The sequence below is a fragment of the Luteimonas rhizosphaericola genome, assembly GCF_029888045.1.
In the GTDB taxonomy this organism is placed as follows: Bacteria; Pseudomonadota; Gammaproteobacteria; order Xanthomonadales; family Xanthomonadaceae; genus Luteimonas; species Luteimonas rhizosphaericola.
Genome location: NZ_JARXRN010000025.1, coordinates 56178 through 113848, shown reverse-complemented (window position 1 = coordinate 113848; position 57671 = coordinate 56178). Strand labels below are relative to the sequence as shown.

48 protein-coding genes and 1 riboswitch (2 of these 49 cut by a window edge) are annotated in these 57671 nt (G+C 71.6%); of the genes, 25 read left to right on the top strand and 23 right to left on the bottom strand.

Annotated elements, in window-relative coordinates; genetic code table 11:
• Positions 1–422 carry the final stretch of a hypothetical protein gene (locus QFW80_RS09845; protein ID WP_280601669.1) on the top strand. 1042 nt of this gene lie to the left of the window's left edge, so only the last 422 of its 1464 coding nucleotides appear in the window; its start codon lies beyond the left edge, outside the window; the stop codon is at positions 420–422.
• 12 nt (positions 423–434) lie between these two features.
• Here the strand turns inward: QFW80_RS09845 and QFW80_RS09840 are convergent, their stop codons facing one another.
• Positions 435–725, bottom strand: a complete 291-nt coding sequence (locus tag QFW80_RS09840; protein ID WP_280601668.1) for a HigA family addiction module antitoxin — start codon at positions 723–725, stop codon at positions 435–437.
• Between the two features lie 19 nt (positions 726–744).
• Positions 745–1026 (bottom strand): type II toxin-antitoxin system RelE/ParE family toxin, encoded by a 282-nt coding sequence (locus tag QFW80_RS09835; protein ID WP_280601666.1) that lies wholly within the window; start codon positions 1024–1026, stop codon positions 745–747.
• A 125-nt stretch (positions 1027–1151) separates the two neighbouring features.
• Here QFW80_RS09835 and QFW80_RS17555 point away from each other — a divergent pair, with 125 nt between their 5' ends.
• Both QFW80_RS17555 and QFW80_RS09830 read left to right on the top strand, forming a co-directional pair.
• Positions 1152–1616, top strand: a complete 465-nt coding sequence (locus QFW80_RS17555) for an excalibur calcium-binding domain-containing protein (protein WP_345782081.1) — start codon at positions 1152–1154, stop codon at positions 1614–1616.
• A gap of 6 nt (positions 1617–1622) precedes the next feature.
• On the top strand, positions 1623–2576 hold the full coding sequence (locus QFW80_RS09830) for a hypothetical protein (RefSeq protein ID WP_280601663.1): 954 nt from the start codon (positions 1623–1625) through the stop codon (positions 2574–2576).
• A 52-nt stretch (positions 2577–2628) separates the two neighbouring features.
• On the opposite strand, the gene QFW80_RS09825 is transcribed toward QFW80_RS09830, so the two are convergent.
• The 5 genes from QFW80_RS09825 to QFW80_RS09805 all read right to left on the bottom strand — a co-directional run bounded on the left by QFW80_RS09825 (position 2629) and on the right by QFW80_RS09805 (position 6907).
• Complete coding sequence (locus tag QFW80_RS09825) at positions 2629–3519, bottom strand: bifunctional helix-turn-helix transcriptional regulator/GNAT family N-acetyltransferase (protein WP_280601662.1); 891 nt, start codon at positions 3517–3519, stop codon at positions 2629–2631.
• A 140-nt stretch (positions 3520–3659) separates the two neighbouring features.
• Positions 3660–4448 carry a nucleotidyltransferase domain-containing protein gene (locus QFW80_RS09820; protein WP_280601661.1) on the bottom strand — a complete coding sequence of 263 codons (789 nt, stop codon included), beginning with the start codon at positions 4446–4448 and terminating at the stop codon, positions 3660–3662.
• Between the two features lie 480 nt (positions 4449–4928).
• A complete protein-coding gene (locus tag QFW80_RS09815; protein ID WP_280601660.1) occupies positions 4929–5321 on the bottom strand; it encodes an EF-hand domain-containing protein in 393 nt (130 codons plus the stop codon).
• A 288-nt stretch (positions 5322–5609) separates the two neighbouring features.
• Complete coding sequence (locus QFW80_RS09810) at positions 5610–6398, bottom strand: glutaredoxin family protein (protein ID WP_280601658.1); 789 nt, start codon at positions 6396–6398, stop codon at positions 5610–5612.
• 137 nt (positions 6399–6535) lie between these two features.
• The gene (locus QFW80_RS09805; protein WP_280601657.1) at positions 6536–6907 is read right to left on the bottom strand and encodes a YciI family protein; all 372 of its coding nucleotides are present in this window, start codon (positions 6905–6907) and stop codon (positions 6536–6538) included.
• 241 nt (positions 6908–7148) lie between these two features.
• Between QFW80_RS09805 and QFW80_RS09800 the strand changes: the two genes are divergently transcribed.
• The 3 genes from QFW80_RS09800 (at position 7149) to QFW80_RS09790 (ending at position 11533) form a co-directional block, all read left to right on the top strand.
• Positions 7149–9023, top strand: a complete 1875-nt coding sequence (locus QFW80_RS09800; protein ID WP_280601655.1) for a DEAD/DEAH box helicase — start codon at positions 7149–7151, stop codon at positions 9021–9023.
• Between the two features lie 157 nt (positions 9024–9180).
• Complete coding sequence (locus QFW80_RS09795; protein ID WP_202845038.1) at positions 9181–10644, top strand: hypothetical protein; 1464 nt, start codon at positions 9181–9183, stop codon at positions 10642–10644.
• A 157-nt stretch (positions 10645–10801) separates the two neighbouring features.
• Positions 10802–11533: a hypothetical protein gene (locus QFW80_RS09790; protein WP_202845037.1), complete on the top strand. Its 732-nt coding sequence runs from the start codon at positions 10802–10804 to the stop codon at positions 11531–11533.
• A gap of 94 nt (positions 11534–11627) precedes the next feature.
• Here the strand turns inward: QFW80_RS09790 and QFW80_RS09785 are convergent, their stop codons facing one another.
• The 6 genes from QFW80_RS09785 to QFW80_RS09760 form a co-directional block, all read right to left on the bottom strand.
• Positions 11628–12866 (bottom strand): sensor histidine kinase, encoded by a 1239-nt coding sequence (locus QFW80_RS09785; protein ID WP_280601652.1) that lies wholly within the window; start codon positions 12864–12866, stop codon positions 11628–11630.
• Positions 12866–13543, bottom strand: coding sequence for a response regulator transcription factor (locus QFW80_RS09780; RefSeq protein ID WP_280602208.1), 678 nt, complete (start codon positions 13541–13543; stop codon positions 12866–12868). The genes QFW80_RS09785 and QFW80_RS09780 overlap by 1 nt, the downstream gene beginning before the upstream one ends.
• 41 nt (positions 13544–13584) lie before the next feature.
• A complete protein-coding gene (locus tag QFW80_RS09775) occupies positions 13585–15945 on the bottom strand; it encodes a TonB-dependent receptor (RefSeq protein WP_280601651.1) in 2361 nt (786 codons plus the stop codon).
• Between the two features lie 174 nt (positions 15946–16119).
• Positions 16120–18273, bottom strand: a complete 2154-nt coding sequence (locus QFW80_RS09770) for an AAA family ATPase (RefSeq protein ID WP_280601649.1) — start codon at positions 18271–18273, stop codon at positions 16120–16122.
• A complete protein-coding gene (locus QFW80_RS09765) occupies positions 18270–22184 on the bottom strand; it encodes a UvrD-helicase domain-containing protein (RefSeq protein ID WP_280602207.1) in 3915 nt (1304 codons plus the stop codon). Before QFW80_RS09765 ends, QFW80_RS09770 begins: the two co-directional genes overlap by 4 nt.
• A gap of 38 nt (positions 22185–22222) precedes the next feature.
• The gene (locus tag QFW80_RS09760; RefSeq protein WP_280601648.1) at positions 22223–25996 is read right to left on the bottom strand and encodes an exodeoxyribonuclease V subunit gamma; all 3774 of its coding nucleotides are present in this window, start codon (positions 25994–25996) and stop codon (positions 22223–22225) included.
• 162 nt (positions 25997–26158) lie between these two features.
• Between QFW80_RS09760 and QFW80_RS09755 the strand changes: the two genes are divergently transcribed.
• Positions 26159–26674, top strand: a complete 516-nt coding sequence (locus QFW80_RS09755) for a c-type cytochrome (RefSeq protein ID WP_280601647.1) — start codon at positions 26159–26161, stop codon at positions 26672–26674.
• A gap of 76 nt (positions 26675–26750) precedes the next feature.
• Positions 26751–28523, top strand: a complete 1773-nt coding sequence (locus QFW80_RS09750; protein WP_280601646.1) for an ExeM/NucH family extracellular endonuclease — start codon at positions 26751–26753, stop codon at positions 28521–28523.
• A 165-nt stretch (positions 28524–28688) separates the two neighbouring features.
• Here QFW80_RS09750 and QFW80_RS09745 read toward each other — a convergent pair whose 3' ends face one another.
• Positions 28689–29078 carry a MerC family mercury resistance protein gene (locus QFW80_RS09745; RefSeq protein WP_280601645.1) on the bottom strand — a complete coding sequence of 130 codons (390 nt, stop codon included), beginning with the start codon at positions 29076–29078 and terminating at the stop codon, positions 28689–28691.
• 147 nt (positions 29079–29225) lie between these two features.
• On the opposite strand from QFW80_RS09745, the gene QFW80_RS09740 reads away from it, so the two are divergent.
• Positions 29226–29900, top strand: a complete 675-nt coding sequence (locus tag QFW80_RS09740; protein ID WP_280601644.1) for an alpha/beta hydrolase — start codon at positions 29226–29228, stop codon at positions 29898–29900.
• Positions 29893–31053, top strand: a complete 1161-nt coding sequence (gene zapE, locus QFW80_RS09735) for a cell division protein ZapE (protein WP_280601643.1) — start codon at positions 29893–29895, stop codon at positions 31051–31053. Before QFW80_RS09740 ends, zapE begins: the two co-directional genes overlap by 8 nt.
• Positions 31054–31386: 333 nt before the next feature.
• Here the strand turns inward: zapE and QFW80_RS09730 are convergent, their stop codons facing one another.
• From QFW80_RS09730 to ompR, 5 genes are all read right to left on the bottom strand, one after another.
• Entirely contained in the window at positions 31387–32919 is a 1533-nt protein-coding gene (locus QFW80_RS09730) for a hypothetical protein (protein WP_280601642.1), read from the bottom strand.
• 136 nt (positions 32920–33055) lie between these two features.
• The gene (locus QFW80_RS09725) at positions 33056–35455 is read right to left on the bottom strand and encodes a winged helix-turn-helix domain-containing protein (protein ID WP_280601641.1); all 2400 of its coding nucleotides are present in this window, start codon (positions 35453–35455) and stop codon (positions 33056–33058) included.
• Between the two features lie 366 nt (positions 35456–35821).
• Entirely contained in the window at positions 35822–36745 is a 924-nt protein-coding gene (locus tag QFW80_RS09720; protein ID WP_280601639.1) for an alpha/beta hydrolase, read from the bottom strand.
• 28 nt (positions 36746–36773) lie between these two features.
• Complete coding sequence (locus QFW80_RS09715; protein ID WP_280601638.1) at positions 36774–38030, bottom strand: ATP-binding protein; 1257 nt, start codon at positions 38028–38030, stop codon at positions 36774–36776.
• The gene (gene ompR, locus QFW80_RS09710; RefSeq protein WP_280601637.1) at positions 38027–38749 is read right to left on the bottom strand and encodes an osmolarity response regulator transcription factor OmpR; all 723 of its coding nucleotides are present in this window, start codon (positions 38747–38749) and stop codon (positions 38027–38029) included. Before ompR ends, QFW80_RS09715 begins: the two co-directional genes overlap by 4 nt.
• Before the next feature lie 188 nt (positions 38750–38937).
• Here ompR and QFW80_RS09705 point away from each other — a divergent pair, with 188 nt between their 5' ends.
• The 9 genes from QFW80_RS09705 (at position 38938) to purU (ending at position 47431) form a co-directional block, all read left to right on the top strand.
• Positions 38938–39513: a hypothetical protein gene (locus QFW80_RS09705; RefSeq protein ID WP_280601635.1), complete on the top strand. Its 576-nt coding sequence runs from the start codon at positions 38938–38940 to the stop codon at positions 39511–39513.
• Between the two features lie 99 nt (positions 39514–39612).
• A complete protein-coding gene (locus QFW80_RS09700) occupies positions 39613–39900 on the top strand; it encodes an EF-hand domain-containing protein (RefSeq protein ID WP_280601633.1) in 288 nt (95 codons plus the stop codon).
• A gap of 116 nt (positions 39901–40016) precedes the next feature.
• Positions 40017–40249, top strand: a riboswitch (cobalamin riboswitch).
• A 175-nt stretch (positions 40250–40424) separates the two neighbouring features.
• On the top strand, positions 40425–42917 hold the full coding sequence (locus tag QFW80_RS09695; protein WP_280601632.1) for a ribonucleoside-diphosphate reductase subunit alpha: 2493 nt from the start codon (positions 40425–40427) through the stop codon (positions 42915–42917).
• A gap of 158 nt (positions 42918–43075) precedes the next feature.
• Entirely contained in the window at positions 43076–44137 is a 1062-nt protein-coding gene (locus QFW80_RS09690; RefSeq protein ID WP_280601631.1) for a ribonucleotide-diphosphate reductase subunit beta, read from the top strand.
• Positions 44138–44613: 476 nt separating this feature from the next.
• Entirely contained in the window at positions 44614–45108 is a 495-nt protein-coding gene (locus tag QFW80_RS09685; RefSeq protein ID WP_280601629.1) for a flavodoxin, read from the top strand.
• Positions 45080–45427 carry a thioredoxin family protein gene (locus QFW80_RS09680; protein WP_280601627.1) on the top strand — a complete coding sequence of 116 codons (348 nt, stop codon included), beginning with the start codon at positions 45080–45082 and terminating at the stop codon, positions 45425–45427. The genes QFW80_RS09685 and QFW80_RS09680 overlap by 29 nt, the downstream gene beginning before the upstream one ends.
• Positions 45424–45828 (top strand): acyl-CoA thioesterase, encoded by a 405-nt coding sequence (locus tag QFW80_RS09675; protein WP_280601625.1) that lies wholly within the window; start codon positions 45424–45426, stop codon positions 45826–45828. Before QFW80_RS09680 ends, QFW80_RS09675 begins: the two co-directional genes overlap by 4 nt.
• 81 nt (positions 45829–45909) lie before the next feature.
• On the top strand, positions 45910–46167 hold the full coding sequence (locus tag QFW80_RS09670) for a DUF2789 domain-containing protein (RefSeq protein ID WP_280601623.1): 258 nt from the start codon (positions 45910–45912) through the stop codon (positions 46165–46167).
• Positions 46168–46579: 412 nt separating this feature from the next.
• Positions 46580–47431: a formyltetrahydrofolate deformylase gene (gene purU, locus QFW80_RS09665; protein WP_280601620.1), complete on the top strand. Its 852-nt coding sequence runs from the start codon at positions 46580–46582 to the stop codon at positions 47429–47431.
• 48 nt (positions 47432–47479) lie between these two features.
• Here purU and QFW80_RS09660 read toward each other — a convergent pair whose 3' ends face one another.
• A complete protein-coding gene (locus QFW80_RS09660) occupies positions 47480–48109 on the bottom strand; it encodes a nicotinamidase (RefSeq protein WP_280601619.1) in 630 nt (209 codons plus the stop codon).
• Positions 48110–48230: 121 nt separating this feature from the next.
• Positions 48231–49124 (bottom strand): fructose bisphosphate aldolase, encoded by an 894-nt coding sequence (locus QFW80_RS09655; protein WP_280601617.1) that lies wholly within the window; start codon positions 49122–49124, stop codon positions 48231–48233.
• A gap of 228 nt (positions 49125–49352) precedes the next feature.
• On the opposite strand from QFW80_RS09655, the gene QFW80_RS09650 reads away from it, so the two are divergent.
• From QFW80_RS09650 to QFW80_RS09625, 6 genes are all read left to right on the top strand, one after another.
• Positions 49353–50000: a mechanosensitive ion channel domain-containing protein gene (locus QFW80_RS09650; RefSeq protein WP_280601615.1), complete on the top strand. Its 648-nt coding sequence runs from the start codon at positions 49353–49355 to the stop codon at positions 49998–50000.
• A gap of 131 nt (positions 50001–50131) precedes the next feature.
• Positions 50132–51460, top strand: coding sequence for an amidohydrolase (locus QFW80_RS09645; protein ID WP_425603563.1), 1329 nt, complete (start codon positions 50132–50134; stop codon positions 51458–51460).
• A 55-nt stretch (positions 51461–51515) separates the two neighbouring features.
• Positions 51516–52823 carry an amidohydrolase gene (locus QFW80_RS09640; RefSeq protein WP_280601612.1) on the top strand — a complete coding sequence of 436 codons (1308 nt, stop codon included), beginning with the start codon at positions 51516–51518 and terminating at the stop codon, positions 52821–52823.
• A 36-nt stretch (positions 52824–52859) separates the two neighbouring features.
• A complete protein-coding gene (queF, locus tag QFW80_RS09635; protein WP_280601610.1) occupies positions 52860–53672 on the top strand; it encodes an NADPH-dependent 7-cyano-7-deazaguanine reductase QueF in 813 nt (270 codons plus the stop codon).
• A gap of 86 nt (positions 53673–53758) precedes the next feature.
• A complete protein-coding gene (locus QFW80_RS09630) occupies positions 53759–54121 on the top strand; it encodes a LysM peptidoglycan-binding domain-containing protein (protein ID WP_280601608.1) in 363 nt (120 codons plus the stop codon).
• A gap of 36 nt (positions 54122–54157) precedes the next feature.
• Positions 54158–54646, top strand: coding sequence for a hypothetical protein (locus QFW80_RS09625; protein WP_280601607.1), 489 nt, complete (start codon positions 54158–54160; stop codon positions 54644–54646).
• A 159-nt stretch (positions 54647–54805) separates the two neighbouring features.
• On the opposite strand, the gene QFW80_RS09620 is transcribed toward QFW80_RS09625, so the two are convergent.
• Together QFW80_RS09620 and QFW80_RS09615 are read right to left on the bottom strand one after the other, a co-directional pair.
• On the bottom strand, positions 54806–56992 hold the full coding sequence (locus tag QFW80_RS09620) for a metallophosphoesterase (RefSeq protein ID WP_280601606.1): 2187 nt from the start codon (positions 56990–56992) through the stop codon (positions 54806–54808).
• A 28-nt stretch (positions 56993–57020) separates the two neighbouring features.
• A protein-coding gene (locus tag QFW80_RS09615; RefSeq protein WP_280601605.1) for a TonB-dependent receptor crosses the window boundary here: on the bottom strand, positions 57021–57671 show its 3' end. The gene runs 2148 nt beyond the window's last position; the window shows 651 of its 2799 coding nt (coding positions 2149–2799); its start codon lies beyond the right edge, outside the window; its stop codon occupies positions 57021–57023.

Genomic DNA, 57671 nt, shown 5'->3' with positions numbered 1-57671 from the left:
ACTGGAACCGCAACGGCCAAGGCCAGGCGTTCATCGGCGGGCGGTGGCGCAGGATCGATCCGGACGACCTGACGCGCGTGCGCAATGGCGACGGGACCACCGAGTTGATGATCGACGAGAACGGGCGACAGGCAACGCTGATGCGCGTCGATCCAAGGACGCCAGTGCTGCGGGCCGAGGCAGGTGCATCGCCGCCGGCAATGCCGTTCGGCAACCCGTACCTCAACCGCATGCTCGCGGCCGTTGCCGCAGGGGACGGGGCCGGCGCCAGCGGCATTACGAGGGAGTTCGCCCGGTCCGCCCAGGGCGTCGCATTCCTTCAGCGCGGAGAAGAGTCGTTGATCCAGCAGCCAGCCGGACAGCGGCACATGGATCGGCAGGCAGCTGATCAATGTCATGGCAGCGAGTTCGAACGGGCCTGATTCAAAACCCGGTCACGCCGCCAGTCGCTTGATCCTGCCGGCCAACCCACCCAGCGCGCGACGCGCCTCCTCCAGGTCGTAGTCGGCCTGCAGGCCCAGCCAGAAGCGCTCGCTCGTGCCCAGCGCGGCAGCGAGCCGCACGGCGGTATCGGCAGTGACGCCGCGCTTGCCCAGCACGATCTCGTTGATCCGACGCGGCGGCACGGCCATGGCTCGGGCCAGCGCGTTCTGGCTGATGCCCAGCGGCGCCAGGAATTCCTCCTGCAGCACCTCGCCGGGATGGACATTGGACAGGGCAGCCATGGGCCGACTCCTCTTCGAACTAGTGGTAATCGACGATCTCCACATCGCTGGCGGCTCCGTCGTTCCACCGGAAGCAGATACGCCATTGATCGTTGATCCGGATGCTGTACTGGCCCTTGCGCTCGCCCTTGAGCGCTTCCAGCCGGTTCGCCGGTGGAATGCGCAGGTCGTCCAGTCCCGCGGCGGCATTGAGCATGCGCAGCTTTCGCCGGGCAGTCTGCTGAATGTCCGCAGGCAACCTGCGCGAGCGCTCGCCGCGCCACATCTTCTCCGCTTCCCTGTCGGCGAAACTCCGGATCACGTCGAAACCATAACGTGTTCCGTTATATAACGCAAGACGTCATAGCTGGCGGGAGCCGTCACCCGCCACGTCGCGCTGCACAGGAGCCGCGGCACGAACGGGCTTCCTGAAGCGGCAAGCGCGCCATGGCGTACACGGACAAGCCCCGGAGAGTGGCGGTAGCAATCTCGTCGCTTGGCACGAATCCTGCTGATTTGGAGGGAGTTCGATCAGCCTGCAGGGGACCCATGCGCTCTATCGCGTTACGACTCCCGCTTCTCCTCGCCGCCCTGGCCGGGTCGGGCGCCGCGTGGGCGCACGGCGGCGGGCTGAATGCCGAGGGCTGCCATACCAACCGCAAGACGGGCGAGTACCACTGCCACCGTGCCGCGTCCGCTGGCGCGCCTCGGCGGCCGACCGTCGCACCCGAGAACCTGTCTCCTTCGCGCGCCGCTTCCGCGGGGCGCGCGCCCGCCGACCGCGCGTTCGCCAACTGCGCCGAGGCCAGGGCGGCCGGCGCGGCGCCCGTCCATCGCGGGGAGCCGGGCTACGGACCGCACCTTGATCGCGACGACGATGGGATAGGCTGCGAACCCTATCGCGGACGGTAGCGCCGGATGGCCGACGGGCAAGACGACCTGCACGCACTCGCCTACGCCGCGATGGACCGCGGCGCGCTCCAGGAGGCGTCGCGCCACTTCGACGCGCTGCTGGCGCGCACGCCCGGCCACGGCGCCTACCACTACATGCGCGGACTCGTGCACAAATACCTGCTGGACTGGCCGACGTCCCTGGATCACAACCTGCGCGCGATCGAACTGGCCGACGAGGCCGGGGAAGCAGAACAGTGGAACGCGGCGATCGCCGCCACCGCGCTGGGCGACTGGGCGCGCGTCCGTGCGCTCTGGCAGGCGCGGGGCATCCGCGTGCCCGACGGCCAGGGGCCGATCGTGGACGATTACGGCCTGGCCGTCGTGCGGCTGAATCCCTGGGCCGGCGGCGAAACCGTCTGGGCCCGCCGCATCGATCCGGTGCGCGCCCGCCTGCTCAACGCCCCGCTCCCCGAGAGCGGCCACCGCTTCGGCGACATCGTGCTGCACGACGGCGCGCCGACGGGTTGGCGCTGGAATGGCGAGCGCAAGGTCAGCGTGTTCAACGAACTGCAGCGCCTGGAGCCGTCGCCGTTCGTCACCCACGCCGCGTTCGTGCGCTGCGACCGCAGCGAAGACCTGCAGACATTGCTCGACGCCACCGTTCCGGGCCTCGGCTACGTCGAGGACTGGACGCACAGCATCCAACACTACTGCCTGCGCTGCAGCTACGGCGTGCCGCACCGGCACGATGCCGGCGTGGTGAACGACGACTGGAGCGCCAACCGCGCCCTGGGCATCGCCGCGCAGAGCCGCAGGTCGGTCGAGAAGGTGCTCAAGGACTGGCAGGCAGGCGGCACGGGGCGCGACGTCGAAGGCATCGAAGTCCGTGAGGTCCTCGCTCCCGCGCACGTCGAGGGACACGTCTGGTGGCGGGAGCCGGAGTCGGAAGCGGACGGCGTGAAAGCGGAGCCTTCATAGGGACGACCTCGACGCGGCGGGCAAGCGGACCCGGTCGTGTGCCGCTGCCCGTCTAGCCCGCAACGCGGTCCTTCTGGAACCAGTGATCCGCATAGGGGTTGTCGTTGTAGGGCGCGACCTCGCGGTAGCCGTTGCGCAGGTAGAGGGCGCGGGCTTCGGACAGGCTGCGGTTGGTGTCCAGGCGCAGGGTGCGCAGGCCCATCGCGGCGGCGTGCGCTTCCAGGGTGGCCAGCAGCCGCTGCGCCAGGCCCAGGCCGCGCGCATCGGGCGCGATCCACATGCGCTTGATCTCGCCCTCGCCGGGCGCGGTCACCTTCAGGCCGCCGCAGCCGATGGCGCGGCCGTCCAGGCGCGCGAGCACGAACACGCCGGCGGGCAGCACCAGTTCGCCGGGCTCGGCCGAGACGCTGCGCGCCGGGTCGAACCCATGCGCGAAACGCGCCTGCAGTTCCTGCACGTAGGCGGCGATGCACGCCTGCGCCTCGGGGCTGGCGGGATCCGCCACGTCCAGCGTCACGTCGGATGCGCGCAGCAGCCGCTCGACTTCGGTCATCGCCTTGACCAGCCGCTCGCGCTGCGATTCACCCAGCGGATCGAGCAGCCGGGTGGCCAGCGCGCGCGAGCCGCGGTCGAGCGCGACGAATTCGGTCCGGCCCTTGCGGGTCAGGCGCGCCCGCCGCACCCGGGCGTCGTCCGAGCCGCGCCGCACCTCGACCAGGCCCTGCGCTTCCAGCGCTCGCAGCAGTCGGCTGAGGTAGCCAGAATCCAGCGCCAGGCGTGCCCGCAGGCTGCGCACGTCGGCGCCGTCGGGCCCGATCTCGAACAGCAACCGCGATTCGGCGAGCGATCGCCCGCGCCGCAGGTAGTCGTCGCTCAACGCGCCGATGCGTCGGGTGACTTCCCGGTTGAAGCGGCGGACGCGCTCGATCGTGTCCTCGTCCATTGCCTGACTTTAGTCAGGTAATGTTCCGGGATCAAGCTTCCGTGTGGCGACGTCGGGTTCGCTTGGCGGCTTCGTCGCACACCCGCGCGCCCGAACCGGCCGCTGGCCCAGTGCACCCCATACCAACGCTCAAGCTGCGATCACGAATCTGGATTCAGATACTCACGCAAGACCTCTGGCATGCACTCGGTCAGTCGTAATGGAGGGTCATCGGCCCGGAGGTCCAGATACATGTCGATCGCGACGAGATATGCGTTACGCACAGAGGTCGCATCGACGACTGGAACCGTGCCTGCAAGCCGCTCGGCGGAGGACGCATCCTGTGCCTCGATCCTGCGAACTCCCCGCTGCGGCCGTCCCGACCGTCGATGCAGCATCGGGCCCAACACCTGCTCCCTGAAGAAGCCCAGCATACCCATGGCTTCGAACAGCTCGCCTCTCGCGAGCTTCGCTGCGCCGTAGTGAAGCCAGACCCAGGCCCTCTGCTCGAACCAGTCCGGCGATGCGTTCGGCCATTCGACCGAAGCATCGTCGAGGCACGCCTCGATTTCCCTTGCGTCGCGAGCGAACAATACTGCGGGCCGTTCCACCAGCCGACCCAGATCGGACTGCAGTACGAACTTGAGATCGATGTGTATCAGCGGCGGGCCATGCAGGCAGATCAGCAGCCTGGGCTCGCCGACGTGCTCGCCGGTGAATGCGGCGAGCAGGTTGCCGATGCTCTTCGCGAACGCATGTCGAGAGGCGAGTACCTCCCGGTAGCTCTCGTCTTCCACGACGATGACGAAGTCGAGGTCGGAGTGTTCATCGAATCCGCCATGGACGTACGAACCGCCGGCCAACAGGGCCGTGAGCCGTCGGTCGTTCTCCACGCGATTGCGGACTCGTTCTACGAACTCCAGGTGACAGGACGTGAGCGTGCTGGGCATCATCGGTTCTCCAGGCCAGCGGTCCAGATTACCCAGTGCGAAACGGAGCGCACAAGATCTCCAGCATCTCTGGACGGACGGTCGGCGGCCTCGCAGGCTGAGTCCTTCAATCCGGCGCACAACGTCTGCAGTTCCACGCAGTGGGACGGACCGGGGTCGGGGGAGCCAACCGAAGATCGGGCAGCGGATCGTGACGGAGGCGATCGGGCTACATCCCGCGCGCCCACGCCGGCAGCAGGCCGAAGGCCCCGAGCGCCATCCACACCGCCATGGCGATCATCATCAGTCTCGGTCAGCGACGCGAAGGCGAGCGGCACGTTGCTCGCCCCGCCCACGCAGGCGCACTTCAGTTCGCGGCGGTCGCCATACACCGTCCCGGTGCGCCTGGCGGTGTGCGCCTCTGATATCGACACCCAGAAGAAGAGAGCGCCCTTTTCGGGGCGCTCCATGGGTGCGGTTGTCCGGGACCTTAGGACGCGGTCAGGGTTGCGACGGCTTGCCGTCGCGGGCCTTGTCCTGCTTCCGCGCCGTCCACGCGTCGTACTCGCTGCGGGACATCGCGCCGTCGCCGTCGGCGTCAATATCCGCGAAGTTGTCCTGCAGCTTTGGATGCGCCGCCAGATCGGTTCGCGCCACCTGCCCGTCGCCCCGGGTGTCGAGCTCGGCGTAGCTCGCCTGGACCTTCATCCGGTGCCCGGACCCATCCGTGGCGCCGGTGGCGTCGACCCGGGTCGGCGGCATGGCCGCCTCGTTGGGCGGCGGCTGGGTCACGGGGGTCTGGCTGGTGGGTGGCGTGGTGTCCTGCGCGAGCGCGGTGCCGAACGCCATGGCCGTGGCCAACGCGGTCAGGGCAAGCGTGCCTGTCGTCTTCATGGGTGGTCCTCCCGGGCGGTACAACGAGGGGAAAAGCGGCGTCGGCCAAGCAGCCCGGCGCCGATGCAGCACACCATGGGCGGTCTTTGCCGGGCGTGGTGACGCCACCCGCGCGCCATCACGCCCGCCTTACGAATCACCGCCGCGCGCCTGTGCCGGCAGTTCCGCGGCGAGGGGCGACGCAGCGACGGGAGTGATCGCGTTCCGCAGGCGCGCACGCCGCCTTGTGATCGCCCTCGTCCACCCGCGGACCCGGGCCCGCACACGCGGATGACGCGGGCAGCGCACCTACATCCCGTGCGCCCACGCCGGCAGCAGGCCGAAGGCGCCGAGCGCCATCCACACCGCCATGGCGATCATCATCAGGTTCTCGGTCAGCGAGACGAAGCCGAGCGGCACGTTGCTCGATCCGCCCACGCAGGCGCACTTGAGTTCGCGGCGATCGACATACACCGCCTTGAACACCGACACCGCGCCTACCGTGCCGATGAACAGCGCGACCGGGACCGACAGCCAGGTCAGCACGCCGGCGATCATCAGGATGCCCGCCAGCCCCTCGGCGAAGGGATACACGTAGGAATACGGCACCCAGCGCTTGGCGAGCAGGTCGTAGTTGAGGAACATCGTCGAAAAGGACTCGACGTCCTGCAGCTTGAGCAGCGCCAGCACGGCCATGCTGAAGGCGATGAACCACTCGCCGGCACGGACGGTGAACGGCGTGCCGTAGACCGCGACGCTGGCGGCGAGCGCCATCAGCAGGGTGATGCCGAACAGCGCAGCCACCGGCCGGTAGCTGGTCGCCTTGGGGTCGGCCACGCGCTTGCCGAGGTGGCGCCGCAGCGCGTCGTAGCCGCCGATCCGCTCGCCATCGATGAACACCTGCGGGGTCGTGGCCACGTCGTGCTCGGCCTTGAAGGCATCCGTCTCCGCGCGCGTGGTCAGCCAGCGATCATCGACGGCGAAGTCTTGGCTGCGCAGCAGGTGCCGGGCCTTCAGGCCGTAGGGGCAGACGTGCTGGTCCATCACCATGCGATAGAGGGTGGCGCGCGTGCCGTGCGCGCGGTCTGGCGTGTGCATGATCGCCTCCACGGGAATCCGGTCTCGACTGGCGGCCATGCTAGACGCCGCCCTGCAAGAGCAAGTCAAACCGGTGTGCAGCGCGGTCCCGCGGATGCGCAGGGTGAACGGCGCTTCCATGCGGCATTCGCCGCGCCTCAGTCGCCGAGGTAGAAGTCGATCGGGATCAGCTCGACCGCCCAGCCGCCTTCCTCGCCCAGCGTGGCGGCCGGATGCATGGAGGCGAGGTGCACCGCCTCGTCGTGACTCTCCGCCTCGATGACGAACAGGCCGCCCACCAGTTCCCTGGCCTCGGTGTAGGGGCCGTCGCTGACCTGCACCTTGCCCGCGCGCGGCCGCAGCGTCGTCCACTTGTCCGGCTCGCCGAGCGACGCGGCCACCAGCACCTTGCCCGTGGCGCGCATCTTCTCGTCCAGCGTGGGGCACTGGCTGACCAGGGCGTCGACGGCCTCCGGCGTCATCGCGGCGAATTTTTCGGGGCTGTAGTAGGCGAGGCCCAGGTATTTCATGACGGATTCTCAAGTGTGGTGTTGGCCTGACGACGAAGCGGGTTGGGAAATATCGACACGCCCTTTGAATCTCGCCCTTGGCCCGGGTCGTATCCAGGTGTGCCCCTACGCGTGGTTTCGGACAAGACCATCCTGACGACGGACCAGCGAATCGTCGATTCTGCCCGTGCGTGTGACAAGTCGACGGGCCGCCCCTTCTGCGGTAGCTTGCCTGCCAGTGACCCAGGGATCGGGGGATCCAATGGCCACGCTGATTCCAAGCCGCAGTACCTGCCTGACGCGCATGACGTCGGGGGAGCGCCGGTTCTCGTCGCGGCTGGACGACAAGCTCGATGATGAGTACCTGTGCTGGTACGACGTGCCGGTTGGGCCGCACTACCGGCATCCGGACTTCGTCGTGCTGCATCCCTCCCGGGGCTTCCTGGTCCTCGAGGTCAAGGACTGGAAGCCGGATACGCTTGCCGAGCTGGACCGGGACCGGGCCATCCTCCACACCGACCGCGGCCGCGTGACCCAGGCCAACCCGTTGCGCCAAGCGCGGGACTACGCGATGGAGATCGTGCGCCTGCTGCAGGACGATCCGGCCCTGTGCCACCCACCTGGCGACAAGCGCGCGGGCAAGCTGCTGATGCCCTGGGGCTTCGGCGTGGTGCTGGCCAACATCACCCGCAACCAGTTCGATCAGATGGAGCTGGAGCACTTCCTGCCGGCGGGCAGCGTGATCTGTCGCGACGAGATGACCGAGGGCGTGGACGCGGAAGAGTTCCAGAAGCGGCTCTGGGACATGTTCCTGATGCCCTTTGCGTGCCTGCTCAGCCTGCCGCAGATCGAGCGCGTGCGCTGGCATCTGTTCCCGCAGTTGCGCATCCAGGTGCAAGGCAACCTGTTGCCGGCGCCAGGCCAGCCTGAGGCCGCACCAGTCGAGATCCCGGACATCATCCGGGTGATGGACCTGCAGCAGGAGCTGCTGGCGCGCTCACTGGGCGACGGGCACCGCGTGATCCACGGTGTGGCCGGTTCCGGCAAGACAATGATCCTGGGCTACCGCTGCGTCGAGCTTGCGCGCCGGCAGCACAAGCCGGTGCTGGTGCTCTGTTACAACAAGACCCTGGCCAGTCGCCTCGAGCACCTGATGCAGGGCCACGGCGTGCAGGACCGGGTGGGCGTGCGCAACTTCCACGAGTGGTGCGGCGAACAGCTCAAGACCTATGGGCTGCCCAAGCCCCCCTTCCAGAAAAGCGCCGAGACGTACGCCCAGATGCTGGTGCAGTCGGTCATCGACGGCGTGGACTCCAAGGCCATCCCGCGCGGGCAGTACGGGGCGGTGCTGATCGACGAGGGCCATGACTTCGCACCGGAATGGCTGCGGCTCGTCTCGCAGATGGTGGACCCCGAGACGAACGCGCTGCTGTTGCTCTACGACGATGCGCAGACGCTGTACGGTCGTGGCACCCGGCGGAAGTTCTCCTTTGCCAGCGTCGGCATCCAGGCCCAGGGCCGCACCACGATCCTGCGGCTGAACTACCGCAACACCCTCGAAGTGTTAGCGGTCGCCAAGGCCTTCGCCGAGGAGGTGCTCACAGGACAGGACGCCGATGACGACCACGTGCCGGTCGTTGCGCCCGAGAGCGCCGGCCGTCGCGGCCCGATGCCCGAGCTGTGGCGGGCGCGGAACATCTGGGCCGAAGCCGACATCATCGCCGCCCGCATCCGGGACGCGATCGACAACGGCGCGAATCCCAACGATTTCGCCGTGTTGTGCCATTCGAACCGGCTGGCCGGACTGATGGCCGCACAGCTGCAGAAGCGAGGCTTGCCCGTACTGCTGGCATCGGACGACCAGCGGCGCGCCATGTTCAGCGGCCCGGCTTCGGTCAAGGTGATGACCATGCACTCCAGCAAGGGACTGGAGTTCGACACGGTGTTCATTCCCGGGATCTGCGAGCTGGCGGTCCCCGACGATGATGCGGACCGCAAGCAACAACAGGTGCGCGTGCTTTATGTCGCCATGACCCGCGCGCTTCGGCAGCTTGAGATGTCGCACCATGGAGAGGGCGCGACGGTGGAGCAGATCCGCAGCGTAGTGGAGGGTGTTGCGCGACGGCTGGCGGCTTAGTCGGCTCTAGAAAGTCTCTCACCGCTTTAAGTCAACGTAGCAATGCCTGCCTGTGGCCACGGTGACGTGCCCAGAAATTACACTCTGACCCCAGTTCTTCTATCGAAGCTTGGACCACAGGAGTAGTCGAGTGATGCGAGCTAGTCCGGCGGGGCGCGTGGGAATCTACTTCTCAGACTTCTTCGAGGTAGACAAGGCGACCTTGGAGGCCTACGGCGCGTTCAACGTATCGTTGGTCAACGACCTGCCGCTCTTCATCGATCCATTCCTCCTATTCGACAGCAAGAACGCGATCTACCAAAGCTTGCATGAGCAGATCATTGACTACCTGAAGTTTCTCCGCGACGTATCCGCCACTGGCATGCTCACGCAGGCGCATATCGATCAGTGGTTCCGCTTCGCCGAGGTCAAGCAGAACTGGCTTGGGTTTAGCCGTTCAGGCAACAGTGGCAGCGGCTTGGGGGCTAAGTTCGCGAACACGCTGCATAAGAACCTCCATCACATCTTTCGCGACTTTGGCGCAGAGAAAATCACCAAGAGCAGCCACTTGGAAAAGCTTTGCCTGTTGAGCGAAGGCGTAGGACGGGATCACCTCAGCGATTTTGTCACCAACTTGATCAAGCAGTTCCTGCTGGAATACACACAGACCTTCGCCAAGAACCACCTCCGGCCAGAGTTTGTGAGAACTGTGGGCGTCAATCGCGTAGCCTTTAACCAAGACGCCAAGCGTTGGGTTCCGGGCCGCTACGAGCTGCCCTTTATCAACGGCGACTACGTGATCCTGACGCCGAAGGACATGCTGACCAGAGACGAGGCATGGATCAATCGCGGCGACCTGCTGGATGGCATCGAAGATGTCTACAACTCCATCCCGAATCAGCAGTTGCGGAACCAGATCGACTCCTACTTCATGTCTCGTTTGGCCGAGGGCGCGACCGACCAGGATCGAAAGCGCTTGGCGGCGCAGACCGTGGAGCAATTCCCGGTCCTCCTTGATCACTTCATCCGGGCCAAGGAAGACGCCGCCAGCGAGGCGCACCGGACCAGCAAGAGAAAGGTAGCCGACACTCAGGCACAGTTCGTTGACGAGGTGTCCAGGTTGGTCAGAGAGCACCTGGAAGGTACCGCCTTCTACACCGGCGGAAACTCGTTCACCGAGAGTATGGCGCGGGTCAACTTCTTGAAAAACGTCATCGAGCACAAGGACGGATGGCGGATCTTTTACATCAACGACAGGCCCATTACACAGGAAGCCCATCTCCAACTTCTTTACCGCCTAACTTGGTTCGCTTCCCGGATGGACGTCAACCGTGAGGTCAACAACGGTCGAGGACCGGTGGATTACAAGGTGTCCGAAGGCAGTGCGGACAAAACCCTGGTGGAGTTCAAGCTGGCGCGTAACAGCAAGTTGAGAACCAACTTGCAGAACCAAGTGGAAGTCTACGAAAAGGCCAACGACACGTCGTCGTCCATCACGGTGATCCTCTACTTCACTGACAGTGAATGGACGCGGGTCAAGAAGATCATGCAAGACCTGAAGATCGACAAGGCCAAGAATATCGTCCTGATCGATGGCCGGTCCGACAACAAGCCTTCGGCGTCAACTGTGAAATATCCCTAATCCACGGCTCTGGTGGAATGGATCCACCAGCGGCGGGAGGAGGACGCGGCGCGAGAGACAATCGAGCCGCACTTGGATCCAGCAACGAAAGCCTTGTCGCACCCGTAAGGTGATCAAGATTGGACTAACATGGGCTAGGCCTCGCTCGAGCTTCTTTATGCTTGCAACAGACAACAACGTAGCGTTCTCTCTACAGGCAAGGGCGGTCGAAATTCTTGAGCAAACCCTGAAGGATAGCTATGTCGAAGTAAGGAAAGCTAACGAGATTGAGGCGAATATCGCTTCGGAGGCCGAATCACTCACTGACTTTCTGCATGACAGTGATTCGAGGACTTTTTGCGTCTTGGCTGCATCGTTCCTAGAAGATGTGCTCCGACGTTGCCTAACCAACTATTGGTCGCTGAAGTCAAGCAAGTCCCAGCAAGACTATTTCGGGTCTAATGGGCCGTTATCAACATTTTCACAAAGGATTCTAGTTTGCGTTGGGCTCGGATGGATTACGCACGAACAGGCAATTAACGCCACAAACCTGAGAAAGATTCGAAATGAGTTCGCACACAACCATCTGATTCATAACCTCACGGACCAACGTCTGTCAAAGTTCGTTGACAGCTTGCATCCATACGACAAGATTTGGCTGAAGATTGCAGAGTATGAGACTGCTTACGCTGCCTTGCCCTTAGAGGAAACACTGCGGATGCGCTTTTATTGCAATGCCTTCAATGTATCCGGGGGTGTCCTTGCTAGAGCCAAACTGTTGGGAAGCGGCATACCCGCAAGCTTTCGACCAGGCGGCGGTTTCGACAATCTTACTGAGATAGAGCAGCGCTTTGGTAATTACATGATTCGCTTTTGTTTCAGGACTGCCGGTGTTCCCTTCCGCGACTGATTCGCTCTGAGTCCATAGGTTCCTTTCAGTCCGTTTTGGGTCGAGAGCCGCCCTTCGCTTCCTGCAGATCAATTCAATCCCCCTCCCCAGGTGCTCACCAGGAAAGACACGCCGTCACCCGCGCCTCGTCCACCTGCAGCGAGAACTCCCACCCGTTGCGCTCGCACAGCCGCTGCACGATGCCGAGGCCCAGGCCGTAGCCGTTGGACGCCGGGGCACCGTCCGGGGTGGGCCCGCCGGCGTCGTCGCCGCTGCGCCGGTTGGTGACCAGCAGGTCGCGTTCGCGGATGCGCACGGTGATCGGCCCCTGGCCGGCGGGCGTGTGCTCGAACGCGTTGCGCACCAGGTTGGTGACCGCGATCAGGAACGCCTGCGGGTGCCCCTGGACGACGGGCGTGGCGTGGCTTTCGACATGGACGTCGACGTCGACGCCCTTGCCACCCAGCAGGTAGCGCTGCTGCTCGATCGCCCGGTCCACCAGCGGCGCCACCCCGAAGCGCTCGCCGTACTGGCCGTCGTCGGCTTCGCGGGCGATGCACAGGAACATCTCGATCGTGGACTTCATCTCGGCCGTGGCGCGGCGGATGCGGTCCAGCGCCTTGACGTCCTCGGCCGACAGCTCGCCCTGCTCCAGCAGTTCGATCGCGCCGGTGATCACGGTGATCGGCGTGCGCAGCTCGTGGCTGGCGGAGCCGGTGAAGTCGCGCTCGCGCACCACGAAGGCGCTGATGCGCTCGAGCGTCTTCTCGATGGTGCCGGCGAGCAGGCCCACCTCGTCGCGTCCGAAGCGGCCGGACTCGATGAGCTTGTGGTCCCCGGCCGACAGGTGTTCCAGGTCGATGCCCGCGACCACGTCGGCCAGCTGCCTGACCGGCGCGATCGCCCGGCGCATCACCAGCACCCCGAGCCCGAAGCCCAGCGCGCCGAGCACGCCCACCACGCCGGTGATGACGAGCAGCCACCACCAGTCCTCGGACGAGGCGGCCTCGATCCCGGCGACATCGAACACCACGAAGGCGCGCCCCTGCGGGTTGTCGGCCGGGACCACCGCCACGTGCAATTCCTCGGACACGAACTCGTACGTGCCTTCGTCCGGCCCGTGCGCCGCCCAGTCCCGCAGCGGTTCGGGCAGGCTCGCGGCGTCCTCGTAGCCGCGCAGGCTCAGCGACAGGTCGGGATAGCGCTCGGCGGCGTGCCGGAGCTGGTTGGCCAGCACCCGGTCTTCGCTGAAGCGGATGGCGCCGTAGAACGCGAACCCCCAGGCCACGCTGAGCCCGACCACGCACAGCGCGAACGCGACCTCGACACGCTTGCGCAGGCTGTGCCGCGACACTACCGGGCATCCTCCGCGATCCGGTAGCCGATGCGATGGATGGTGTGGATCAGCGGCCGGTCGAACGGCCGGTCGACGGCCTGGCGCAGCTTGTACATGTGCGAGCGCAGCGCATCGCCATCGGGCCGCTCGTCGGCCCACAGCAGGGTTTCCAGTTCGTCGCGATCCACCACCGATGGGGACTGTTCCATCAGCCGCCGCAGCAGCTTGATGCCGGCGGGGTTGAGTTCGACCCGGCGCCCCGCCCGGTGCACCTGCAGCGTGGACTGGTTCAAGGTCAGGTCGGCCACGGTCAGCAGCTTGTCGGTGTTGCGGTGGCTGCGCTTGTACAGGGCGCGGATGCGCGCATGCAGTTCCTGCAGCGCGAACGGCTTGACCAGGTAGTCGTCGGCGCCGGCGTCGAAGCCCTTGAGCCGGTCGTCGAGCGTGTCGCGCGCGGTCAGCATCAGCACCGGCGTCTCGATCCCGGCCTCGGCCCGCAGCCGGTGGCAGAAGGTCAGGCCGTCCATCCGCGGGATCATCAGGTCCAGCACGATGACGTCGAACGGATGGGTCAGCGCCAGGTTCATGGCGGTGACGCCGTCGTGCGCGAAATCGAGCACGTAGCCGAGCTTTTCGAGGTACGTGGCGATGTTCCCGCAGATGTCGCGGTTGTCCTCGACGATCAGCGCCCTGATGGGCGTCGCATCAGGAACGCGTGCCATCCGCCGCCTCCCGTCTACCAGGCGTAGTCTAGCCGAAGTCCGATCAGCGGCTCGGCCTCGCTGTCGTCGGCCACGTTGACGCCGCGGCGATAGTCGAACTCGGTGTCGTCGGTGGACGAGGCCGAGGTAAGGTTGATCACATCGAGGAAGGCGGTGACGTCGATCGGGCCGAAGGCGCGCCGGTAGTCGACGCGGGCGTTGAGCACGCCGTAGCCGTCCTTGCGGCCGACGCCGCGTTCCACCGTCTCGCGCGAGTAGCGCAGGGGCTGCCCCGGACCGAGCACGTCGGCGTGGATGAGGTAGGCGTCCTCCGGCCGGCCGGACAGGTACTTGTAGCGCGCGGCCACCTTCCAGCGGTCGGTGATTTCCCAGGTTACGCCGAGGGTGGCCACGTGCTCGCGGCTGAACTCGTCGGCCACGGCGCCGCGGCCGTCCTTGCGGTCGATCTCGGCATCGTTCCAGGAGTAGGTCGCGCTGGCGTACAGGCCTTCGCGGAGCGTGCCCTTGAGCACGACGTCGACACCCTTGGACGTGCCGTCGCCGATGTTGGCGAAGGTGCCGCTGGCGCGGTCCTGGTCGACCACCAGGTTGTCGAGGTCCTGGTGGTAGGCCTCGGTGAGCACCGACCAGCGGGTGTTGAAGAAGACCTCGAAGCCGACGCTGGCGTGCCTGACCTCCTCGTTCTCCAGCGTGTTCGCCGCGTTGGCGGCGAGGTCGAGGTAGCGCGGCGACTGGTGGAACAGGCCGGCGGTCGCGAAGTACCGCGCGCTCGCGCCCGGCTGCCAGTTCACCCGCAGCCTGGGCGAGACCAGGGTTTCGTCCGTCAGGCCGTCGCGCTCCACGCGCAGGCCGGTGCGCAGGTCCCAGGCGTCGCGCTTGAAGGCCTGGTCCACGTACGCCGCGTAGTTCGTGGCGGTCCGGTCCAGGGTGGAGTCGATGGCCTCCGGCGTGAGCACGATGTAGCGCTGCGCGGGGTCCGGCCTGAAGTCGTCGCTGTCGTAGACGTAGCGGATCCAGTCGCCGTCGAGCACCGTGCGGTAGTCCAGCTCGATTCGGGTGGCATGGACGCCCGCGCTGAACGTGCCCCAGCGGTTCACCGTGCCGAAGTCGCTGCGCCAGCCGAGCTCGGTCTCGTCCTCGGTCACGGTGATGATGTCTTCGCGCACCGGGAAGTCGGAGGCGGGCGAGCCGGGCGGCGCGAGGTCGGGAAACGCCTCGCCCTCCGAGCTGACCTTGTGGCTGGCGCGGCGGTAGACCTTGTTGGTCCAGGTGGCGTTCTCGCCGATCAGCGAGCGCAGGGTGAGGCCGTACAGGTCGCTGTCCTGGCGGAAGTCGAGCAGCGCCGCATCCTCGAAGTTGGGCGACTCGAACACGTGCGTCACGTCGCGCGTGTAGGTCTCGTTGGTGTCGATCAGCAGCACTTCGAGGGTGTTGGACGGGCTGATCGGCACGACCGACTTGACGATGATGTCGCGCAGCACGGGGTCGCCGATGTCCAGTTCCTCGATCGTCTCGAACAGGGACCCGAAATCCAGCCGGCGCGCGGACACCAGCAGGGTGGCGTCCTTGGTGATGCCGGCGGGGCCGTCGTAGCCGACTTCGAAGCCGGCCAGGTCGTAGCGCAGGCTGGCCGACGGGCTCGGGTTGCCGCCGGCCACCTCGAGCTTGAGCAGCGAGGCAGCGCGCCCGCCGTAGGCCGGGCCCCAGCCGCCCGGCGAGAACTCGGCGCCGCTGATGACGTCCGGCGCGAAGATCGAGAAGCGGCCGCCGCCGCCGACGTCCTCGTCTTCGCCCAGGGTGGCGTCGAAGTGCACCGCCTTGTCGAAGGGGAACTCGTCGACGAAGACCAGGTTGTCGCGCGGGCCGCGGCCGCGCACGCTGAAGCTCGCGAATTCGCTCGCCGAGGCCAGCCCCGGCAGTCCGTCGAGCGACAGCAGGGGATCGGCGCCGCCGCCGACGGCGTCGCGCAATGCGTCCCGGTCGAGGTAGGTGCTGGACGGCGATGACAGTGCATCGAGCGGCCGGGCCTGGACCACCACCTCGTCCAGCAGCGGGACGCCGAGTTCGAACTCGACCTGCGAGTTCTTGCGCGTGATGACGCGGACGCTCGGTTCGTAGATCGGCGCGAAGCCGGGCTTGGCGATATTGACCGCGTACAGGCCCGGATCGAGCCGGTCGACCACGAGGCGGCCCTGCGCGTCGGTTTCCAGGGAGCGTGCGGTGTCGGTATCGCGTTCGGTGAGCGTGACCGTCGCATTGGCCACCGGCCGGTCGGTCGTCTGGTCGGTGACGACGATGGTCAGCGCACCGGGCGCCTCCTGCGCGTGCGCGAACAGTGGAACGCCGATCAACTGCGCCGAAAGTGCCAGCGACAACGCCCGTCTCGCATGCCTGCCCATATCGCCCCGCCTCCAGGATTGACCGTGTCACGTCGTGACGCGGTGCGAGGGTATGGGCGCAAATGTCGCCAAAAGGTCGCCAGCGCGGCAGCGCGTGCCGGTGCCGGTGCCTGCATGTGGAGTGGTTGCTCCGGGCCGCGCGCGCGACAGCTATCCGCCGAGGCGATGTCCCAGGCCCGACCATCGTCGGGTCTGTCGGGCGAGCGCCTGCGCGAGGACGTCGGCGCTCCCGGCCAGGTGCAGGACGCTGCGCGCGCGGGTCATGCCGGTGTAGACCAGCTCGCGCGACAGCACGCGGTTGTCGCGCGCCGGCAGCACCAGCCAGAGGGCGTCGAACTCGCTGCCCTGGGCCTTGTGCACGGTCATGGCGAAGGCGCTGTCGTGCGCGGGCAGCGCGGCGGGATGGAAGGGGCGCGGGTGCTGCGGGTCGTCGCCGGGGAACCAGGCCATGAGAGTGCCGCCGTCGTCGTCGAGGCAGATGCCGATGTCGCCGTTGAACAGGCGGTGGCGGTAGCTGTTCTCCGTGATGAGCAGCAGGCGACCGTGGAAATGGCGGCCGGCGGTGGACGCGGGGCCGGCGCCGCGACGGGTGCCGGCCAGCAGGTCCTCGATGCGGGCGTTGAGGGTGCGGGCGCCCTGCGGGCCTTCGCGCACGGCGGTAAGGACGCGCAGGCGCGCGGCGCGGGCGAGGGCGTCGGCGGGGTCGCGGGTGTCGGCGAGTGCGGTCCAGTGTTCGAGCAGGTGGTCGCGGTGGGATTGCAGAGGATCGATGTCGTCTTCGTGGAAGTGCACGCCGGAGAGCTGGCCGCTGCGGAGCAGGGACAGGGCGTTGGCGCTGTCGCCTTCGCGTACGGCGCTGGCGAGGGGCGCGAGATCGAGCGTGGCGCTCTGGCGGTAGTTGCGGGTGAGGTGGATGTGGTGGGCGGGGAAGGCGGGGGTGGCTGATGGGAGAGCGCCCTCACCCGCGCCTTCGGCGCGACCTCTCCCGCTTGCGGGAGAGGTGACAGCGGGAGAGGTGACAGCGGGAGTGGTGACAGCGGGAGTGGTGACAGCGGGAGAGGTGACAGCGGGAGTGGTGACAGCGGGAGTGGTGGGAGAGGTGGCAGCCACGGCGGTGGGAGATGTGGCGACGCGGTCGGCGGCGGCGAGGATGCCGGCGAGCACGTCGCCGGCTTCCACCGAGGGCAGCTGGTCGGGGTCGCCGAGCAGGACCAGGCGCGCGCCTTCGGGCACGGCTTCGACCAGCTTGGCCATCAGCGGCAGGTCGATCATCGAGGCTTCGTCCACCACCACCACGTCGAACGGCAGCGGGTTGTCGGCGTGGTGGCGGAAGGCGGGCGAGTCGGGAATGGTGCCGAGCAGGCGGTGCAGGGTGGTGCCGGTGGTGGGCAGGCGGGCGGCGAGCGCGGGGTCGACGCCGCGCGCGGGCAGGGCCTGGAGGGCGTTGCGCACGCTTTCGGCCATGCGCTCGGCGGCGCGGCCGGTGGGCGCGGCCAGGGCGATGCGCGGCGGCGGCGTGCCGGCGGCGTCGGCCTGGGCGACGAGCGCCAGCAGCAGGCGGGTGATGGTGGTGGTCTTGCCGGTGCCGGGGCCGCCGGTGACGAGCAGGAGGGGGTGTCGTTGCGCGGCGGCGATGGCCTGGGACTGGAGGTCTTCGGTGGGGTGCACAGCGCTGCTGCCATCTGCCCGTCGAGCATCTTCCCCTGTGAACAGCGGAAGAGAAGGCGCCGGGGCATGGGCCTCCGTGCGGCCTGGACGGGATGGCGCGGGCGAAGCGATCGCGGCGCTGCCGATGCGGTGTAGGCCGGCGGCGAGGCGGCGTTCGTATTCGCGGTAGCGGCGCAGGTAGACGAGGCCGTGCTCGTAGACGAGCGGGGCGTCGGGGGCGGATTCGGCGTCGCCGGTGTCCGGGAGCGCGACCCAACGGGAATGCCGCAGGGCTTCGCGCCAGGCATCGGGAGCGGGCCAGTCGATGTCCGTGTCGACGAGGCGCCGGGGATCGGCGGGGTTGAAGCCGGCATGGCCGGAGGCGACGGCGAGCGAGGCGAGCGCGGCGGCGGCGAGGACGGTGTCGGGCGTGTCCGGATCGAGCCGGCGCAGGCTCTGGGCGAGGGCGTGGTCGAGGGTGCGCAGGGCACCGGCCCTGGCGAGTTGCTGCAGGAGGCTGGTGGGGCGCGATGTTTCGGACGGTTGCGCTTCGGGTTGGTCGCTACGTTCGCGCGGGTCGTTCGGGGCGCGCGCGGCGGAAGCGGCCGTCGGGTCGACGGGCTGGCCTTCGGGAAAGAGCGGGAGCGTGGTGGTCATGTCGGCGACCTTTGCCGGTGCGGCGCCGCCGGACCCTCACCCCTGCCCCGCTCCCAATGGGAGAGGGGTTCTGCTGTTGCACCGCCGGGCTGGGGCGCTTGGCCGGCGAACAGGGCGTCGAGCGCGTTCACCAGCTCGGGTGCGAAGCGCCAGGCGTGGACGCCCTGCCCGTCGCCGCGCGCGGCGTCGACGCCGCGGCAGAACACGTAGCGCGCGCCGCCGAAATCGCGGGCGTAGTCGTAGGCGTCGCCGAGGCGGAAGCGCAGCCAGCGGTGCAGGGCCAGGGTGTAGAGCAGCGCCTGCAGGTCGTATTCGCTGTGGGCCATGGCCTCGGCCAGGTGCGCGGGGCCGTAGCCGGGCAGGCGGTTGGACTTGTAGTCGAGCACGTACCAGCGGCCATCCACCACGTAGGTGAGGTCGATCAGGCCGGTCATCAGGCCTTCCAGGCGGCGGCGCATGCCGAAGCCCTGGCGCGCGGCGAGCAGGCCGTGGCGGTGCAGCAGCGCGAGCAACGCGTCGATGCGCGTGGGCGCGAGCGCGAACTGGAACTCGATCTCGGCACGGCGCTGGTGCGCGGGCACGTCGGCCAGGCGCACGCCCTCGGGCAGGCGCACGGTGAGGGTGTGGCCGATGAGCGGCGTGAGCATGGCGATGCCGTCGTCGATGTCCTCGCGCGCATAGCCGCCGGCGCGCAGGCGTTCGGCGATCAGCGCGGCGTCCTCGTCGCCGGGCGCCGGCGCGCCGGGCGTCCACGGGGCCCAGCGCGCGAAGTCGGTGCGTTCCAGCACGTCGTGCAGCACCACGCCGAAGCGGGTGCCGGCGAAGCGGGGGTCGAAGGCGGCGGCTGCGTGCGCCGGATCCGGGATGTCGCGTGGGCCGGCGCCACCGGCTGCATCCAGGTCGACGCCGCTGCCCTCGCCCGCTCCGGGGCCCGGCGCGGAATCCAGGGCGACGCCGGTGGCCGGATCGACTTCGACGCCGGCGCGCCCGACCACCTCCACGGACGCAGGCAGCGCCACGTCCATGCCGATCCCGGTGTCGCCCGCGGGCTCGTCGCGCCCGCCCTCCGTCGGCTGCGTGGCGCTGGCCGCGGTGTCCTCCTGCCCGTCCGCGCTGGCGAGCTGGGTGAAGCTGTAGACCCACCAGTCGCTGGCCAGCGCGCGCTGCGCGGTGCGCGCGGGCGGCACGGCGTCGGTACTGGCCGGCGGCAGCCATGGCAGCTGCTCCGGCGGCGTGCTGTCGTCGATGGCGACGGCATCGCCCAGCGTGGCCCGCAGCGCATCCGGGGTCGAGACCATGTGCTGCAGCGGCGAGCGGTCGAAGTTGCAGAACAGTCCCGTGGCGAGCCACAGCGCGTGGCGCGCGCGGGTGAGGCCGACGTAGAGCAGGCGCGCGTCCTCGGCGCGCTGGGCGAGCGTCCACGCGTCCTTCGCCGCCTCCCAGCCGGAGGCGGACGGCAGCAGTTTCCAGTGCAGCACGCGGTGGCCGTCGGCATTGACCACGGCGCGCTGGCCGGGGTTGCGCGCATGCGGGCCGATGGCGGCGAAGGGCAGGAACACCAGCGGGTATTCCAGGCCCTTGCTCTTGTGCAGGGTCACCACCTGCACGCGGCGGGCATCGGACTCCAGCCGCAGCAGCTGGCTCTCGTCGTTGGCGTTGGCATCGGCGATGGCGTTGGCCAGCCAGTCGACCAGGCCGTGCAGGCCCAGCGCGCGCGCCTGCGCGTCCTGCAGCAGTTCCGCGAGCTGCAGGTAGTTGGTGAGGCGGCGCTCGCCGTCGAGCAGGCCGAGCAGGCGGCCGGCATGCTGCGCGCACAGCGCGGCGACCAGCGCCAGCGGGCCGCCGCGCTGCAGGCGCTCGCGCCAGGCCAGCGCCTCTAGCTGCCAGTGGCGCAGCGCGTCGCCGTCGTCGTCGAGCGCGGCGATGGCGCTGGCGTCCAGGCCCACCAGCACGGTGGACAGCGCCATGCGCAGGCGGCCGTCGTCGGCGCCGTGCAGCAGGGCGAGCAGCAGGGCGTGCAGGTCGCGCGCCTCGGGCGTGGCGAACAGGCTCTGCCGGCCGGCGGCGACGGCGGGAATGCCGGCCATCGCCAGCGCGTGGCGGATGCGCGTGGCCTCGGCATGCGAACGCACCAGCACGGCGATGTCGCCGGCCTGCACCGGGCGGCCCTCGATGGTCGCGTGGCCGTCGCGCGCGTCGCCCAGCACGCGGTGGATGGCGGCGACGCAGGCGCGGGTGGCGAGTTCGCGCGAGCGGTTGGCCTTCCAGGGTTTCAGCTTGCCCTTGCTGTCGACCTCGTCCGGCAGCGGCGCGCGCCACAGGGTGAGCGCGGGCGCTGGCGCGCCGTCGCGGAGGAAGTCGTCGTCGCGGCGCGCGCCGCCGGGCTGCACGTCGTGGAACTCGATGCGGCTGTCGATGAAGGGCGGCGGCACCTTGTCGTCGGCATCGCTCGCGATCTGCGCCTGCGCGTACAGCGCCGACACCGCGCGCAGCACCGACGGGCGCGAGCGGAAGTTCTGCGACAGCGGCGGCGCCTCTTCCGCGGTGCCGCGCGCGGCCAGGTAGGTCTCGACGTCGCCGCCGCGGAACCCGTAGATCGCCTGCTTGGGATCGCCGATCACGAACAGCGCCGGCGGCTGTCCGTGCAGTGCGGCGCTGGCGGCGCCGAACACGTGGTCGAAGATGCGCCACTGACGCGCGTCGGTGTCCTGGAACTCGTCCACCAGGGCCACGGCGTACTGGGCGCGCAGGCGCTGGACGAGGTCGGCGGCGTGCGGGCCGTCGATGGCGTCGGCGACGCGGTCGATCAGGTCGTCGTAGGTCTGCACGCGCTGCTGGCGCTTGGCGCGGGCGACGCGCTGGCGCGCATCGTCGCGCAGGCGGTGCAGCAGCTCGACCCGGCGCGCGTCCTGCCACTCGGCCATCGCGGCGAGCGCGTCGAGGTAGGCGGGGATGGTGTCGCAGATCGGGGAGTCGGGCGTGCGCCCGGCGCCGGCCTTGCTGGTGCGCAGCTGCAGCGTCTCGCGCGTGAGCTGGGGCAGCTTGGGGTGCTCGAACGGCGTATTGCGTTCCCTGGCGCTGCACCACTGCTGGAGGGCGTCGAACAGTTCGGCGATCCACGCGAGCTTGTAGCTGCCGCCGTGCAGCACCTTGCCTTCGACCGCCGACACCATCGCCGCGCGGAAGTCCTCGCCGTGCGCGCGGAAGGAGTCGGCCAGCGCTTCGCCGCTGGCGTGCAGGCGCGGCGCGGGATCGTCCGGAAGTTCGGCCAGCGCGGGGCGCAGCGCGGGCTCGCGCACCAGCGGCGGCAGGTCGGCCGCCAGCGCCTGCGGGCCCTGCGGCCACAGCGCGAGCAGGTCGTCGGCGTCGTCCGCGTTGCGGCCGTGCGCGCGCCACAGGTCGGCGGCGAGGGTCTGGTACAGCTGCACGTCGCTGGTCAGCAGCTCCGGTGCGTCGAAGGCCTGCCCCGCTTCCAGCGCGTGCTCGCGCAGCACGCGGGCGCAGAAGCCGTGGATGGTGAAGATGGCGGCGAGGTCGATGTCGTTGGCCGCCGCGTGCAGGCGGCGGCGAAGCGCGTCGGCGGTTTCGGTGCCCTGCGCCAGGTGCGCGTCGAGCACGGCGCGGGTGAGCGCGGCCTCGGGCGTGTCGTCGGCGGCGGGCACGGTGCCGACGAGGCCGCAGGCCAGCAGCAGGCGCGCGCGGATGCGGCTGCGCAGCTCCTGCGTGGCGGCCTCGGTGAAGGTGACGGCCAGCACCTGGCCCACGCGCAGGCCGCGCTCGACCACCAGGCGCACGACGAGCGTGGCGAGGGTGTAGGTCTTGCCGGTGCCGGCGGAGGCCTCGATCGCATGCACGCCGTCGAGCGCGAGGGCGAGGTAGGGGTCGCGCAGCGGCGGAGATGTGCCGTCCATGTGGCGGGCGTGTTGCGTGCCCGGCCCGGGAGTCGCGCTCATTCCGCGTCCTCCAGGTCGAGCGCGGCCGCGATGTCGCGCAGCGCGGCGAGGTCGGTGCCGGCGTAGACCGCGCCGGACACCACCGCCGAGTAGATGCCCATGGCGAGATCGACGAACGCGACCTGCGTCGCCTCGTCGCCGAACGGGTCGCGGCCGCGCAGCGCCAGCCGCAGTGCCTCGCCCGTGCCCTCGCCCCAGCTGCGCTCGCTGCCGTGCCAGCGTTGCGCGGCCAGCTGCAGGCCACGCTCGAAAGTCGGCGCGCGGAACAGTTCCCAGCCGCTGTAGGGCGCGAACGGCAGCGGCCGGCGCAGGCCCTGCGCCCGCAGTCCGATCAACCGCCGCAGCACGTCCCGCGCCTGCGCAGGATCGAGCGGCGCGCGTACGTGCGGACCGACGCCGAGTTCGCCGCCGTCGTGGAACTCGACCAGCGGCGTCGACTGCCCGGCCGCGCTCGCAAGCAGCCAGTCGAGGCCGTTGCGGATCGCGGACTGGCCGGCCGGCGGGTCGAAGCGCACGCGCGCGATGCCCTGCGGATACGCGTCGGCGATGCGGCCGCGCAGGGCCACGCCATCGACCGCGACCTCGAGCCTCGGCGCCGCCGGCTGCGCCGCGCCGCGCCAGTCGCGGAACGCGAGCGCGTACGGATCGACCTGCGCGCGCACCTGCTCCAGCGTGCGCCGTCCGAGCGGGCCGGACGGCAGCAGGCCGCGTGCGCGCAGCCGCGTGTGCGTGGTGGCGTCGTCGTCGCCGCGCAGCACCGCGTCGAACACCGCCTGCTGCAGCGCCTGCCGGGCGAAGCCGCGGGCGGGCGCGAGCAGCGGCTCGACGTCCTCGTCCACCTCCTCGACCTCGGCCAGCCGCAGGCCGAGGCGCTGGCGCAGGAACTCGGCCGCCGGCGCCTGCAGGAAGCGGCGCAGTTCGTCGAGCGTGAGCGTCGCGGGATGCACCGCGTTGCCGGCGGGCGCGCTCGCCCCCTGCCTTCCGGCAGCGGCGGCCGCGAACGCGTCGGCGGCACCGGGCGCGCTGCCGGCGCCCTCGTGGTCATCGGGCGCGGGCAGCGGTTCGCCGTCGAACCACGGCGGCAGCGGTCGGCGCCGCGTGGACGGCTGCGCCGCCGCCGGCCACCACTGCGCGTCGAAGGAGAAGCGCCGCGGCTCGTCCGCGTCGCCGAACGCGGCCGGCGCGAACGGCTGCAGCGGGTGCCGCACCACCAGCGCCGCGACGGCGTTCGCCTCCGGCGCGTGCTGCGCGTCGGCCGCCGCCAGCAGGTCGGCGACCAGCACCGAGGGTTCGCGCACGCTGCCGTCGCGCGGATCGGCGCCCTGGTAGCTCACGTAGAACACGTCCTGCGCGGCGGCGAACAGCTGCAGGAACAGGAAGCGGTCGTCGTCGCGGGTGGAGCGGTCGCCGCGCAGGCGCAGGCCCCTGGCCACATCGGACGCCAGCCTGTCGATGCCGCCGGCCGGATCGCGCCGCGGGAACGCGCCGTCGTCCATGCCCAGCAGGCAGATCGCGCGGAACGGCAGCAGCCGCATCGGCACCATGCGCGCCACGCTGACGCCGCCGGTGAGCAGCGGCGCGCGGGTGTCGGCTTCCGCCAGCGCGGCGGCGAAGTGCGCGCGCACGATCTCGGCCGGCACCAGGGTGTCGACGCCGGCGCGGCTCGCGTCGCTGGCGAAGCTGTCGATCAGCGTGCGCAGGCGGTCGAGCGCGCGGCGCGTGTTTGCGGCGGCGGGCGGACGCGGCAGCAGCGCCTCGAGCAGGCCGAGCAGACGTTCGCGCCAGCCCTCGGGCGTGAGCGCCTCGTCCAGCGCGCGGGCGTGGCGCGCGAGCACGCGCAGCAGCCGCACCAGGGTGTCGAGCGCGTCGAGCGCGCTGCCTTCGAGCTCGGGCATCGGCGCGACGGTCTGGCCGTCGGCGCCGGCGATGGCCGCATCGCTGCCGGTGGCGTGGCCCAGCAGCAGGCGGTCGAGCGCGAAGGCCCAGGTGTAGGCGTCGTCGGCCGGCGCCTCCAGGCGCGCGCGGTGCGCGACATCGAGGCCCCAGCGCGCGCCGGCGGCGTGCAGCCAGGCGTGCAGGCGGTCGAAGGCGGCGGCGTCGAGCTGCGCGGCCTCGGCCAGCGGCGGGCTGGCGAGCAGGTCGAGGGTTTCGACCAGGCCGAAGCGCGCCACCGGCAGCGCCAGCAGGCGCAGGAACACGTCGGCCAGCGGCTCGCCGGCGAGCGGGCTGGCGTCGGCCACGGCATAGGGGATGGCGTCGCCGCGGCCGCGGCCGCCGAACACGGCGTCGAGGTACGGCAGGTAGGGATCGATGTCCGGCGCCAGCACCGCGACCTCGCGCGGCTGCAGCGGCGGGTCGAAGCGCGGATCCTCGAACAGCGCGCGCAGCTGGTCGTGCAGCACCTGCAGTTCGCGCAGGCGGGTGTGGCAGGCGTGCACCTGCAGGCTGGGGTCGTCCAGGCGCAGCGCCGGCAGGCGGGTGCGCGGATCCTCCGGCGTGGGCTCGGGCGGCGGCGCGGCGCGGCGGTGGAACAGGTCCGACTGCAGCCGGCGCAGCAGGCTGCCGGCGAGCGCGCCGCCGCCCTCGCCCGGATCGGCGTCGCCGCGGATCTCGGTGTCCGGGTGCACCACCTCGTAGCCGCCCAACACCGCCATGAAGTCGCGCCCGGCGGCGCCCCAGGCCTGCAGCAGGGGGTTGTCGCCGGCGAGCGCGGGATCGTCGTCGGTGTCGGCGAGCGACATGCCGCTCGCGTCATCCCACGCCACTTCCGGCTCGTCGCCCCCGCGAAGGCGGGGGTCCATGGACGTTGTCTCCGCAGCCTGGACGTCGATGGATCGCGCATGCTCCGCGCGGCCATGGGGCGCTTGTTGCGGTTGCGGGGACGACGAAGGCACCTGCAGCGCGTCCAACTCGTTGTTCCCGTGAGCGCGGGGGGCCAAGGGAGTCGAAGGGTCGAAAGCAACGTCCATGGGTCCCCGCCTGCGCGGGGACGACGGCGGAAGGTTTCGCGCGGCGCCCCGCAGCGCCTGCAGGTCGCCCCAGTAGTCGCGGCTGGGCGAGGGCACGTACAGGTGCAGGGTGCCCACGCGCGACTGGGTGGCGATCACGCGCAGCACATCGGGCGACACATTGAGGATGGCGAACGCGAACAGGCGTTTCGGCAGGCCCGCCGGCAGCGATGCGCCGGGCGCGGCGAAGCCGCCGAGGTAGTCCTGGATGCGGCGCGCGCGGTGGCGGGTGCCGCCGGCCACGCGCCGCCACAGCGCGGCCTGCGGGTCGCGCGGCGCCTCGCCCGCCTCCCACGCCAGCAGCCACTCGCGGCGCCAGGCCTTGTACTTCTCGAACGCCTGCGCAAGCTCGCCCGACAGCGTCCAGGCCTTGAGCGGATCCGGCGCGCCTTCGAGATACGCGCGCAGCGGCTGCAGCGCGCGCTCGCGCAGCAGCGCCGGGTCGGCCAGCGCGGCGTGGATGCGCCAGCGCAGCGCGGCGGCGTCGAGGTCCTCGCCCTTCCCCGGCACGTTGGCGTCCAGCGCGCGCTGCACGAATTCACCGGGGGTGAGGAACTCGAGGTTGGCCGACACGCCATGCGCCTGGGCCAGGGTGGCCTGCAGCCAGCGGCGCAGCGCCACCTGCGGGATGAGCACCACGTCCGGCTCCAGCAGCCCCTGCCCCGGCACCGGCCGGCGCAGCTCGTCGGCCAACAGCGCCGCGAGCACGTCGAGGGCATTGGAGTGGTAGAGGCGGAAGTCGGTCGCGGCGTCGGCGTGCATGCCGCAGGCATTGTGCAGGAACCGGTCGCAGCGCCCGATACGGCGCCCACGCCGCCCGCCGGTCGGCCCGCACGGCCGCCCCCAGGGTGGGTGCGGCGAAGTTTGGTGTTTATACTTCCGCGCTAGCTGCGGCTCCGTCGGCCGCGTGCCAAGGGTGTGTTCGTGCGCAATTACGACCTCGAGTTCCTCAAGCGCTTCTCGCTGGTGATCGGCTTCCTGGTGCTGGTGACCCTGGGCCTGATCGTCGGCGCGGCCCTGCTGCACCGCACCCTGCCGCCGGAGGTGGATCCGTCCGCCGCCAAGCGCACCGAGAACCGCATCGCGCCGGTCGGTTCGGTCTACGCCGGCAGCACCGGTGCCGCCGCGCAGGCGGCCGCCACCGCCGCCGCCGCCGCGGCCGCGGCCTCGCAGGTCGCCTACGGCGGCACCCTGGACGGTTCGGTGATCTACCAGAACCTGTGCTCGGGCTGCCACGGCTCCGGCGCCGGCGGCGCGCCGACGCTGACCGCCGCGGCCTGGAGCGCGCGCATCGCCCAGGGCACCGAGACCCTGTACCGGCACTCGATCGAAGGCTTTACCGGCAGCGCCGGCGTGATGCCGGCCAAGGGCGGCAACCCCGCGCTGACCGACGAGCAGGTGCAGGCAACGGTCGACTGGATGGTCGACAACCTCCAGTAAGCTGGCCGCCCCTGCGGTCCTGCGACGCCGCCTCCGGGCGGCGTTGTCGTGTCTGCGCCCCGGACGGAACCCCTGCATGCCCACGACGCCCCTCACCGCGCGGCTGCGCACCTGCCTGTTCGCGCTGCCGGCGGCGGCCGCCCTGCTGACCGGCTGCGAAACCCCGCGCGTCGATCCCGGCGCCGCGTCGCTGCCTGCCGGCGTGGTCGCGATCGGCGCGGTGCAGGGCGACGGTGACACCAGCCCGCTGCTCGACCGCGAGGCGACGGTGGAGGGCGTAGTCACCGGCAACTTCGGCCGCCACCTCGGCGGCTGGTTCGTGCAGGACGCCGGCGACGGCGATCCGGCCACCTCCGATGCGTTATTCGTAACGTCCGACGCGGCGCCCGAACTGCGCACCGGCGACCGGGTCCGCGTGCGCGGCCGGGTGGTCGAGCACGGCGACCGCGCGCGCGGCAGCCTGACCGCGCTGGAGGCGGCCGCGATCGAGGTCGTCGGCCGCGGTACGGTCGCGCCGCTGGTGCTGGACGCGCCGCCGGGCGACTGGGAGCGGCTGGAAGGCATGTCGGTGCGGATCGACGCCCCGCTGACGATCGGCGGCCAGCACGAGCTGGCCCGGCGCGGCGTGCTGCACGCCAGCTTCGGCGGCCGCCTGTACACGCCGACCGAGGTCGCGCCGCCCGGCCCGGCCGCGGCGCGCGTGGCCGCCGACAACGCCCGCCGCCGGCTGCTGCTCGACGATGCGATGGCGATGGAGGATCCGCGCACGGTCTGGTACCTGGACGGCCGTCCCGCGCCGCGCGCGGGCAGCGTGGTCACGGGCGCCGAGGGCATCGTCGACCAGCGCTGGGGCCAGGTGCGGCTGCAGCTGACCGCCGTGCCGGCGATCGCCCCGGCGCCGCGCCCGGCCGCGCCCACGGTGCCCGGCAACCTGCGGCTGGCGGCGTTCAACCTGCGCAACCTGTTCAACGGCGACGGGCGCGGCGGCGGCTTCCCGACCGAACGCGGCGCGCGCACCCCGGCCGAACTGCAGGCCCAGCTGGGACGGCTGGTGGCCACGATCCGGGCGCTGGACCCGCACGTGGCGGCCCTGATGGAGCTGGAGAACGATGGCTTCGGGCCGGACTCGAGCCTGGCGCAGCTGGTGGACGCGCTCAATGCCGGCGGTGGCGACTGGGCCTTCGTCGACGCCGGCCAGGGCCCGGGCGACGACGCGATCCGGGTCGGCCTGGTCTACCGCGCCGGGCGGGTGCGGCCGCAGGGCGCGCCGGCCACCCTCGGCGACGGCCCGTTCGACGGCCGCAGCCGCGCGCCGCTGGCGCAGGCGTTCGTGCCCGTGGCCGACGGCCGCGACGCCGGGCCCGCAGTCGTGGTGGTGGCCAACCACTTCAAGTCCAAGGGCTGCCGCGAGGCCAGCGGGGCCGAGCGGGACCAGGACGACGGCCAGGCCTGCTGGAACCCGCTGCGGCTGGCATCCGCGCGCCGGCTGGCGGACTGGCTGGCCACCGACCCGACGGGATCCGGCAGCGATCTGGTAGCCATCGTCGGCGACCTGAACGCCTACGCGCAGGAAGACCCGGTGCGGCACCTGCGCGACCGCGGCTGGCGCGATGCGCTGGCCGAGGCCGGCGTGGAGGCGCCCTACAGCTTCGTCTACGACGGCCAGGCCGGGCGGCTCGACCACGCCATCCTCAGCCCGGCGCTGGGGCAGCGCCTGGCGGGGGCGGCGGAGTGGCACAGCAATGCCGACGAGGCGGAGAACGTCGGCGAACATGGCGGCAACGGGCGCGACGACGCGCCGTGGCGCAGTTCCGACCACGATCCGCTGCTGGTCGGATTCGACCTCTAGGTCCACCCCCGGTACCGGGCCCGGGCCCACACGCACGCGCCGGGGTTGACCGCGCGGGTGCGTGGTTCGTGTTGCGGCGTCGGCGTCTCGCCACCGACCGGAGGCCGCGCGCATCGTCAACGCAACAGGCGCCCCGGGCGGGGCAGTCAGTCCTGTGCCCGAACGTCAGCCGGCGCAGCGCGCGTGCGGGCGCAGGCGCCAGTTCCACAGGTGGGCGGCGGCCAGCGCCAGGCTGCCGGCGACCGTGAGCGGGGTCTCCAGCGCATGCGCCGGCCAGCCGACGGCGCCCGCAGCCAGGCCGCACAGGCCGGCGGCGGCCAGCGCCCACAGCGCCGGGGGCAGCGGCCGGCACCGGTGCGCGCACGCCAGGGCCAGGCCGGCGATCGGCAGCGCGGACGCGGCGAAGGCGAGGTGCAGCCACTCCGCCTCGGCCGCGATCGCCAGCGCCGGCAGCAGGGCCGCGGCCGCCGGGAGCAGCAGGCAGTGGGCCAGGCACAGGCCCGACAGGCCGATGGCGGAGGCGTCGAGGGTGGCGTCGAGCGGGTTCGGGGACATGGGACGGCTGCAGAAGGGTGTTACCTGATAACACTACCGGAGCTGTCAAGCCGCCCCGCCGCGCCCGCGTCGCGCGGGTGTGATGCGTCGCGACGCGCGCGCCATGTCGCGACGGGTCCGTCGCGGGGCCACCGCTATCATGTCTGCATGCCTGACGCCCTGCCCGCTTTCCCCACCGAAGCCGCGAGCCTGCGCCTGCCCGGGCCGGCCGGCGCGCTGGAGGTGGCGGTCGACCCGCCCGATGCCGACGTGGCGCCGCTGCCGCTGGTGGCGATCGTGTGCCACCCGCTGCCGACCGAGGGCGGCACGATGCACAACAAGGTGGTGACCATGGCCGCGCGCAGCCTGCGCGAGCTGGGCGCGACCACGGTGCGCTTCAATTTCCGCGGCACCGGCAACTCCGAAGGCGCGTTCGACGAGGGCGTGGGCGAGGTCGAGGACCTGCGCGCGGCGGCCGCCTGGGTGCGTGCGCAGCGGCCGCAGGCGACGCTGTGGCTGGCCGGCTTCAGCTTCGGCGCCTACGTGACCCTGCGCGCGGCCGCTTCGCTGCAGCCGGCGCTGCTGCTGTCGATCGCGCCGCCGGCCGGACGCTGGGAGTTCGACGACATCGACCTGCCGACCATGCCGTGGCTGGTGATCCAGGGCGAGGCCGACGAGATCGTCGACCCGCAGGCCGTGTACGACTGGCTCGAGCGCAGCGGCGCCCAGGCCGAACTGGTGCGCATGCCCGACACCAGCCACTTCTTCCACCGCAAGCTGATCGACCTGCGCGGCGCGATCAAGCACGGGGTGCGCGCCTACCTGCCGACCGCGGATGGCTGAGGCGGACGGGACGGCGACGCCGTCGCAGCGCTACCGCGCCGGGGTCGAGCGCGGCGACTGGCAGGACGATCCCGCGCAGCATGGCGCCCTGCGCGAACTCGACCGCCTGCACGCCGCGCTGGCCCGCCCCGCGCCGCGCCCGGGCCTGTTCGGCCGGCTGCTCGGCAGCAACCCGCCGGCCGCGCCGGACGGCCTGTACGTGTGGGGTGGCGTCGGCCGCGGCAAGACCTTCCTGGTCGACCTGTTCCACGCCGGGCTGCCGCTGCCCGACGTGCGCGGCGAGGCGCTGTCGGCAGACGCGCCTGCCGCGGACGTGCCCGGCAAGCGCCGCACCCACTTCCACCGCTTCATGCGCCGGGTGCATGCGCAGCTGCGCGAACACGCCGGCGAACGCGACCCGCTGGCGGCGATCGTGCAGCGCTGGCGGGCGCAGATCCGGGTGCTGGTGCTGGACGAGTTCTTCGTCAGCGACATCGGCGACGCGATGCTGCTGGCGCGCCTGCTCGAGCGCATGTTCGCCGAGGGCATCGTGCTGGTGACCACGTCCAACGTCGATCCGGTGGAGCTGTACGCCGGCGGCCTGCAGCGCGCGCGCTTCCTGCCCGCGATCGAGCTGATCCGGCGCCACTGCGAGGTGGTGCACCTGGACAGCGGCACCGACTACCGGCTGCGCGCGCTGACCCGATCGCCGGTGTACCGCGCGCCGCTGGACGCGGACTCCGACGCCTGGCTGGCGGCGCGCTGGCGCGAGCTGGGCGGCGACGATGCGCACCGCGAGGCGGGGATCGAGGTCGACGGCCGCCGCATCGCGGTGCGCGCGCGCTGCCAGGCCATGGCCTGGTTCGACTTCGACGCGCTGTGCGAGGGCCCGCGCGGCACCAACGACTACATCGAGATCGCGCGCGAGTTCCACACCGTGCTGCTGGGCGGCATCCCGGTGCTGGACGAGACCCGCAACGACGCCGCGCGCCGGTTCGTGAACCTGGTCGACGAGCTCTACGACCGCCGCGTCAACCTCGTCTGCACCGCCGACGCGCCGCCGCCGTCGCTGTACGCCGGCGAGCGCATCGCCGCCGCGTTCGAACGCACCGCCTCGCGCCTGATCGAGATGCAGGGCGAGGAGTACCTGGCCAGCGGGCACCTCGGCGCATAGCGCCGGATGCGGCGCGCACCGGGGCGAGCCCCCATTGCGCGGCGACCCGGGGGCGGCTTCGCCTTGCCCGGGCTACGCAGGCGGGCGACGCAGGCGCCGCCCGGTGGCGCGGGGCGACCGCACGGCGACCCGAGCCGGTCCACGCCCACCGGGGAGCGGCGCCCGGACGGGGCGCGCACTTGGGCCTGCCCCTCCGCGCGCCGACCCGGGTGCGGCTTTGCCTTACCCGGGCTACGCAGGCGGGCGACGCAGGGGCCGCCCTGTGGCGCGGGGCGGCCGCACGGCGACCCGGACCGGTCCACGCATACCGGGAGCGACGCTCGGACGCGACGGTCAGTCGGGCTTGCGCGGCAGGCGCAGGCCGGCGCCCGCCGTGCCGCGGCGGGCGTGCAGGCCGGTGACCATGCCTTCTCGATCGCGGGCGAAGGCGATCAGCATGCCGCTGCTGCGGTCGAGGTAGCGCCCGCCGCCGAGCGGCAGCAGGGCCTGCAGCCGGTCGCGCCGCGCGCCGCCGAGCAGGCGCGCGCCGTGCGGTTCGACGAAGTAGCGCTGGCCACGCCCGGTGCCGAATTCGCCCGAGGGCTGGTCCACGAAGCGCGCCTGGTCGGGCGTCGGCGCATCCGCGGCCGCCAGGGCCTGCGTGCGCGGTGGCTTGGTCCGCGGCGGGCAGGAGGTGTAGTCCGCGCGGGGCCCGGTCGCGCGCGGCGTGGCGCCGAAGTCGATGCGCCAGCCGCGCACGGTCTCGCTGGCGTCGATCCCCCAACCCACCAGGTAGCGGCCGTTCGCGGACATGCCGGTGACCTCCACCTCGGGCCAGTCGTCGAGCGCGCGCTGGCCCAGGCCGCGCAGGTAGGTCTGCAGGTCGTGCATCGTGCCGCCGGTCTCGGTGCCGATCCACAGGAAGCCCTTGGCCACGTTGCGGGCCCAGCCGCCGCCGGGCGGCACGTCGTCGAAGTAGTAGCTGCCGGCGATCACGTTGCCCGACGCGCTGGTGGCGTAGGACTGGTAGCGCAGCGCGGTGCGGTTCACCCCCTGGTGCGGGTTGAAGTGGCACACCCGGTCGCCGCGCTCGCTGCGCAGGTAGCGCCAGGCCAGCACCGGCTCGAACGCGCTGTAGCCGCCGCCACCGCCGGCGATGACCGAGCAGTCGGCATTGCAGCGCAGCGTGCCCGCGTCCAGGGCGGTGCCGGCGGCGTCGCGCAGCTGGCGGATGTCGCCCTGCTCCCAGATCACCGCGTGGTAGGCGCTGCTGAAGCCGGTGGTGGAGATACCGACCTGGACCAGGCCGTCGGCGGAGGTGTCGGTGGCCTCCGAATACGTGCCCTTGCGCAGCATCGGCAGTTCCGCCCAGCCGAAGTCGACCCAGCGGTCGATGGCGTCGTCCGGGTTGTAGCTGAAGCCGCGGTACTGGTAGTAGTCAACCGGGCTGGGCACGGTGAAGCCCGTCAGCCGGGTGCCGTTGGCGGAGATCGCGTTGGCGTGGGTCTCCCAGCCGGGCAGCGGCGGGATCATCTCCTGCTCGGCGAGCGTCTTCCAGCCGCCGGCCTCGGTCCAGAAGGCGGCGATCGGGCGGTCGGCCATGACCGTGGCGCCGATGGTGCGGCCGTCGGCGGAGACGTCGGGACGCCCGCTGGCGAGGCCGCCGATGACCCGGGTGCCGCCGGCCGCGGTCCAGCGGGTGACGCCGTTGCCGGCCGGGTCCACGTCGAAACGCACCTGCATGCCGACGACCACGGCGCCGTCGTCGGACACGGCCTGGACGTAGTTGTCGGCGCCCAGGTCGGTGACGACCGGGACGACGGCGAGGGACGGGGCGCTGGCGAGCGCGGCGGCGCAGGCCAGGCCGAGCAGGGACGGTCGGGGCATCGGCAGGATCTCCTCGGATCAGGGGTTCCGGAGGGCGGACAGGGCCGCCGGGGACAGGCACGGCGCGGGGGCGCCGGTCCGTCCGAACGTGCGCCACAGGCCGGCGGTGGCGCATTCGCGATCGATGACAGGTGCGTTACGGACGGCTGACGGCAGGAGGCGGCGCGGCGGCGTCGGGCGGCAGCGCGCGCTCGCCGGCGAGGCGTTCGGCTGCGCGGCGCGCCTCCGCGGCCAGGGCGTCGTCGCCGAGGGCGCGGGCGAGCTGCAGCTGCAGCACCGCGCAGTCGTGGCAGCGCTCCAGCCACGGCGCGACCCGACCGACCAGGGCGGCGGCCTCCTGCACCCGGCCGCGGCGCAGCAGCCAGCGCGCGTGCACGGCGACCACCTCGACGATCTCCGCCGGCGCGCCGCGGGCCTCGGCGGCGGCGAGCGCGGCGCGCAGGCCGGGCTCGGCGTCAGCGGCGTCGCCGCGTTCGACCGCGAAGGCCAGCAGCAGGGCCGGGGTGGGCCGGTCGGCGGTATCGATCGCGGAGGTCGCGGCCGGCGGCAGGTCCGCGGCCTGCGCGGCCTGGGCGCGGCGCAGGCGGACGTGGTCGTAGAGCGCATCGCCCGGGGTGCGGGTCCAGCCGGCGAGGATGGCGTCGGCAATCGCCACCGCGGCGGCCGGCTCCCCGCTGCGCCAGGCCAGCTCGATCCGGGTCTGCGCGCGGCGGTGTTCGTACGGGGGCGTGCTGCGGGCGGCGATGTCCGGCGATTCGAGCCCCTGCCGCGCCTCAGAGAACCTGCCGAGCGCGATCAGCGCATTGGCCCGGTCCAGCGCGGCGGCCAGCCGCAGCGCCGGATCCCGGGTGCGCGGCAGCAGTGCCCGCACCCGGTCGCTGACCGCCAGCGCGGCCTCGGCATCCAGCCGCAGCAGGTGCGCCGCGGACATCGCCGAGCGCGTGACCTGCAGCTCGTTCATCGCGGTCGAACCCTCGAACACCGCGAGCGCGCTGTCCAGGTAGTCCAGCGCCTGCCCCGGACGGCCGCGCCCGAGTTCCAGCGCGCCCAGGTTGGCGTCGACCCGGGCCACGGCGAGGCGGTCGCCGGCGCGCTGCAGGCGGGTGCGCGCGGCGCCGAAGTCGGCGATCGCCTCGTCCTCGCGCCCGAGCGCGGCGCGCGCCACGCCGCGCCCCATCAGCACGCTGCCGTGCTCGAGGTCGCCTTCGCGCCCGGCCAGTGCCGCGGCCGCCAGGTCGAAATCGCGCTCGGCCTCGTGCAGCGCGTTGCGGCGGATCCGTGCGCCGCCGCGGTAGGACAGCAGGCGCGCGCGGAACAGCGGATCGCGCACGGCCTCGGGGTCGGCCAGCAGCGCGTCGATCGTGCGTTCGGCCGCGTCCAGTTCGCCGGCGCGGTAGTCGACCTGGGCCAGCCGGAAGCGCAGCTGCGGCTGCGAGAGCTGCGAGGGCGGCGCGTCCTCGAGGATGCGCCGCGCGGTGTCCAGTTCGTTGGCCAGGAACGCCGCGCGCACGCGCTGCAGGCGTTCCTCCAGCGCCAGCGCGGCGGCGTCGCCGCCGGCCGGGGCGGCATGCCCCAGCGCGGCCAGCAGGCGGTCGCTCGCCAGCGCCGCGGCGGAGAGCAGGTCGTCGGCATCGGCCTGCGCCTGGAGCTGCAAGCCGTCCGCGCCCTCGGCCTGGAGGTGCAGGCGCCAGCCGGCGCCGGCGCGCGCGACGCGACCGGTGACGACGGCGGACGCGGACAGCCGGCTGCGCAGCACGCCGGGCGCGGTGTCCTCCCCGCCCAGCAGCGCGAGCGTGCTTTCGCTCGGCGGCACCGACAGCCCGGCCCGGCGCAGGCGGTCGGCGACATAGTCCATCAGCCCCAGCCGCGCCCAGGCGATGTCCGCGACGCCGTCGACGTCCAGCGGCAGCACCAGCGTGCCCGCGCCAGACGCGGGCGCCTCCCTGCCGGGCACGGTGTCCGCCGGCGTGGCGCGCGGCCGCAGCTGCCACGCCAGCATCGACGACACCAACACCGCCGCCGCGATGCCGGCCGCGATCCAGCGCGCGCGGGCGGAGCGCGAGGCCCGACGCGCACGCGCGGCTGGCGCGGCATGCGCCGCGGGTGCGCCTTCGTCCTGCGGGGCCGCGGCTGCGTCGACCGCATGCGGCATGGGGCCATCGCCGGCGTGCGGCAGACGCGACGGCGCCTGGTCGCCTTCGATCGAACGGGTCGGCGCCATCCAGCGGAAACCGAAACGCGGCACGGTCCGGATGGTGTGCTGGGCCTGTCCGTCGTCGTCGACGCAGCGCCGCGCGCGCAGCACCACCTGCGCCAGCTGGCCATCGCTGACATCGGTGCGGTGGAACACCGCCTGCAGCAGTTCGTCGCGGCCGACGGCGCGATCCCGGTGCAGCACCAGGCATTCCAGGCATTCGAACACCCGCACCGGCATGTCCACGGGCACGCCCTCGCGGCGCAGCTCGCGGCGCGCGAGATCGAGTTCGAACGCGCCGAAACCGACGGCAGACGGGGACGGGTCGGAGACGGAAGGCAAGGACGACAGGGCGCGGGACCGGAGGTGCGACACAAGGATGACAGACCCGGCCACGCGGCGGCCACGCGGGCCACCCCGGGCCGGCCCGGGGCTGCGCCTGCCCGCCTTCCCGCATGCGGCACCGCCTGGCCGCGCGCTGCGTCACCTCGTGTCGCGTCTCCCCCGGGTGCGGCTGCGCCTTACCCGGGCTACGCGCATCTGCCATATCGTCCCGTAGCCCGGATAAGCCCGCAGGGCGCATCCGGGGCTGGCCGTCCACACCCCGAACGTCACCGTCCCCCGCGCACGCCGAAGTCGTATCGATCCACGCATCCGGACCCCTGCCCCATTGCGGTGACCGCATCCTCCACCGACGACTCGCGCAGATCAGTCGAGCAGAGAGCGGATGAAGCGGTCCACTGCCGCGGTATAGGCCGAGGGTTCCCCGAGCAGGTGGTTGACGTCGCCGTGGGACAGATCCTGCTCCAGCACGTCGATGCGCACGTCCAGCGCCGCGGCCCTGGCCTGCATCGCGTGCGACTGCGGGCAGGCGTCGGGCCGGCGCGTGGAGCAGACCAGAAGCATGGGCGAGGCGTCGCGCGCGAGCCGATGGTGCGGGGAGGCTTCGGTCCAGTCGGCGGGATCGTCGCCGAAGGCGCGGTGGAACAGGGCCGGGATGCGCGGGCGGCGCATGAGGTCCGGGACGTCCAGCGCGCCGCTGTCGAGCGACACCACGCCCAGCGGGCGCGAGGCGCCGGCCTCGCGCCACAGCGTGGACGAGGCCGCCACCAGCGTGGCCAGGTGCGCGCCGGCGGAATGCCCGACCAGCAGCACGCGCGCGGGGTCGGCACCCCACTGCGGCGCGCGCCGCTGCACCTCCGCGAGCGCACGCGCGACGTCGCGGGCCTGGTCGATCGGCGCGGTGTCGGGACGCAACCGGTAGTTGGTGGACACCAGTACGAAGCCGTCCGGCAGCCAGCGCGCCGCCTTGGCGGGAACGTTGCCCGGGTTGTCCTTGTTGCCGAACGCCCAGCCGCCGCCGTGCACGAACAGCAGCACCGGTGCATCGCGCGCCTGCGCCGGCAGGTACACGTCGAATCGCTGGCGCGGATCGTCGCCGTAGGCCACGTCGGCGATCCGGCGCGCGCCGTCGGGCAGCACCGGCGGCTGGGCGGCCGGGCGCAGCGAGGCCTCGCGCGCGCGCTGCAGCCGTTCGCGCAGGCCCTGCGCGGACGCGGGCGCGCAGGCCGAGGCGAGCACGACGAGGGCGGCGGCGAGGACGGCGGCGATTCGTGGCGGGGAGGGTCTCATCGGAGTCTCCTGCGGGTGTCGCGAGGGATCAGGCGCCACGCAGCCACAGCTGCGCGCGCAGACCGGTGGGCGACCCGGGCAGCAGCCGCAGCTCCCCGCGGTGCTGGTGCGCCACGCGGGCGACGATCGCCAGGCCGAGGCCGGCGCCGCCGCGGTCGCCGTGCACGAACGGTCGCTGCACGCGCTGCGCCTGGGCCTGTTCGATGCCCGGCCCGCCATCGGTGACCTCCACCCGCCAGCCATCGCCCTCGCGTACCAGCGACAGCGACCGTGGCGGCGCGCCGTGGCGCTGCGCGTTCGCCACCAGGTTCTCCACCGCGCGCAGCAGCGCCATCGGCCGGCCTTGGATCGAAGCGGAATCGGGCAGGTCGATCGTCCAGTCGCCGTCGGCCGCGGCCAGTGCATGGCGGCAGACCTGCGCCAGGTCCACCAGTTCCACGCGCTCGTCGCGCCCGTCGCGCGCGTAGGCGATGAACTGCGACAGGATCGCGTCGATCTCGGCGATGTCGCGGTACATGCCGGCCTGCAGCGCCGGATCGGTGCCGGGCACGAGCGCCAGCGCGTACTGCAGCCGCGTCAGCGGCGTGCGCAGGTCGTGCGAGATGCCCGCCAGCATCACCCGGCGCTCGTCGGCCGCCTCGCGCACCTCGCGGTTGGCCTCGCCCAGCGCGCGCGCCAGGCCCACCACCTCCGCCGGCGCCGGACCGATCGCGGGCACCACGTGCTCGCCGCGCACCAGCGCCGGCGCCGCGCTGGCGAGCCGGCGCAGCGGCTGCACCAGCCGCCGCGCGACCCACGCCGCAGCCGCCCACACCAGCAGCACGCAGCCGCCCAGCAGCAGCGCCGAGTACTGCCTCAGGCCGGTGCCGGGGCGGTCGTGCACCAGCGCCACCCACACCGGCGGCTGCAGGTCCAGCCGCAGCCACAGCACGTGGCCGTCGTCGCCCGCGCCGAGGCGCAGTTCGCGCTCCGCGCCGAGCACGCCGCGCGCGCGGGACTCGAACCGCCGCATCACCGCCAGCGGCCGCGTGCGCGCGGGCGGCGGTGCGTCCTCGCGCAGTTCGATGCCCGCCTCGCGCAGCCGGGCCAGCGCGTGCGCACGCCGGCCGTCGCGGGCCAGCGCCTCGACCGCGACCGCCATCCCCTCGATCCCGCGCAGCAGCTGCGTGTTGGCCGGCCGCGCGGCGAACTCGCGCCCCAGCAGCAGCGCCAGCGTCGCCGCCCCGGCGAGCACCAGCGCGATCACCAGCACCAGCTGCGCGAATACCGAGCGCATCGCGCTCATGCCGCCTCCTGCGGCGGCACGAACACATAGCCCACGCCCCACACCGTCTGCAGGATGCGCGGCTGCTTCGGATCGTCTTCGATCAGCTTGCGCAGGCGCGCGACCATCACGTCGATGCTGCGTTCGAACGCGTCGTGGCCGCGGCCGCGCGCCAGGCTCATCAGACGGTCGCGGCTCAACGGCTGCCGCGGATGCCGGACCAGCACCGACAGCAGCGCGAACTCGCCCGAGGTGATGCGCAGCGGTTCGCCGTCGCGGCTGAGCGCGCGTGCGCCGAGGTCGAGCCGGAACCGGCCGAACCCGACCTGCCCGCCTTCGGGCTGCGGCGCCCCCGCCAGCACCCCCGGCGCGCGCCGCAGCACGGCGCGGATCCGCGCCAGCAGCTCGCGCGGGTTGACCGGCTTGGGCAGGTAGTCGTCGGCGCCGATCTCCAGCCCGACGATGCGGTCGATCTCGTCGCCCTTGGCGGTGAGCATCACGATCGGCGTGGTGTCCCCCTGTCCGCGCAGGCGCCGGCAGATGTCCAGCCCGTCCTCGCCCGGGAGCATCAGGTCGAGCACGATCAGGTCGTGGTGGCCGCGGTCGAGCGCCTGCCGCATCCGCGTGCCGTCGGCCACGCCGCGCACGGCGAAGCCCTGCGCCTCCAGGTAGCGCACCAGCAGCTCGCGCAGCCGCTCGTCGTCGTCGACCAGCAGGATCCGGGGGGCGTCTTCGGCCATGGGCGCACTATCGCCGCCCCCCTCGGCCGCCCGCAAACCCGCCGCAGGGCGGAAATGCAACCGGATGTGTCCGGGCGCCGCGCCGGACACATCCGGCGACAGGAACGACGCGCATGGGGGTCGCCGGCTGGCGATCATCCCGGCACGCGATGCGCCCCGCATCGCGTCCGAGACCACAGGAGTCCACCATGTCCAAGACCCCGATCCTGCTGGCGGCGCTGACGCTGTGCGGCGCGCTCGCCGGCATCGTGCCCGAGGCGTCGGCCGAACGCGTGCGCGGGCGCGTCGTCGCCCACGGCGGCGAAGGCGGGCGCATCGCGGCGACCCGCGCCGCGGGCGCCGGCGCGCAGGGCGCGTATGCGCGCAGCCGCCATGTCGCCAGCGGCGAACGCGGCGTCGCGGTGCGCCACCGCGCGATCGCCGGCGATGGCCACGGCAGCGTCGCCGGCCGCAGTGCCGGCGATGTGCGCGGCACGCAAGGCGGCGAGGCCACGCGCCGCGGCAGCTTCCATCGCGACCCCGACGGCAGCGCCACCCGCACCGGCAGCGCCACCGTGCACGGCCGCAACGGCGGCAGCGTCTCCACCGCCGGCACTGCCGCGCGTGACGCGGACGGCCACGTCGACGCCAGCCGCAGCACCCAGGCGACCGCCGCCAACGGCAACCACTACGCGGCCACCACCACGCGCAGCGACGACGTCGTGGTGCGAACGGTCGAGTGCGCGAACGCCAACGGCGACGCCATCGCCTGCCGCCGCCGCTGACGTCCCCCTCGCGTCGCGGGCGGCGCGTCTCCGCCTTCCCCCGGACCGCTCCCGCGCCGTCCGCGACGCATCCCGCATCACCCACGCCCAGGAGATCCCATGCGCTACTGCAGCCCGTTCACGCTCGCCGTCGTGCTGGCGCTCGCCGCCCTGTCGTCCTCGGCCTGCGCCCAGCGCCAGCTCAGCGCCGACCAGCGCGAGGTCATCCGCGAGCGCTGGCAGGCCGCCGACCGCAACGGCGACGGTGCCATCGACCGCGCCGAGGCCGAGGCCGGCCTGCCGCGCGTGTACGCGCATTTCGACAGGCTCGATACCGATGGCGACGGCCGGCTTACCGCCGAGGAGCTGCGCGCGATGGCGGACGCGGCCCGCGCGCGGCGCCGCTGACCGGACCGGGCCCGATGCCGGCGACCGACGCCGAAGCGGGTCCCGCGGCGCCTCCCGTGGAACGATGCCTCCGGCCATGTTCCACAACATTTCGTGTTGACGGTTCGGTGACACCCCACTATGTTGTGCCCGTCGGTTCTCCGAGGCCCTGGCTTCCGGAGATGAAAAGGGAAGCCGGTGACGCCCCGCCCGCAAGGGTCGGCGGCCAGTCCGGCACTGCCCCGCAGCGGTAATCGGGAACGAACCCGCCACCAGCACTGGAGCCCAGGCTCCGGGAAGCGGCGGGGGAGGTGGACGCCATGCGTCCGTGCCCGTGAGTCCGAAGACCTGCCGACGGCCGCGCGCCTGCACGCCGCGCGGTGCCGGCCGCGGATCTCCGGGGGGAGGGGGCTGGTGAAGCAGGCTCCGGGATGCGCCCGCGCGCAGTCCCCGTTCCTGCGACGCCGCTCGTCCACCGTTGCACGCCACGGCCGCCGCCACCCGCGCGGGACGGGCCGGACGTGTGCGACCGCGTGGAGACCAGCATGAGCCACCAGACCAACGCCCCGGCCGATGCGCCGGCCCTGGCCGCAACCCCGGCGGTCACCGACGACGATGGCGCCACGCGCCACGCCTCCGCAGCGGCGGCCGATGCCGCCGCGACGCACGACGCCGGTGACGACGCCATTCCCGCGCCGCGGCCAGCCGATGCACAGGCCACGTCCGCCGCGGACGCGGCCGTGTCCACCTGGATCACCAAGGACGCCGGCAACCGCCGCATGCCATTCGACCGCGCGCGCCTGCAGCGCAGCATCGAGCGCGTGCATGCCGAGTTCCCGCAGCTCGATATCGACGGCTACACGCGCAGCGTGCTGGGTTTCGTCGAACGCAAGGAGGCGGTGAACGCCGACGACCTCACCGACCACCTGATCCGTGAAGCCGAGGCCCGCGTGGACGTGGCCGCGCCGGAATGGGAGATGTTCGCCGCGCGCCTGTACCTGCGCCGGCTGTACAAGCGCGCCAGCCGCAACCGCTTCTACGACGCCGAGCAGAAGTACGGCTCGTACGTGGGCCTGCAGGAGTCACTGGCCGACCGCAACATCTATTCCAACGACATCCTGCGCGCGTACTCGAAGGAGGAGCTGCAGGAGGCCGGGCGCATGATCGATCCCGAGCGCGACCGCCTGTTCGCCTACAACGGCCTGTACCTGCTGGCCACGCGCTATCTGGCCACCGACCACGCGCGCAACGTGTACGAACTGCCGCAGGAGCGCTGGCTCACCATCGCGCTGTATCTGATGCAGGAAGAACGCCCGCGCGAGCGCCGCATGCAGCTGGTGGGCGAGGCGTACTGGGCGCTGTCGAACCTGTACATGACCGTGGCCACGCCGACGCTGCAGAACGCCGGCAAGGTCGGCGGCCAGCTGTCCTCGTGCTTCATCGATACCGTCGACGATTCGCTGCAGGGCATCTTCGACTCCAACACCGACATCGCGCGCGTGTCCAAGGGCGGCGGCGGCGTGGGCGCGTACCTGGGCTACGTGCGTTCCTCGGGTTCGGCGATCCGCGGCGTGCCCAATTCCTCCGGCGGCGTGGTGCCTTGGATCAAGCAGCTCAACAACACCGCGGTCTCGGTCGACCAGCTCGGCCAGCGCAAGGGCGCGGTGGCGGTGTACCTGGACATCTGGCACCGCGACATCGAGGCGTTCCTGGACTTGCGCCTGAACAACGGCGACCAGCGCCTGCGCGCGCATGACGTGTTCACCTCGGTGTGCATCCCCGACCTGTTCATGGAAGCGGTGGAGCGCCGCGGCGACTGGTACCTGTTCGATCCGCACGAGGTGAAGCGGATCAAGGGCTGGTACCTGCAGGACTTCTACGACGAGACGCGCGGTCAGGGCACGTTCCGGACGAAGTACGAGGAGGTGGTGGCCGACGAGCGCATCGCGCGCCGGACCGTCAAGGCGATCGACATCTTCAAGCGGATCATGGTCTCGCAGCTGGAGACCGGCAACCCGTTCATGTTCTACCGCGACGAGGTGAACCGGAAGAACCCGAACAAGCACGCCGGCCGCATCTATTCGTCGAACCTGTGCACCGAGATCCTGCAGAACATGAGTCCGACCCGGCTGATGCAGGAGATCATCTCCGGCAACCAGATCGTGACCACGAAGCAGGCGGGCGATTTCGTGGTGTGCAACCTGTCGAGCGTGAACCTCGGCCGCGCGGTGCTGCCGCCCGAGGGCCAGGGCGACCTGATCACCGACGTGCTCGAGCGGCTGATCCCGATCCAGGTGCGGATGCTCGACAACGTGATCGACCTCAACGCGCTGCCGGTGCCGCAGGCGACGATCACCAACCGCAAGTACCGCGCGATCGGCCTGGGGACGTTCGGCTGGCACCACCTGCTGGCGCTCAAGGGCATCGACTGGAACTCGCCAGAGGCCGAGGGCTACAGCGACGCGCTGTACGAACGGATCAACTTCCTCACCATCCAGGCCTCGATGGCGCTGGCGAAGGAGAAGGGCACCTACGGTGTGTTCGCCGGCAGCGACTGGCACAGCGGCGAGTACTTCCGCGCACGCGGCTACAACAGCCCGCAGTGGCTGGAGCTGGCGGCCCAGGTGGCGGTGAACGGCGTGCGCAACGGCTGGCTGATGGCGGTGGCGCCGAACATGTCGACCGCGCAGATCGCCGGCTCCACGGCGTCGATCGACCCGATCTACTCCGCGTTCTATTACGAAGAGAAGAAGGACTACCGGCGCCCGGTGGCCGCGCCGGGGCTGTCGCTGGAGACCTGGCCGTACTACGAGAAGGGCGCCTACAAGCTCGACCAGTTCGCCTCGGTGCGCCAGAACGCGCGCCGCCAGCGCCACGTCGACCAGTCGATCAGCTTCAACTTCTACGTGCCCAGCACCATCCGCGCCAGCACCCTGCTCGACCTGCACCTGACCGCCTGGCGCGAGGGGCTGAAGACCACGTACTACGTGCGCTCGAACGACATCGATATCGCGGAATGCGAGTGGTGTAGCAGCTAAAGCGCATTCGCGCTTTAGCTTCCACGGTTTGCTTTGCAAACCGCGGACCCTGCTCATCAGCATCCACACCCCTGCGCCTTCGGCGCGCCCCCCTGACTCAGGGGGGCTTTCCTCCAGACAGATCCGTTCGTCCGCGACCGGAGAAGAGCAAGCCAATCATGTCCGCCACCGCACCCCTCACCCGTACGCCGCTCGAGCGCATCCGCATCCTCGAGCCGCGCCATCCCAACCGCTCGACCGGGATCATCAACGGCACGACCTCGGGCATCCTCAACTGGAACGACATCCCGTATCCGTCGTTCTACCGTGCCTACAAGGAGCTCTCGACCAACTTCTGGATTCCCGACGAGGTCGACATGAAGGGCGACGCGCGCCAGTACGGCGAGCTGTCGGCGCGCGAGAAGAACGCGTTCGATTCGATCATCGGCCTGCTGGCCACGCTGGATTCGCCGCAGACGCGCTTCATCTACAACGTGGCCGAATACATCACCGACCCGGCCGCGCACGCCAATGCGGCGATCATCGGCCAGCAGGAGGTGATCCACAACGAGAGCTACAGCTACGTGCTGGCCTCGATCACGGACCTGGCCAACCAGAACCGGATCTTCGAAATCGCGCGCACGCACCCCACGATCGTCGCGCGCAACCAGCCGATCATGGCCTCGTACGACGATTTCATGCGCGAGAAGTCGGCCGAGACGCTGATCCGCGCGCTGGTGCAGTCGTCGATCCTGGAGGGCATCAACTTCTATTCCGGCTTCGCGTACTTCTACAACCTGGTGCGCCAGAACCGGATGACCGGCACCGGCAAGATCATCAGCTTCATCAACCGGGACGAGCTGGCGCACAGCAAGTTCATCAGCGAGCTGATCCGGGCGATCGTCGGCGAGAACCAGGCCCTGCAGGGCGATGCGCTCACCGACTACGTGCATGGGGCGTTCGCGCACGCGATCGAACTGGAAACGCGCTGGACCGGCGAGGTGCTGGACGGCATCGACGGCATCGACGTGGACGAGATGGTGCGCTACGTGAAGTACCGCGCCAACAAGATGGCCGGGATGCTCGGGATCGAGTCGATGTACGGCGAGGCGACCGACAACGTGATGCCGTGGATCCGGGCGTATGCGGACAATTTCACCGAGACCAAGACGGACTTCTTCGAGATGCGGAATGCGTCGTACAAGAAGACGAATTCGGATAACGGGTTCGATGATCTCTAGCGCCCGGTCCGGGTCTGTGTTGGGGCAGTGCAATGCTTGGGATCGACAACCAGCCTCCGACGACTTGCGATGACGCCTGAATCGATTCAAACGATTTCAGGAGCAGAGCTTTCGCGCTGCGCGCGAGTTCCTTTTGAAGGACCAAAAGGAACCAAAAGTCCTGTCGCCGGACGCGAGCCGGCGAGGCTTCGCCTCGCCGGTGCCCTGCGCTTCTCGGTCGACGGGGCACGCGGCCCAAACTCGCTGCGCTCGGACATGGGCCGCTCTTCGGCCCCGCCGCCCTGCGATGCTCGGCTCGCTTTAAGGCTCGAGAGAGCAGGAGCAACTGCCAACGCAACATCGCGAGCAACGGCAACAGCAACAGCAACAGCAACATCAACGGCAAAGCCAACGGCAATGGCAACAGCTGCGCCCGGCACTGCAGCGGAGTCTGGCCCGCACTGGCCATCTGGTAGTCATTGGCGATCAGGGCTTCCATGCGCATCCTGATCGCGTTCAGTTCGCTCAGCGGGAACACGCGCGATGTGGCGCGTACGATCCGCGCGCGGTGCGAGGCACTGGGGCACGCGGTGACGTGGATCGAGGCTGACGTCCAGGCGCTCGCCACCGTCTGCCCACGGAATGCGGCGCACGATCTGTACGTGCTCGGCAGCTGGAGCACCAACGGCGGACGCACGCCGCCGGAGATGAAGCGTTTCATCGAGGACCTTGTCTTGGCCGTCGGCAAGCCGGAACACATCGCGGTGTTCGGCACCGGCGAGACGCAGTGGGGCGAGGAGTACTACTGCGGCGCGGCGCGGCGGATCGCGGCGTTCTTCGACACGCCCTATCCGCGGCTGGAGATCGAACAGATGCCGCACGGCGAACGCGACGCCGCCACGATCCGGGCCTGGACCGACAGCGTCCTGGCCCTGACCCACACACTCATCGAAACGACCGCCCATGCAGACACTCCACGCCTCCACGCCTGACGACTATGCCGCCGCGCTGGCCGCGCATCCGCGGCTGCTGGTCGACTACTACAAGGACGACTGCCCCGCCTGCCGCATGCTGGACATGTCGCTGGCGAAGTTCGCCGCCGGCGAGGAGGCCGCGGGCCTGGTGCTGCTGAAGGTGAAGCTGGAAACCGTCGGCGAGACGTTCTTCCGCGGCCTCGGCCTGCGCCAGACGCCGACGCTCGCGCTCTACCGGGACGGCGCCGAAGCCGCGCGCCTGCCCGGCTTCCAGGCGCCCGGCCAGATCGCGCGGGCCGTCGGCCTGTACCTGGCGCCGGTGGGCGCGGACGCATGAGCGTGGCGCCGCCCGCCACCGCCCCGGACACCGAAGCGCGCCTGCTGGAGATCGTGTTCCCGGACCACACCAACCACATCGGCACCCTGTTCGGTGGCACCGCGCTGGCGTGGATGGACAAGGCCGCCTTCATCGCCGCCTCGCGCTATGCGCGCCGCAGCGTGGTGACGGCGCGCTCGGAGCAGGTGGACTTCCGGCTGCCGATCCGCCAGGGGCAGCTGGTCGAGACGATCGCGCGCGTGGTCGCGGTCGGGCGCACGTCGATGCAGGTGGACGTCGCGCTGGTCGCCGAGGACCTGCTCAGCGGCGAGCGCGCGCTGTGTACCCGCGGGCGCTTCGTGATGATCGCGCTCGACGCCGACGGCGCCCCGGCGCCGGTGCCGCCGCTGGCGGATGGCTGACGCGCCGCGCCCGCGCTCACGCGCCGTTGCCGGCCGGGCGGCGATGCTGCGCACCCTCCTTTGCGCCTCCAGGACTCCGCGATGGACGAGACCACGCCGAGCATGACCCACCTGTTCCAGCAGCTCGGCCTCGACGAAGGCGAGGCCGCGATCGCCGCCTTCATCGGCGGGCACCAGCTGCCCGCGGACGTGTACATCACCGAGGCGCCGTTCTGGAGCGACGCCCAGCGCCAGTTCCTGGCCGAGCAGCTGCAGCTGGACGCGAAGTGGACCACGGTGGTCGACCAGCTCAACGAATCGCTGCACGAGGATGCGGTGCGGCGGCAGACGGGGCTGTAGACGGCGCGGCGTGGACGACGCCTCGCCGACGGGTGAACCGGTCGGTCGACTGGGAGTGGCGGAACCCCGTGGTATTTCCCCGATTTGGCCATTCGGGATGACGGCATCCCCGGATGCGGCCTGTGGGCTCATCCGGACGACGCACGTCGTAGCCGGCACGGTGCTCGCGGCGCTTCGCTGGCGGGGTGAACCGGTCGGTCGACGGAAGGTGGCGGAACCGCGTGGCGATTTCCGACGCGGCCATCCGGGATGACGGGATCCCGGATGCGGCCTTCGGCCTTATCCGGGCTACGCGATGCGACGCCCGGGCGGATCGGGGGAAACTGCGCGACGGTTGCAGCGGCAACCGTGCCGGCGGCGCGGGCACCGGCTGTGACATAGTCCTGCGCTCGTCCACACGCCGCCGCCCGCGATGGCCCGCGACTTCGTTCTCACCCTGTCCTGCCCGGACCGCACCGGCATCGTCCACCACGTGTCGGGCCTGCTGTTCGCGCACGGCTGCAACATCGTCGATGCGCAGCAGTTCGGCGATCCCGAGTCCGGGCGCTTCTTCCTGCGCGTGCATTTCGACACCCCCGCCGCGGGCCGCGTCGACGCGGTGCGCGAAGCGTTCGCGCCGCTGGCCGACGCGCACGCGATGGACTGGCGCCTGCACGACGCGCGCCGGCGCGCGCGTCTGCTGGTGCTGGTGAGCCGGCAGGGCCACTGCCTCAACGACCTGCTGTTCCGCACCCACAGCCGGCAGCTGCGCGCGGACATCGCCGCCGTCGCCTCCAACCACGGCGACTACGCCCAGCTCGCGGGGTCCTACGGCGTGCCCTACCACCACCTGCCGGTGGACGGCGACAACCGCCAGGCGCAGGAGCAGGCGATCCTCGACCTGGTCGAACGCGAGCGCATCGACCTGGTGGTGCTGGCGCGCTACATGCAGATCCTCTCGCCCGCGCTGTGCGACGCGCTGGCCGGGCGCGCGATCAACATCCACCACAGCTTCCTGCCGAGCTTCAAGGGCGCCCAGCCCTACCACCAGGCGCACGCGCGCGGGGTCAAGATCATCGGCGCCACCGCGCACTACGTGACCCGCGACCTCGACGAGGGCCCGATCATCGAGCAGGACGTGGCCCACGTGGACCATGCGATGACGCCGGCGGCCCTGATCCGCATCGGCAGCGACGTCGAATCGCGGGTGCTGGCGCGCGCGGTGCGGCTGCACGTGGAGCACCGCATCCTGCTCAACGGCCACCGCACGGTGGTGTTCCGCTGAACTCAGCCGGCCGCGCGGCGCGCATCGCGCGTGCCTGTCGGCGCGGACTCAGGCCACCCGCGTGATCCCGGCCGCGTCGAGCGCGGCGCGCGTGGGCGCGTCGCCCTCGGGCGTCACCGGCCGGGTCAGGTCCCACAGGAAGCGCACGCGGAAGCCGGCCGCGACGGCGTCCTGCGCCGACCACAGCACGCAGTAGTCGCGCGCCAGTCCGCACAGGTGCACCTCGTCGATGCCGCGCTCGCGCAGCCAGCCGGCCAGGCCGGTCGGTGGGCGGGTGCCGCCGGGGCCGTGGTTCTCGCGGAACGCGCTGTAGGAATCGACGTCCGCGCGCGTGCCCTTGCGCAGCACCAGGTCCGCCGCGGACCAGTCCACCCGCGAATCGAGCGCCGCGCCCGGGGTGCCCTGCACGCAGTGGTCGGGCCACAGCACCTGTGGCTGGCCGTGCAGGTCAATGGTCTCGAACGGCGCGCGCCCGGCATGGCGGGAAGCGAACGACGCGTGGCCCGGCGGATGCCAGTCCTGGGTCGCGACCACGGTGCGGTAGGCGCGCGCGGCCAGCAGCGCGGCGATGCCGGGCACGATCGCGTCGCCCGCGTGGCATGGCAGCGCGCCGCCGGGCATGAAGTCCGGCTGCAGGTCAACCACGATCAGGGCGGTGGTGTCGGGGAAGGCGGCCATGCTGGCGGGTCGGGCGGAGGGCGGATCCCCGAGGGGTACTGCGTCCGCGGCGCGCGATCCGCGGTGCGGCTGCAAGAACGCCGGCGCGGGGCGCCGGCGTTCTCGTGGCGCCGTCCGCCGGTCAGGCGATCGAGGCGCGGTGGATCGATGCGATCGAGGCGTCCAGCGCCTGGTTGAACGCGGCATCGTCCTGCTGCGCGCTCAGGCCCTCGCTCAGCGCGCGGCTGAAGCTGGCGATCACGCCCGGGTTGCGCGCCAGCTTCGCATTGGCCTCGTCGCGGCTGTAGCCGCCCGACAGCGCCACCACCTTGAGCACCGACGGGTGCTCGACCAGTTCCTTGAAGAAACCGTCCACGTCCGGCAGCGTCAGCTTGAGCATCACCGGCGTCGACGGATCGATCGTGTCCAGGCGCTCGAGCAGGCCCTGCTTCAGCGCGACTTCGATGTCGGCCTTGTCGGCCGCGTTGATGTCGACCTCCGGCTCGATGATCGGCACCAGGCCGGCGGCCAGCACCTGGCGGCCGAGTTCGAACTGCTGGTCGAGCACGTCGGCGATGCCCTTCGCATCGTTGCGCTTGATCACCGAGCGCTCCTTGGTGCCGAACACGCCCTTGGCCTTGGCCCGCGCCAGCAGTGCGTCCAGGCCCGGGATCGGCTTCATGCGCTGCACGCCGTCGGCCTCGTCCTCCAGGCCCTTGTCGATCTTCAGGAACGGCACCACGCCCTTGTCTTCCCACAGGTAGGCGACCGCGTTCTTGCCGCCGAACTCGTCGTCCATGGTGCGCTCGAACAGGATCGCGCCGAGCACGCGCTCGCCGGTGAACGCCGGGCTGGTGACGATGCGGCTGCGCATCGCGTGCACCTGGGCGAACATCTCCTGTTCGTTCGAATACGCCGACTCGTCGACGCCGTAGAGCTTGAGCGCCTTGGGCGTGCTGCCGCCGCTCTGGTCGAGCGCGGCGATGAAACCCTGGCCGGAGGCGATGCGGGCGCGCTGTTCGGGATGGATGGACACGGTCGGTGGCTTCCTGTGCTGGCGGACGGATGCGCGTTGCGCGGGAGCCGACGATGATACCGGCCCGCGTGCGGTGCGTTGCTGTCGTGCAGCATGCCGCGCCTGGACCGAGACGCGCGCGTCCCGCGCAGCGCCCACGGGTCGCGCCGGCGCCGCGCGACGGCGCGTGCGGGGGCAAGGCCTAGAATGCGCCATCCGCGCACCGCGCCCGCCCGACCCTTCGAGCCGATGAAAGCCTACCTGCCGCCGTGGATGCATGCTTGGCTCGCGGAGATCACCCTCGGGCTGCATGTGCTCGCGATCGTGCTGGCCGCGCTCGTGCTGCGCTGGCTGGCGCGGCGCCTGGTCAATCGCGCCCACCGTCGCTACGACCTGCCGATCCAGGTGGTGGTGACCGCGCGCCGGCTGTCGAGCTTCGTGATCGGCTTCGGCGCGCTGCTGCTGGTGCTCGAGCGCTTCGGCGTGTCGGGCAGCGTGCTGTGGACCGCATTCACCGGCTTCGCCGCGGTGGCGGCGGTGGCGTTCTTCGCCGCGTGGAGCGTGCTGACCAACGTGTTCTGCTCGGTGCTGCTGCTGCTCACGCGCCCGTTCCGGCTGCTCGACCACATCGAGGTGCTGGAGAACGGCGAACGCGCGGGCTTCGCCGGGCGCGTGGTCGACATGAACCTGATCTTCGTGACCCTGGAAGAGACCCACCCAGCGGGCGGCGAGAGCCTGCTGCGGGTGCCCAACAGCCTGTTCTTCCAGCGCGCGACCCGGCGCTGGCGCGGCGAGCCGGTGCCGCAGCCGCCGCGCGAGCGCAGCGGCGACGACGGCGGATCCTCCACGCCCGGCGCCGGCGGCGGTGGCGGCGCGGCGGCGGCGAGCTTCCCGTAGCGGCTCGATGCGGCGTCGCGGCGTCGCGACGACGCGGGCCCCAGGCATCCGGCTCCAGCGCGTGCACGATGCGGTCGCACCCGGCGCGTGGGCTTAGGATGGACGGCCACGCCCGTCCCCGGTGCCGCATGATCCGCTTCCGACCCGCCCTGCTCGCCCTCGCCCTCGCGCCCGCCTTCGCCTGCGCGCAGTCCACCGCGCCGGCCGACGACACCGGCGCCGCGGATCCGCGCATCGACGCCGCGGCCACGGCCGTGCAGCCGAAGGTGGTCGCCTGGCGGCGCGACCTGCACCAGCATCCCGAACTCGGCAACCAGGAGACCCGCACCGCCGGCGTGGTGGCCGACCACCTGCGCGCGCTGGGGCTGGAGCCGCGCACCGGGATCGGCCCGACCGGCGTGGTCGCGGTGCTGAAGGGCGCGCGCCCGGGCCCGCGGATCGCGCTGCGCGCCGACATGGACGCGCTGCCGGTGACCGAAGCCACGGGCCTGCCGTTCGCCTCCACCGTGAAGAGCGAATACCGCGGCCAGCCGGTGGGCGTGATGCACGCCTGCGGCCACGACCTGCACGTGGCGATCCTGATGGGCGTGGCCGAGGCGCTGGCCGGCATGCGCGAGCAGCTCGCCGGCGAGGTGATGTTCGTGTTCCAGCCGGCCGAGGAAGGCCCGCCGGTGGCCGGCGAGGTGGCGGGCGCGAAGCGCATGCTCGACGCAGGCATCTGGGACGACTTCACCCCTGACGCGGTACTGGGCCTGCACGTGTGGTCGCGCCTGCACGCCGGCCAGATCGGCGTGCGCGCCGGCCCGTTCATGGCCAGCGCCGACGAGTGGACGCTGACCGTCACCGGCCGCCAGACCCATGGTTCGCAGCCTTGGGCGGGCGTGGACCCGATCACCGTCGCGGCCCAGGTGCTGCTGGGCGCGCAGGCGATCGTCGCGCGCCAGGTCGACATCACCGCGCACCCGGTGGTGCTGACCGCGGGCCAGCTGCAGGCCGGCACGCGCTTCAACATCATTCCCGACACCGCGACCATGGTCGGCACCCTGCGCACCTTCGACGCCGGCGTGCGCCAGGACGTGATCGACCGCTTCCGCAGCACCGCCGAGCACTTCGCCGCGGCCAGCGGCGCGACCGCGACCCTCGAGGTGGCCGGCAACGCGCCCGCCACCGCCAACGACCCGGCCCTGCTGCAGCGGCTGCGCCCGTCGCTGGAGCGCGCGGCCGGCACCGGCAACGTGGTCGAGGTGCCGCGCTACACCATCGCCGAGGACTTCTCGGTGTTCGCCAACGAAGTGCCGGGGCTGTACTTCTTCGTCGGCACCACGCCGCGGGGCGACGCGCTGGACAGTGCGCCGATGAACCACTCGCCGCTGTACGCCCCGGACGAATCCGCGCTCGACCTCGGCGTGCGCGCGCTGCTGCAGGCGACGGTGGACTTCCTCGACGGCGCCGGCGCCTAGCCCGCGCCGGCGCGGCGCGCGTTTAAGATCGGGCGTCCGCCGCCCGGAGACCGCCATGATCCGCTGCCTGTTCGCCTGCTGCCTGATCGCCGCCGCATGGCCCGCGCCTGCCCAGGAGGCGCAGCGCGCCGAGGTCGCCGACGCCGCGCAGCGGCTGCAGGACAAGGTGGTGGCCTGGCGCCGCGACATCCACCAGCACCCCGAGCTCGGCAACCGCGAGACCCGCACCGCCGCCCTGGTCGCCGATCACCTGCGCGCGCTGGGCCTGGCGCCGGAGACCGGCATCGCCACCACCGGCGTCACCGCGGTGCTCAAGGGCGGCCGGCCCGGGCCGCGGATCGCGCTGCGCGCGGACATGGACGCGCTGCCGGTGACCGAACGCACCGGGCTGCCGTTCGCATCGACCGCCACCACCACCTTCCGCGGCGAGACCGTCGGCGTGATGCACGCCTGCGGCCACGACGCGCACGTGGCGATCCTGATGGGCGTGGCCGAGGCGCTGGTGGCGATGCGCGACGAGCTGCCGGGCGAGGTGCTGTTCGTGTTCCAGCCGGCCGAGGAAGGCGTGCCGGAAGGCGAGGTGGGCGGCGCCGAGGAAATGCTGGCGCAGGGCGTGTTCGCGTCGTTCCGGCCGGATGCGGTGTTCGGCCTGCACGTGAGTTCGGCGCTCAACGTGGGCCGGGTGTCGGTGCGCCCGGGGCCGATGATGGCGGCCTCCGACAGCTTCGAGATCACCGTGAAGGGCCGGCAGACGCACGGCTCGCGGCCGTGGAACGGGGTGGATCCGATCGTCGCCGCGGCCGACCTGGTGTCCAGCGCGCAGAGCATCGTGAGCCGCCGCACCGACATCACCAGGCTGCCGGCGGTGGTCACCTTCGGCGCGGTCAAGGGCGGCATCCGCCACAACATCATTCCCGATTCGGTGGAGCTGATCGGCACCATCCGCACCTTCGACGACGGCATGCGCGCGGACATCTTCGAGGACCTGCGCAACGTGGCCGAACACGTCGCGGCCGCGCACGGGGCGAGCGTCGAGGCCACGATCCCGCTGGACCACAACTATCCGGTCACCGCCAACGATCCGGAGCTCACCGCACGCCTGCGCCCGAGCCTGGAGCGCGCGGTGGGCGCCGGCAACGTGGTCGACCCGGGCCTGATCACCGGCGCGGAGGATTTCTCGTTCTTCGCGCGCGAGGTGCCGGGCCTGTACTTCTTCGTCGGTGCGACCGCGCAGGGCCGGGATCCGGCCACCGCGGCCAGCAACCACTCGCCCGAATTCCTGCTCGACGAGGGCGCGCTCGACGTCGGCCTGCGGGCGATGCTGCAGGTGTCGCTGGACTACCTCGACGGCGCGGGCGGCTGACCCGGCCGGTCGACCGGCTGCGCCTAGAATGCGCGCATGGCACGTCCCGAAGATTCCCTGCTCGGCCGCGAGGTCGCCTATCCGGCGCACTACGACCCCGGCCTGCTGTTCCCGATCCCGCGCGCGCCGGCGCGTGCCGCGCTGGGCCTGGGCGACGCGCTGCCGTTCGACGGCCTCGATCGCTGGCACGCGTACGAGCTGTCGTGGCTCGACGGCCGCGGCAAGCCGGTGGTCGCCACCGCGACCCTGTCAGTGCCGGCCACCTCGCCGTCGCTGGTGGAATCGAAGTCGCTCAAGCTGTACCTGAACTCGCTCAACGCCAGCCGCTTCGACACGCCCGACGCGGCGCGCGGGCGCATCGCCGCCGACCTCTCGCAGGCGGCCGGCGCGCCGGTGTCGGTGGCGTTCGGGCTGCCGCCGCTGGGCGACGCGGAGACGGCGACCTGCATCGACGCGCTCGACCTCGACGTCGACCGCTACGGCCCGCCCGCGCCGGAGCTGCTGTCGGCCGCCGCCGGCGACGAGGCCGATGAAGTCCTGTGCAGCCACCTGCTCAAGTCCAACTGCCCGGTGACCGGCCAGCCCGACTGGGCCAGCGTGCACATCGCCTACCGCGGCCCGCGCATCGACCAGGCCGGCCTGCTGCGCTACCTGGTGTCCTATCGCGACCACGCCGGTTTCCACGAACAGTGCGTGGAGCAGATCTTCGTCGACCTGCTGGCGCGCTGCGCTCCGCGGCGGCTGTCGGTCGAAGCGCGCTACACCCGGCGCGGCGGGCTGGACATCAACCCCTGGCGCGCAACCGCGGGCGAGCCCCCGCCGCCGCCGCGGCGCGAGCTGCGCCAGTAGCGCCGACCGCCACGCCGCCGCGATGCGGTCTTAACGCCGGGCGTGCCACTTTCGCGCCGCACCATCCATGGTGAGGAGCGCCCGGCATGAGCAACGACAAGAAGCCCGATTTCTCCAACGTCCAGAGCGGCGCCAACACCCGTTCCGCGGGCGGCGGCAGCGGCACGCTCGCGGGCGCCAGGCCCGATTTCTCCAACGTGGTCAGCGGCGCCGACACCGTGCCCGGCACGCCGGCGGGCAGCGCGCGCAGCTACACCATCGAGGAGGGCGACACGCTCTCGGCGATCGCCCAGCGCGTGTACGGCAAGGCGAAGTACTGGCGCCAGATCCACGAGGCCAACCGCGCCGGGATCGAGAATCCCGACCGCATCTATCCCGGCCAGGTGATCACCCTGCCCGCCATCGACACCGACGGCGACGGCACGCCCGACGACCCGGCCGCGGCCTGAGCCGCGCCACCCCATCCATTGCAGCGAGGACATCCCATGAACCGCACCCGTTTGTCGCAGGCCCTGCTCGCCGCCACGCTCGGCGCCGTCGCCCTGGCCGGCTGCCGCAAGGAAGAGCCCGCGCCCACCCCCCCCGCCACCCCTCCGGCGGAGACCACGCCGGCGCCTGCACCGGCCCCCGCCCCTGCGCCGGCCGCGCCATCCGCCAGCGTCGGGTCGGTCACCCTCGGCAACGCGATCGACGCCAACAACCGCGTCGGCACGCCGATGAGCACGTTCGCCACCGGCGACACGATCCACGCCTCGGTCGCCACCGACGGCGCCGCGCCGGCGGAGCTGACCGCGAAGTGGACGCACCTGGACAGCAGCCAGACCGTGGCCGAGGAAACCAAGAACATCGCCGCCGGTCCGCAGATGACCGACTTCCACATCAGCAAGCCCGATGGCTGGCCGACCGGCAAGTACCGGCTGGAGGTCTCGCTCGACGGCGCGGTGGTCAACACCAGCGAGTTCGACGTGCAGTAACCGGGGCACGGCGCGTCGCAGCGGTCGTCGCGCCCTCCCACGCGAGGGCCGCTGCCGCGCCGGAGGCACGCTTCCCGCAACACCGGAACGATCCCCGCCGCGGCGGGGATCGTCGTATCCGGGCAACGCGCATCGAGCGGAGCGCGGGGCGCGCCCGCGCTATCGCGCTGGCGGCGTGCCCGCGGGTTCGTCCAGCAGCGCGCGCAGCGAGGCGGGGCGTGCGACCAGTTCCTGCATGGCACCGTCCGCCAGGTCGAGCCGGACGTGTCGCGCCGGCGCGCCCTCGGCCAGGATGCGCAGGATCGCCATCAGCGGGCCGATGCGTGCACGCACCATACCGCCCGGGGTGTCGTCGGCGCGGACGCGGCCGGTATCCGCGTCCCCGTCCGCGCCGGCCAGCGCCCGCGCCAGCACCGCGTACTGGCTGGCGCGCGCGACGGTGATCTCGTCGAAGGCCAGGTCGCCGGCATTGGCCACGCGCAGCACGTCGGTCGCCAGGTCCAGCGCCTGCCACCGGGCGAAGTCCTCCAGGCGCAGCCCGCGCGCGGCGGCCAGCGCGCGCGCGGCGGCCTCCGCGCGGCGCCAGTCGGCGTCCAGCGGTGCCGGTGCCGTGGGCGTCGGCGCGATGCCCGGACACTCGAGGAAGGCGGACGAGAACCCGCCGCCGCCCGGCAGCGAGCCCGGCCCACCCACCGGGATGCGGGTGCGCAGCTGCGACAGCACCAGCAGGTCGGCGCCGGTCAGCGGGCTCTGCACCAGTTCGCGCATCCCGCACGACCACGCCTGCAGGAGCCGCCGACGCACCAGCTGGTCGAACGTGCGGCAGGTGAACTCGCCGTAGTCGCGCGCGTCGAGGATCGAGCGCTCCCACGGCGGCGCCGGCGCCTGGTCGTATTCGGCGCGGTACAGGTCGAACAGTTCGTCGAAGCGCGGCACCTGCGCCAGGCGCACGGTCTCGACCTCGACCTGGCCGCCGCCATGCAGCGTCATCAGCGTGTAGCCCGGCACGTGCGCCGCCAGCGACGGCGCCTGCAGGTTGAACAGCGCGCCGCCGTCGCTCGCCGGGTGGCGCCCCAGGTCGTTGAAGTGCATGTGCCCGCCCACGTGCAGGCGCAGGCCGGTGTCCGCCAGCATGCGCGTGGTGGCGTCCGCGGGCCGCCGCTGCAGCTGCATCGCCTCCGGCCCCAGCAGTTGCGCGATCGCGTCGGACGCGCCGTTGTAGTACTCGCCCATCGGGAAGTGGCTGAAGGCCACCACCTGCTTGCCCAGGCGCGCGCCGCGCGCGACCACGTCGCGCAGCCAGGCGACCACGTGCGGACGGTGCACCAGCATCGCGTCGAAGCCCTGGCCGCCCGAACCGGTGAACTCGTCCGGCCCGGTGGGCACGTAGACGTTCGCGTCCAGCGCCACCAGCCAGACGCCGTCGACCGGTTCGACCAGATAGGTGGCGTCGGGCACCTGCCGGCACCAGCGTTGGCCGCGGGGCGCGTCCGCGTCCGCCGTCGCCTCGCCGCAGATCCGGTGCCGGCGGCGCGTCCAGTCGGCCTCGCGCAGGGCGGTTTCGAAGCGGTAGCCGGCCACGTCGCGGGAGCCGTACGGCGTCTCGAAGTAGCGGTCCCCGGGCCGCGGCATGAACCCGTGCCCCGCGAGCATGCCGGTGATGCCGGCGTGGCCCAGGGTGCGCACCTGCTCGGTGCAGACCGTCGCGCCGCGGCGGGCGTGTTCGCCCGGGTACAGGGCGCTGCAGTCGGCGTTGCCGCCGCGGCTGTAGACCGCCTGCGCGCCGACCCGGCCGGTGCGCGGGTCGCGGCCGAGCCAGTCGGGCTTGCCGCCGGGCCGGTCGAAGGGGCGCACCGGGTCGTGGTTGCCGGGCGTGGCCAGGAACACCAGCCCGTGTTCGGCCGCATAGCGGTCGAGGATCGCGACCAGCCCACGCATGTGCACCGGTTGGCCGTCGTCGGAGAAATCGCCCGGCAGGGCGACATGGGTCGCGCCGCGCGCCACCGCGTCGTCGAGCGCGGCGAGGAAGGCGAAGTGGTTCTCGTTGAACAGGCGCGTCGAGGCCAGCTGTGCCTGCATCGTGCGGATGGTCGCGCGGCGGCCGTTGCGCGGATTCACCAGGCCGTCGAACGTCCCGTCCGGGAAGTCGCCGTAGACGTCATGGAAGTGCACGTCGGGCATGAACGCGATCCGCAGCGGCGCGTGCCGCGGCGACGCGCTCGGCGCCGGTGCAAGCGCGTCCGCGTCCGCGCCCACCGCCGCGACCTCGGCGGAGGCGCACCCGGAGAGCGCGAGCGACAGCGCGGCCGCGCCGGCCACCGCGGCGCGGCGCAGGCGCGGGATCATGCGGCCGTGCCTGCGCCGGACCACCGGGTCAGAACTCGATCCGCACGCCGAGGCTGATCCGCCGGCCCGACAGCTCGTACATGGTCGGGAACGACGGGTCCATGGTGTAGCCGGTGGTGGCCTCGTCGGTGATGTTGATGCCCTTGAGGCTGAGCTTGATGTTGTCCGCCACGCGGTAGCCGATCGAGATGTCGGTCTGGCCGTAGGCTTCGCGCCAGATCGGATACATGTTGTAGCCCAGGCTCTCGACGTAGTCGCCCTTGTGGTTGTGCGAGACGCGGGCGTCGAAGCGCTCGTTGTCGTAGTACAGGGTCAGGTTCCAGGTTTTCTCGGCCAGCCCCGGCATCGGGGTCTGGATGTCGAGCGCGGATTCGCCGGCCAGCGAACTGCTGAGCGAGGTGTAGTTGGCGTTGACGCCGAAGCCCTCGAGCGAGCGGTGCACCGATTCCAGCGGCAGGTGCGCGATCAGCTCGAAGCCGTCGACGTCGTAGGAGCCGCTGGCGTTGACCGGCTGGTAGACGTCGAAGTCGAAGTAGCCGTTGAGCGTGCCGTTGGCGTTGTACACCGCCACGTCCGGCACCACCCCGGTGAGCGCGTTGATCACCACGCCCTCGATCGTCTTCTGGAAGTACGAGGCCGCCAGCAGGCCGCCGTTGTCGAAGTATTTCTCCAGGCCCAG

Excerpts from the sequence above, each read along its gene's own strand:
- QFW80_RS09840 (WP_280601668.1), bottom strand. The coding sequence starts at position 725 with ATGGCTGCCCTGTCCAATGTCCATCCCGGCGAGGTGCTGCAGGAGGAA.
- QFW80_RS17555 (WP_345782081.1), top strand. The coding sequence starts at position 1,152 with ATGGCGTACACGGACAAGCCCCGGAGAGTGGCGGTAGCAATCTCGTCG.
- QFW80_RS09830 (WP_280601663.1), top strand. The coding sequence starts at position 1,623 with ATGGCCGACGGGCAAGACGACCTGCACGCACTCGCCTACGCCGCGATG.
- QFW80_RS09825 (WP_280601662.1), bottom strand. The coding sequence starts at position 3,519 with ATGGACGAGGACACGATCGAGCGCGTCCGCCGCTTCAACCGGGAAGTC.
- QFW80_RS09820 (WP_280601661.1), bottom strand. The coding sequence starts at position 4,448 with ATGCCCAGCACGCTCACGTCCTGTCACCTGGAGTTCGTAGAACGAGTC.
- QFW80_RS09815 (WP_280601660.1), bottom strand. The coding sequence starts at position 5,321 with ATGAAGACGACAGGCACGCTTGCCCTGACCGCGTTGGCCACGGCCATG.
- QFW80_RS09810 (WP_280601658.1), bottom strand. The coding sequence starts at position 6,398 with ATGCACACGCCAGACCGCGCGCACGGCACGCGCGCCACCCTCTATCGC.
- QFW80_RS09805 (WP_280601657.1), bottom strand. The coding sequence starts at position 6,907 with ATGAAATACCTGGGCCTCGCCTACTACAGCCCCGAAAAATTCGCCGCG.
- QFW80_RS09800 (WP_280601655.1), top strand. The coding sequence starts at position 7,149 with ATGGCCACGCTGATTCCAAGCCGCAGTACCTGCCTGACGCGCATGACG.
- QFW80_RS09790 (WP_202845037.1), top strand. The coding sequence starts at position 10,802 with ATGCTTGCAACAGACAACAACGTAGCGTTCTCTCTACAGGCAAGGGCG.
- QFW80_RS09770 (WP_280601649.1), bottom strand. The coding sequence starts at position 18,273 with ATGACCACCACGCTCCCGCTCTTTCCCGAAGGCCAGCCCGTCGACCCG.
- QFW80_RS09765 (WP_280602207.1), bottom strand. The coding sequence starts at position 22,184 with ATGGACGGCACATCTCCGCCGCTGCGCGACCCCTACCTCGCCCTCGCG.
- QFW80_RS09760 (WP_280601648.1), bottom strand. The coding sequence starts at position 25,996 with ATGCACGCCGACGCCGCGACCGACTTCCGCCTCTACCACTCCAATGCC.
- QFW80_RS09750 (WP_280601646.1), top strand. The coding sequence starts at position 26,751 with ATGCCCACGACGCCCCTCACCGCGCGGCTGCGCACCTGCCTGTTCGCG.
- QFW80_RS09745 (WP_280601645.1), bottom strand. The coding sequence starts at position 29,078 with ATGTCCCCGAACCCGCTCGACGCCACCCTCGACGCCTCCGCCATCGGC.
- QFW80_RS09740 (WP_280601644.1), top strand. The coding sequence starts at position 29,226 with ATGCCTGACGCCCTGCCCGCTTTCCCCACCGAAGCCGCGAGCCTGCGC.
- zapE (WP_280601643.1), top strand. The coding sequence starts at position 29,893 with ATGGCTGAGGCGGACGGGACGGCGACGCCGTCGCAGCGCTACCGCGCC.
- QFW80_RS09730 (WP_280601642.1), bottom strand. The coding sequence starts at position 32,919 with ATGCCCCGACCGTCCCTGCTCGGCCTGGCCTGCGCCGCCGCGCTCGCC.
- QFW80_RS09720 (WP_280601639.1), bottom strand. The coding sequence starts at position 36,745 with ATGAGACCCTCCCCGCCACGAATCGCCGCCGTCCTCGCCGCCGCCCTC.
- QFW80_RS09715 (WP_280601638.1), bottom strand. The coding sequence starts at position 38,030 with ATGAGCGCGATGCGCTCGGTATTCGCGCAGCTGGTGCTGGTGATCGCG.
- ompR (WP_280601637.1), bottom strand. The coding sequence starts at position 38,749 with ATGGCCGAAGACGCCCCCCGGATCCTGCTGGTCGACGACGACGAGCGG.
- QFW80_RS09705 (WP_280601635.1), top strand. The coding sequence starts at position 38,938 with ATGTCCAAGACCCCGATCCTGCTGGCGGCGCTGACGCTGTGCGGCGCG.
- QFW80_RS09700 (WP_280601633.1), top strand. The coding sequence starts at position 39,613 with ATGCGCTACTGCAGCCCGTTCACGCTCGCCGTCGTGCTGGCGCTCGCC.
- QFW80_RS09695 (WP_280601632.1), top strand. The coding sequence starts at position 40,425 with ATGAGCCACCAGACCAACGCCCCGGCCGATGCGCCGGCCCTGGCCGCA.
- QFW80_RS09690 (WP_280601631.1), top strand. The coding sequence starts at position 43,076 with ATGTCCGCCACCGCACCCCTCACCCGTACGCCGCTCGAGCGCATCCGC.
- QFW80_RS09685 (WP_280601629.1), top strand. The coding sequence starts at position 44,614 with ATGCGCATCCTGATCGCGTTCAGTTCGCTCAGCGGGAACACGCGCGAT.
- QFW80_RS09680 (WP_280601627.1), top strand. The coding sequence starts at position 45,080 with ATGCAGACACTCCACGCCTCCACGCCTGACGACTATGCCGCCGCGCTG.
- QFW80_RS09675 (WP_280601625.1), top strand. The coding sequence starts at position 45,424 with ATGAGCGTGGCGCCGCCCGCCACCGCCCCGGACACCGAAGCGCGCCTG.
- QFW80_RS09670 (WP_280601623.1), top strand. The coding sequence starts at position 45,910 with ATGGACGAGACCACGCCGAGCATGACCCACCTGTTCCAGCAGCTCGGC.
- purU (WP_280601620.1), top strand. The coding sequence starts at position 46,580 with ATGGCCCGCGACTTCGTTCTCACCCTGTCCTGCCCGGACCGCACCGGC.
- QFW80_RS09660 (WP_280601619.1), bottom strand. The coding sequence starts at position 48,109 with ATGGCCGCCTTCCCCGACACCACCGCCCTGATCGTGGTTGACCTGCAG.
- QFW80_RS09650 (WP_280601615.1), top strand. The coding sequence starts at position 49,353 with ATGAAAGCCTACCTGCCGCCGTGGATGCATGCTTGGCTCGCGGAGATC.
- QFW80_RS09640 (WP_280601612.1), top strand. The coding sequence starts at position 51,516 with ATGATCCGCTGCCTGTTCGCCTGCTGCCTGATCGCCGCCGCATGGCCC.
- queF (WP_280601610.1), top strand. The coding sequence starts at position 52,860 with ATGGCACGTCCCGAAGATTCCCTGCTCGGCCGCGAGGTCGCCTATCCG.
- QFW80_RS09630 (WP_280601608.1), top strand. The coding sequence starts at position 53,759 with ATGAGCAACGACAAGAAGCCCGATTTCTCCAACGTCCAGAGCGGCGCC.
- QFW80_RS09625 (WP_280601607.1), top strand. The coding sequence starts at position 54,158 with ATGAACCGCACCCGTTTGTCGCAGGCCCTGCTCGCCGCCACGCTCGGC.
- QFW80_RS09620 (WP_280601606.1), bottom strand. The coding sequence starts at position 56,992 with ATGATCCCGCGCCTGCGCCGCGCCGCGGTGGCCGGCGCGGCCGCGCTG.